This is a genomic window from Halalkalibacillus halophilus DSM 18494 (assembly GCF_000423105.1).
GTDB lineage: Bacteria > Bacillota > Bacilli > Bacillales > Alkalibacillaceae > Halalkalibacillus > Halalkalibacillus halophilus.
Map to the genome: position 1 here is coordinate 1 of NZ_AUHI01000011.1, position 57237 is coordinate 57237.

The 57237-nt window shown below is 37.2% G+C and carries 63 protein-coding genes, 1 other RNA gene and 3 riboswitches (1 of these 67 only partly in view); of the genes, 50 read left to right on the plus strand and 14 right to left on the minus strand.

The window, feature by feature from the left end; all coding sequences use genetic code 11:
- The 3 genes from tnpB to G532_RS0107785 form a co-directional block, all read left to right on the plus strand.
- Positions 1–302: IS66 family insertion sequence element accessory protein TnpB (gene tnpB, locus G532_RS0107775; RefSeq protein WP_027964295.1), on the plus strand; the 302-nt coding region annotated here is incomplete at its 5' end.
- A gap of 38 nt (positions 303–340) precedes the next feature.
- On the plus strand, positions 341–1906 hold the full coding sequence (tnpC, locus tag G532_RS0107780; protein WP_027964296.1) for an IS66 family transposase: 1566 nt from the start codon (positions 341–343) through the stop codon (positions 1904–1906).
- 459 nt (positions 1907–2365) lie between these two features.
- Positions 2366–3613, plus strand: coding sequence for a dicarboxylate/amino acid:cation symporter (locus G532_RS0107785; RefSeq protein WP_027964297.1), 1248 nt, complete (start codon positions 2366–2368; stop codon positions 3611–3613).
- Between the two features lie 69 nt (positions 3614–3682).
- On the opposite strand, the gene G532_RS0107790 is transcribed toward G532_RS0107785, so the two are convergent.
- Both G532_RS0107790 and G532_RS0107795 read right to left on the minus strand, forming a co-directional pair.
- Positions 3683–4357 carry a DUF1129 family protein gene (locus G532_RS0107790; RefSeq protein WP_027964298.1) on the minus strand — a complete coding sequence of 225 codons (675 nt, stop codon included), beginning with the start codon at positions 4355–4357 and terminating at the stop codon, positions 3683–3685.
- The gene (locus G532_RS0107795) at positions 4354–4686 is read right to left on the minus strand and encodes a PadR family transcriptional regulator (protein WP_027964299.1); all 333 of its coding nucleotides are present in this window, start codon (positions 4684–4686) and stop codon (positions 4354–4356) included. Before G532_RS0107795 ends, G532_RS0107790 begins: the two co-directional genes overlap by 4 nt.
- 187 nt (positions 4687–4873) lie before the next feature.
- Between G532_RS0107795 and secG the strand changes: the two genes are divergently transcribed.
- From secG to rnr, 3 genes are all read left to right on the plus strand, one after another.
- Positions 4874–5104 carry a preprotein translocase subunit SecG gene (gene secG / locus G532_RS0107800; RefSeq protein WP_027964300.1) on the plus strand — a complete coding sequence of 77 codons (231 nt, stop codon included), beginning with the start codon at positions 4874–4876 and terminating at the stop codon, positions 5102–5104.
- A 136-nt stretch (positions 5105–5240) separates the two neighbouring features.
- The gene (locus G532_RS0107805; RefSeq protein ID WP_027964301.1) at positions 5241–5987 is read left to right on the plus strand and encodes an alpha/beta hydrolase; all 747 of its coding nucleotides are present in this window, start codon (positions 5241–5243) and stop codon (positions 5985–5987) included.
- 18 nt (positions 5988–6005) lie between these two features.
- Complete coding sequence (gene rnr, locus G532_RS0107810) at positions 6006–8162, plus strand: ribonuclease R (protein WP_027964302.1); 2157 nt, start codon at positions 6006–6008, stop codon at positions 8160–8162.
- Positions 8163–8209: 47 nt separating this feature from the next.
- Here the strand turns inward: rnr and G532_RS0107815 are convergent, their stop codons facing one another.
- A complete protein-coding gene (locus tag G532_RS0107815) occupies positions 8210–8980 on the minus strand; it encodes a DUF1295 domain-containing protein (RefSeq protein WP_027964303.1) in 771 nt (256 codons plus the stop codon).
- Between the two features lie 75 nt (positions 8981–9055).
- On the opposite strand from G532_RS0107815, the gene G532_RS0107820 reads away from it, so the two are divergent.
- Entirely contained in the window at positions 9056–9910 is an 855-nt protein-coding gene (locus G532_RS0107820) for a DegV family protein (RefSeq protein ID WP_027964304.1), read from the plus strand.
- A gap of 254 nt (positions 9911–10164) precedes the next feature.
- Here G532_RS0107820 and G532_RS0107825 read toward each other — a convergent pair whose 3' ends face one another.
- Positions 10165–11031, minus strand: a complete 867-nt coding sequence (locus G532_RS0107825; protein ID WP_027964305.1) for a GNAT family N-acetyltransferase — start codon at positions 11029–11031, stop codon at positions 10165–10167.
- Between the two features lie 159 nt (positions 11032–11190).
- Between G532_RS0107825 and smpB the strand changes: the two genes are divergently transcribed.
- A complete protein-coding gene (smpB, locus tag G532_RS0107830; RefSeq protein WP_027964306.1) occupies positions 11191–11655 on the plus strand; it encodes an SsrA-binding protein SmpB in 465 nt (154 codons plus the stop codon).
- 89 nt (positions 11656–11744) lie between these two features.
- Positions 11745–12080: a transfer-messenger RNA gene (gene ssrA, locus G532_RS15845) on the plus strand.
- A gap of 563 nt (positions 12081–12643) precedes the next feature.
- On the opposite strand, the gene G532_RS0107835 is transcribed toward ssrA, so the two are convergent.
- Positions 12644–13051: an LAGLIDADG family homing endonuclease gene (locus tag G532_RS0107835; protein ID WP_027964307.1), complete on the minus strand. Its 408-nt coding sequence runs from the start codon at positions 13049–13051 to the stop codon at positions 12644–12646.
- Between the two features lie 195 nt (positions 13052–13246).
- Here G532_RS0107835 and G532_RS15000 point away from each other — a divergent pair, with 195 nt between their 5' ends.
- The 5 genes from G532_RS15000 to G532_RS0107860 all read left to right on the plus strand — a co-directional run bounded on the left by G532_RS15000 (position 13247) and on the right by G532_RS0107860 (position 19470).
- Positions 13247–14062: an alpha/beta fold hydrolase gene (locus G532_RS15000; RefSeq protein ID WP_051189109.1), complete on the plus strand. Its 816-nt coding sequence runs from the start codon at positions 13247–13249 to the stop codon at positions 14060–14062.
- 134 nt (positions 14063–14196) lie between these two features.
- Positions 14197–15804 (plus strand): ABC-F family ATP-binding cassette domain-containing protein, encoded by a 1608-nt coding sequence (locus tag G532_RS0107845; RefSeq protein WP_027964308.1) that lies wholly within the window; start codon positions 14197–14199, stop codon positions 15802–15804.
- Positions 15805–15932: 128 nt separating this feature from the next.
- Positions 15933–17057, plus strand: coding sequence for a putative lipid II flippase FtsW (ftsW, locus tag G532_RS0107850; RefSeq protein ID WP_027964309.1), 1125 nt, complete (start codon positions 15933–15935; stop codon positions 17055–17057).
- Between the two features lie 123 nt (positions 17058–17180).
- Positions 17181–17891, plus strand: coding sequence for a PAS domain-containing protein (locus G532_RS0107855; protein ID WP_027964310.1), 711 nt, complete (start codon positions 17181–17183; stop codon positions 17889–17891).
- Positions 17827–19470: a sensor domain-containing protein gene (locus G532_RS0107860; RefSeq protein WP_027964311.1), complete on the plus strand. Its 1644-nt coding sequence runs from the start codon at positions 17827–17829 to the stop codon at positions 19468–19470. The genes G532_RS0107855 and G532_RS0107860 overlap by 65 nt, the downstream gene beginning before the upstream one ends.
- Before the next feature lie 53 nt (positions 19471–19523).
- Here G532_RS0107860 and G532_RS0107865 read toward each other — a convergent pair whose 3' ends face one another.
- The 4 genes from G532_RS0107865 to G532_RS0107880 form a co-directional block, all read right to left on the minus strand.
- Positions 19524–19934, minus strand: a complete 411-nt coding sequence (locus G532_RS0107865) for a Fur family transcriptional regulator (protein ID WP_027964312.1) — start codon at positions 19932–19934, stop codon at positions 19524–19526.
- 6 nt (positions 19935–19940) lie between these two features.
- Complete coding sequence (locus G532_RS0107870) at positions 19941–20786, minus strand: metal ABC transporter permease (RefSeq protein ID WP_027964313.1); 846 nt, start codon at positions 20784–20786, stop codon at positions 19941–19943.
- 20 nt (positions 20787–20806) lie between these two features.
- Positions 20807–21559: a metal ABC transporter ATP-binding protein gene (locus G532_RS0107875; RefSeq protein ID WP_027964314.1), complete on the minus strand. Its 753-nt coding sequence runs from the start codon at positions 21557–21559 to the stop codon at positions 20807–20809.
- A gap of 73 nt (positions 21560–21632) precedes the next feature.
- Positions 21633–22676 carry a metal ABC transporter solute-binding protein, Zn/Mn family gene (locus G532_RS0107880; RefSeq protein WP_027964315.1) on the minus strand — a complete coding sequence of 348 codons (1044 nt, stop codon included), beginning with the start codon at positions 22674–22676 and terminating at the stop codon, positions 21633–21635.
- Between the two features lie 149 nt (positions 22677–22825).
- Here G532_RS0107880 and G532_RS0107885 point away from each other — a divergent pair, with 149 nt between their 5' ends.
- From G532_RS0107885 to G532_RS0107940, 11 genes are all read left to right on the plus strand, one after another.
- Positions 22826–23212 (plus strand): DUF302 domain-containing protein, encoded by a 387-nt coding sequence (locus tag G532_RS0107885; RefSeq protein ID WP_027964316.1) that lies wholly within the window; start codon positions 22826–22828, stop codon positions 23210–23212.
- 105 nt (positions 23213–23317) lie between these two features.
- Positions 23318–23782 (plus strand): PCYCGC motif-containing (lipo)protein, encoded by a 465-nt coding sequence (locus tag G532_RS0107890; RefSeq protein ID WP_281170534.1) that lies wholly within the window; start codon positions 23318–23320, stop codon positions 23780–23782.
- A 65-nt stretch (positions 23783–23847) separates the two neighbouring features.
- Entirely contained in the window at positions 23848–24054 is a 207-nt protein-coding gene (gene copZ, locus G532_RS0107900; RefSeq protein WP_027964318.1) for a copper chaperone CopZ, read from the plus strand.
- Between the two features lie 169 nt (positions 24055–24223).
- On the plus strand, positions 24224–25141 hold the full coding sequence (locus G532_RS0107905) for a proline dehydrogenase family protein (protein WP_027964319.1): 918 nt from the start codon (positions 24224–24226) through the stop codon (positions 25139–25141).
- A gap of 131 nt (positions 25142–25272) precedes the next feature.
- Positions 25273–27657, plus strand: coding sequence for a 3-hydroxyacyl-CoA dehydrogenase/enoyl-CoA hydratase family protein (locus tag G532_RS0107910; RefSeq protein ID WP_027964320.1), 2385 nt, complete (start codon positions 25273–25275; stop codon positions 27655–27657).
- Between the two features lie 36 nt (positions 27658–27693).
- Positions 27694–28869 (plus strand): acetyl-CoA C-acetyltransferase, encoded by a 1176-nt coding sequence (locus tag G532_RS0107915; protein WP_027964321.1) that lies wholly within the window; start codon positions 27694–27696, stop codon positions 28867–28869.
- A 44-nt stretch (positions 28870–28913) separates the two neighbouring features.
- Positions 28914–30692, plus strand: a complete 1779-nt coding sequence (locus G532_RS0107920) for an acyl-CoA dehydrogenase family protein (protein ID WP_027964322.1) — start codon at positions 28914–28916, stop codon at positions 30690–30692.
- Between the two features lie 166 nt (positions 30693–30858).
- A complete protein-coding gene (locus G532_RS0107925) occupies positions 30859–31215 on the plus strand; it encodes an arsenate reductase family protein (RefSeq protein ID WP_027964323.1) in 357 nt (118 codons plus the stop codon).
- Positions 31216–31298: 83 nt separating this feature from the next.
- Complete coding sequence (gene gcvH / locus G532_RS0107930; protein ID WP_027964324.1) at positions 31299–31682, plus strand: glycine cleavage system protein GcvH; 384 nt, start codon at positions 31299–31301, stop codon at positions 31680–31682.
- 133 nt (positions 31683–31815) lie between these two features.
- Positions 31816–32175 carry a toprim domain-containing protein gene (locus G532_RS0107935; protein ID WP_027964325.1) on the plus strand — a complete coding sequence of 120 codons (360 nt, stop codon included), beginning with the start codon at positions 31816–31818 and terminating at the stop codon, positions 32173–32175.
- Between the two features lies 1 nt (position 32176).
- On the plus strand, positions 32177–32506 hold the full coding sequence (locus tag G532_RS0107940; protein ID WP_027964326.1) for a thioredoxin family protein: 330 nt from the start codon (positions 32177–32179) through the stop codon (positions 32504–32506).
- A 59-nt stretch (positions 32507–32565) separates the two neighbouring features.
- Here G532_RS0107940 and G532_RS0107945 read toward each other — a convergent pair whose 3' ends face one another.
- Positions 32566–32991 carry a TlpA disulfide reductase family protein gene (locus G532_RS0107945; RefSeq protein WP_027964327.1) on the minus strand — a complete coding sequence of 142 codons (426 nt, stop codon included), beginning with the start codon at positions 32989–32991 and terminating at the stop codon, positions 32566–32568.
- 88 nt (positions 32992–33079) lie between these two features.
- A riboswitch (SAM riboswitch) is annotated at positions 33080–33188 on the plus strand.
- A gap of 99 nt (positions 33189–33287) precedes the next feature.
- A riboswitch (SAM riboswitch) is annotated at positions 33288–33403 on the plus strand.
- 91 nt (positions 33404–33494) lie between these two features.
- Between G532_RS0107945 and G532_RS0107950 the strand changes: the two genes are divergently transcribed.
- From G532_RS0107950 to G532_RS0107960, 3 genes are all read left to right on the plus strand, one after another.
- Positions 33495–34520: a methionine ABC transporter ATP-binding protein gene (locus G532_RS0107950; RefSeq protein ID WP_027964328.1), complete on the plus strand. Its 1026-nt coding sequence runs from the start codon at positions 33495–33497 to the stop codon at positions 34518–34520.
- Positions 34513–35181, plus strand: coding sequence for a methionine ABC transporter permease (locus tag G532_RS0107955; RefSeq protein WP_027964329.1), 669 nt, complete (start codon positions 34513–34515; stop codon positions 35179–35181). Before G532_RS0107950 ends, G532_RS0107955 begins: the two co-directional genes overlap by 8 nt.
- Before the next feature lie 95 nt (positions 35182–35276).
- Positions 35277–36179 carry a MetQ/NlpA family ABC transporter substrate-binding protein gene (locus tag G532_RS0107960; protein ID WP_027964330.1) on the plus strand — a complete coding sequence of 301 codons (903 nt, stop codon included), beginning with the start codon at positions 35277–35279 and terminating at the stop codon, positions 36177–36179.
- A gap of 77 nt (positions 36180–36256) precedes the next feature.
- Here G532_RS0107960 and G532_RS0107965 read toward each other — a convergent pair whose 3' ends face one another.
- Positions 36257–36598, minus strand: a complete 342-nt coding sequence (locus G532_RS0107965; RefSeq protein ID WP_027964331.1) for a hypothetical protein — start codon at positions 36596–36598, stop codon at positions 36257–36259.
- Between the two features lie 311 nt (positions 36599–36909).
- On the opposite strand from G532_RS0107965, the gene G532_RS15005 reads away from it, so the two are divergent.
- From G532_RS15005 to G532_RS16350, 13 genes are all read left to right on the plus strand, one after another.
- Positions 36910–37089, plus strand: a complete 180-nt coding sequence (locus G532_RS15005; protein ID WP_035512775.1) for a YuzK family famiily protein — start codon at positions 36910–36912, stop codon at positions 37087–37089.
- 366 nt (positions 37090–37455) lie between these two features.
- Positions 37456–38241: a Fe-S cluster assembly ATPase SufC gene (gene sufC, locus G532_RS0107975; RefSeq protein WP_027964332.1), complete on the plus strand. Its 786-nt coding sequence runs from the start codon at positions 37456–37458 to the stop codon at positions 38239–38241.
- Positions 38242–38261: 20 nt separating this feature from the next.
- The gene (sufD, locus tag G532_RS0107980; RefSeq protein ID WP_027964333.1) at positions 38262–39569 is read left to right on the plus strand and encodes a Fe-S cluster assembly protein SufD; all 1308 of its coding nucleotides are present in this window, start codon (positions 38262–38264) and stop codon (positions 39567–39569) included.
- A complete protein-coding gene (locus G532_RS0107985; protein WP_027964334.1) occupies positions 39569–40792 on the plus strand; it encodes a cysteine desulfurase in 1224 nt (407 codons plus the stop codon). Before sufD ends, G532_RS0107985 begins: the two co-directional genes overlap by 1 nt.
- A complete protein-coding gene (sufU, locus tag G532_RS0107990) occupies positions 40782–41228 on the plus strand; it encodes a Fe-S cluster assembly sulfur transfer protein SufU (protein ID WP_027964335.1) in 447 nt (148 codons plus the stop codon). Before G532_RS0107985 ends, sufU begins: the two co-directional genes overlap by 11 nt.
- Before the next feature lie 42 nt (positions 41229–41270).
- Positions 41271–42671: a Fe-S cluster assembly protein SufB gene (gene sufB / locus G532_RS0107995; protein ID WP_027964336.1), complete on the plus strand. Its 1401-nt coding sequence runs from the start codon at positions 41271–41273 to the stop codon at positions 42669–42671.
- Between the two features lie 449 nt (positions 42672–43120).
- Positions 43121–43951: a sulfite exporter TauE/SafE family protein gene (locus G532_RS0108000; protein WP_027964337.1), complete on the plus strand. Its 831-nt coding sequence runs from the start codon at positions 43121–43123 to the stop codon at positions 43949–43951.
- A gap of 15 nt (positions 43952–43966) precedes the next feature.
- On the plus strand, positions 43967–45349 hold the full coding sequence (locus G532_RS0108005; RefSeq protein WP_027964338.1) for a bifunctional metallophosphatase/5'-nucleotidase: 1383 nt from the start codon (positions 43967–43969) through the stop codon (positions 45347–45349).
- 59 nt (positions 45350–45408) lie between these two features.
- On the plus strand, positions 45409–45714 hold the full coding sequence (locus G532_RS0108010; RefSeq protein WP_027964339.1) for a YunC family protein: 306 nt from the start codon (positions 45409–45411) through the stop codon (positions 45712–45714).
- Between the two features lie 115 nt (positions 45715–45829).
- Positions 45830–46621 carry a sporulation protein YunB gene (gene yunB / locus G532_RS0108015; protein WP_027964340.1) on the plus strand — a complete coding sequence of 264 codons (792 nt, stop codon included), beginning with the start codon at positions 45830–45832 and terminating at the stop codon, positions 46619–46621.
- 54 nt (positions 46622–46675) lie between these two features.
- Positions 46676–46846, plus strand: a riboswitch (Lysine riboswitch).
- A 172-nt stretch (positions 46847–47018) separates the two neighbouring features.
- Entirely contained in the window at positions 47019–48563 is a 1545-nt protein-coding gene (locus tag G532_RS0108020) for a Na+/H+ antiporter NhaC family protein (protein WP_027964341.1), read from the plus strand.
- A 280-nt stretch (positions 48564–48843) separates the two neighbouring features.
- Positions 48844–49680, plus strand: coding sequence for a sodium-dependent transporter (locus tag G532_RS16345; RefSeq protein WP_342662654.1), 837 nt, complete (start codon positions 48844–48846; stop codon positions 49678–49680).
- A gap of 52 nt (positions 49681–49732) precedes the next feature.
- On the plus strand, positions 49733–50257 hold the full coding sequence (locus tag G532_RS16350) for an SLC5/6 family protein (RefSeq protein WP_342662655.1): 525 nt from the start codon (positions 49733–49735) through the stop codon (positions 50255–50257).
- 49 nt (positions 50258–50306) lie between these two features.
- Here G532_RS16350 and G532_RS0108030 read toward each other — a convergent pair whose 3' ends face one another.
- Positions 50307–51260: a M23 family metallopeptidase gene (locus G532_RS0108030; protein WP_027964342.1), complete on the minus strand. Its 954-nt coding sequence runs from the start codon at positions 51258–51260 to the stop codon at positions 50307–50309.
- Positions 51261–51366: 106 nt separating this feature from the next.
- Here G532_RS0108030 and G532_RS0108035 point away from each other — a divergent pair, with 106 nt between their 5' ends.
- Positions 51367–51636, plus strand: coding sequence for a YutD family protein (locus tag G532_RS0108035; RefSeq protein WP_027964343.1), 270 nt, complete (start codon positions 51367–51369; stop codon positions 51634–51636).
- Positions 51637–51918: 282 nt separating this feature from the next.
- On the opposite strand, the gene G532_RS0108040 is transcribed toward G532_RS0108035, so the two are convergent.
- Positions 51919–52164, minus strand: coding sequence for a hypothetical protein (locus G532_RS0108040; protein WP_027964344.1), 246 nt, complete (start codon positions 52162–52164; stop codon positions 51919–51921).
- A gap of 98 nt (positions 52165–52262) precedes the next feature.
- Here G532_RS0108040 and G532_RS0108045 point away from each other — a divergent pair, with 98 nt between their 5' ends.
- From G532_RS0108045 to G532_RS0108055, 3 genes are read left to right on the plus strand one after another with little or no spacing between them, the layout of a single operon-like run.
- A complete protein-coding gene (locus G532_RS0108045) occupies positions 52263–52715 on the plus strand; it encodes a DUF86 domain-containing protein (protein ID WP_027964345.1) in 453 nt (150 codons plus the stop codon).
- Between the two features lies 1 nt (position 52716).
- A complete protein-coding gene (locus G532_RS0108050) occupies positions 52717–53484 on the plus strand; it encodes a TIGR01457 family HAD-type hydrolase (RefSeq protein ID WP_027964346.1) in 768 nt (255 codons plus the stop codon).
- A 23-nt stretch (positions 53485–53507) separates the two neighbouring features.
- A complete protein-coding gene (locus G532_RS0108055) occupies positions 53508–54473 on the plus strand; it encodes a 2-hydroxyacid dehydrogenase (RefSeq protein ID WP_027964347.1) in 966 nt (321 codons plus the stop codon).
- Between the two features lie 259 nt (positions 54474–54732).
- Here G532_RS0108055 and G532_RS0108060 read toward each other — a convergent pair whose 3' ends face one another.
- Positions 54733–54957 (minus strand): NifU family protein, encoded by a 225-nt coding sequence (locus G532_RS0108060; protein WP_027964348.1) that lies wholly within the window; start codon positions 54955–54957, stop codon positions 54733–54735.
- A 186-nt stretch (positions 54958–55143) separates the two neighbouring features.
- On the opposite strand from G532_RS0108060, the gene G532_RS0108065 reads away from it, so the two are divergent.
- From G532_RS0108065 to G532_RS0108085, 5 genes are all read left to right on the plus strand, one after another.
- Positions 55144–55473, plus strand: coding sequence for a YuzD family protein (locus G532_RS0108065; RefSeq protein ID WP_027964349.1), 330 nt, complete (start codon positions 55144–55146; stop codon positions 55471–55473).
- A gap of 81 nt (positions 55474–55554) precedes the next feature.
- The gene (locus G532_RS0108070; protein ID WP_027964350.1) at positions 55555–55791 is read left to right on the plus strand and encodes a YuzB family protein; all 237 of its coding nucleotides are present in this window, start codon (positions 55555–55557) and stop codon (positions 55789–55791) included.
- A gap of 21 nt (positions 55792–55812) precedes the next feature.
- Complete coding sequence (gene dapF / locus G532_RS0108075) at positions 55813–56682, plus strand: diaminopimelate epimerase (protein ID WP_027964351.1); 870 nt, start codon at positions 55813–55815, stop codon at positions 56680–56682.
- 53 nt (positions 56683–56735) lie between these two features.
- On the plus strand, positions 56736–57092 hold the full coding sequence (locus G532_RS0108080; RefSeq protein ID WP_027964352.1) for a HesB/IscA family protein: 357 nt from the start codon (positions 56736–56738) through the stop codon (positions 57090–57092).
- Between the two features lie 51 nt (positions 57093–57143).
- Positions 57144–57237, plus strand: the 5' end (the start) of a protein-coding gene (locus G532_RS0108085; protein WP_027964353.1) for a hypothetical protein. 461 nt of this gene lie beyond the right edge of the window; 94 of the gene's 555 nt are visible here — the first part of the coding sequence; its start codon is at positions 57144–57146; its stop codon lies beyond the right edge, outside the window.

The window sequence follows — 57237 nt, forward strand, 5'->3', positions numbered from 1 at the left end:
TGCGATTATCGATTGATGGTTTATCTGCTTTGGTTCAAGAGTATCTGCAGCTCGATCCCCTATCGTCAGATTTATTTTTGTTTTGTAACCATAGGCGAGACAAAGTGAAAATTCTTCACTGGGAACATAACGGTTTCTGGCTTTACTATCGTCGCCTGGAGAATGGGCGCTTTCAATGGCCGGAAGGACAAGATGGGGAAACAATGAAAATTGATATCCGTCAGCTTCGCTGGTTGTTGGAAGGGCTAACGCTTGAAGAAGGAAAAGTCCACCCCAAAATCGAAGCAAAAAAAGTCGTTTAAACGCCCATTTATTAACGGATTTATAGTATAATAAAGGTATGAAAACGAATCCGAAATCACACCAACAAACAGAAGATGTATCCGCACACGTTAAGCGACTTGAAGAAGAAAACGCTCAGCAGAAAGCTACCATCAAATGGTATGAAGAACAGTTTCGCTTGCTGCAAAAACAACGTTTTGCCCCTTCAAGCGAAAAGACGGCGGATAACCAAATGGAGCTACCACTTTTTAATGAGGCGGAAGTGACTGAAGCACCGGAAGTTGAGGAACCAACCGAAGAAGAGATTACGTACACGCGAAAAAAGCGTCAACGTACCAGCTCGGACGCGGTCGATCAACTTCCGGTTGAAGTCGTAACTTATGAGTTACCAGAAACAGACCAGTTCTGTGAATGTTGTGATGGGCCGGTTCATGAAATGACTACGGAAACACGTCGGGAAATTGAAATCGTTCCAGCATCTGCTTACATAAAAGAATACCGGCAAGCTGTCTATGCATGTCGTCAGTGTGAAAGCCATCATACGCACACACCTATTGTCAAAGCTCCTATGCCTGAACCTGTGTTATTCAAAAGTATGGCTTCGCCATCGGCGATTGCGCATATCATGACTCAAAAATACGTAGAAGGGTTACCCCTATACCGTCAGGAAAAGCAGTTAGCTCGTTTAGACCTTACCCTATCTCGCCAGACGATGGCGAACTGGATGGTTAAGGCGTCTGAGCAGTGGCTCGAACCTTTTTATGAAAGCATGAAGGCTTTCTTACTGACCCAGCCCACCATGCACGTGGATGAAACCACCGTCCAGGTTTTACAAGAGAAGGACCGGGCGGCCTCCAATCAATCCTATATGTGGCTATATCGTTCGGGCCGATATGAGGCCCCATGTATTCTGTTTGATTACCGAACCACCCGCGCTTCGAAAAACCCGAAATGGTTCTTGGACGGGTATGAAGGTACCTTACATGTAGACGGGTACAAAGGTTATGATGGACTTCCTCATGTCCAGCTTTCCGGCTGTTGGGCCCATGCTCGCCGGAAGTTCGATGAGGCCACCAAAGCAGGAAGCTATGGGAAAACCGATACACCGACGCTCTCCGAACAAGGGCTGGCCTATATCAATCAATTATATAAGCTTGAACAATCATATAAAGAAGCATCTCCTGAGGAGATGCTTAACCATCGGCAAGAACATAGTGTTCCAGTTGTCGATGCTTTTTACGCATGGGCAAAGAGTAGCGTGAAGACGGCTTCGCCTAAAAGCTTATTAGGGAAGGCACTTAGATACGCGATCTCCCAAGAAGAAAAATTACGTCGTCCATTTCAGGATGGTCGACTAGACATTGATAACAATCGAGCCGAACGCAGCATTAAACCTTTCGTCATCGGCCGAAAAAATTGGTTATTCTCCCAGACATCCAAAGGGGCTCGGGCGAGCGCCGTGATTTATAGTGTAATGGAAACCGCAAAGGAGAACCAGCTTAAACCTTTTGACTATTTAAAGTATTTATTTGAAACATTACCGAACCTTCATGAGGTCACGATAGAATCGCTAGAACCTCACTTACCTTGGTCGGAATCCCTTCCATCACATATAAAATTATAAACTACGTATAGCTTACCTTACATGCCGCACCCGAGTCAGGGTGTGGTTTATTTGACGCTTACGATATATACGCAAGAATTCTGGATATCCTCCTCACAATTCTGGATATACAAAAATTCTCGTGGATAAACGAGGAGATTTCTGAATATAAGGGGACTTTTCTGGATAACGAACTACTTTTCTTGCTTTTTGAGAATGGGTTTATTAGTAGTCGCATGACGAATATAAGTCTTCACAAGAATATGTCATACCGTTTCAAATTTATATCTAGATTTAAAGACTGATTCTTTATCCTCATGTTTAGTTTCCTACATAGTTGTCAATATCATGTACTTTTTAAAATCTATTTTCATCCTAGAGGAGTTCCGTTATAATCATGAAGGTAGCACGATACATAGGTGCTTCTATTAAATCATAAATATTGATATGGAGAATTTGTATATAAGGGGGGAAGCTCCAATGAATTTAACCAAACAAATAATTATTGCTCTAGTTTTAGGTATTGCTATTGGGTTAGGGATGAACATTTTCGTTCCGGGCTTATTTGATCCAGTTGATACTTATTTCTTCTCACCACTTGGGGAATTATTTCTTAGATTAATTCAGATGATGGTCGTCCCAATCGTGTTTGTTTCTATTGTAATAGGGACAGCAGGTTTGGGTGATCCGAAGAAATTAGGACGTATTGGTGGAAAGACAATTGGTTTCTTCTTAATATCTACATCGATTGCAATCACGATAGCAATGTCACTTGCTTTACTCATTCAACCAGGTGAGGCGGGGATGATGGATAGTAGTGTCGAAGGATACGAAGCTGAACAAGCACCGCCTATGATGGAAACGCTAATGAATATTATTCCGACTAATCCGATTGAGGCGATGGTCAACGGTGAGATGCTTCAAATTATCTTCTTCGCTATTTTAGTTGGTTTTGGGTTAGCTTTATTAAGTAAGAAAACAGATAAAATTAAGCAGTTGTTTGATCAAGCATTTGAGTTGGTAATGTTTTTAATTACCATCATCATGTACACTGCTCCATTCGGGGCTTTTGGGTTAATCGCATCTGCCGTTGGGGATGCTGGAGTGGAAGCTATTTCCTCGATGGCTGCCTACTTTTTTGTCGTCCTTGCTGCACTGCTCATACACGCTGTAGTAACGTATGGGTCGGTAGTGAAGTTCTTAGCGAAAAAGAGTCCAATCTGGTTCTTTAAAAACTTTACACCCGCGATGAGTGTTGCATTTGGTACTTCAAGTAGTGGAGCGACATTACCTGTTTCCATGACAACTGCTCAAAAACGCCTTGGGGTAAGAGAATCGATCAGTGGATTTGTTCAGCCAGTTGGTGCAACGATCAACATGGACGGTACAGCAATTATGCAGGGTGTTGCAACAGTTTTCATCGCCCAAGTATATGCCGAGACTTTGACTCTGACTGAATTGCTGACTGTAGTAGCAATAGCGGTATTAGCATCGATTGGGACGGCTGCTGTACCTGGTGTCGGGTTGATCATGCTTGCGATGGTGCTCGATCAAGTCGGATTGCCTGTAGAAGCAATTGGGATGATCCTTGCTGTTGATAGGCTACTCGATATGACTCGAACAGCCGTCAACGTAACAGGAGACGCAGCCTGTGCCTTATGGATTAATGAGACAGAAGCGGATGATGAGGAAGAAAAGGATACACGTCCTTCTTTGAGTGATTCGTAAGATTTAAACAATATCAATTAATGAAGCACAGACCATATATTGGACTGTGCTTCATTCTTTGAATTACTATTATTTCTCTTTCTTAAATAAGAATATCGTCGGAATAAGTATAATTGCTCCAACAATAGCTAACACATAGGTAGGAATGGTAAAGGTATAACCAAAGGATGGAGTGAAAAATAAAATTGCAACGAAGCTCATTAACATTACCATAGCCGCGACCCACAAGGAGAAAAACTCTTTCCATTTACCAAAGTTTTTAAACAATGACCATTTTATATACCAGATCACAAAGAAGAAAAAGCCTGCTGTAACTAACAAAAAAAGCACACTAATAGTAGTTGCATAGCCTATGGATACAGTCATATAAAAAGAATCAAAATTAAAAATCCAATGTAATAGTGGCTGAAGAATACCAGAAACGATTAGTGCATACCCAGCAAAATTTAATACACCTAACATCAATAATTGTAGTCTTTCTTTTGTAACCATCGGTGGTAGTTCTCCGATCAAATTATCTGCGAAACCTTTTGGATCATTTCCAAAAACATCGTCTGCTGTTTTTCCTTCCGCTTGGGCATCAAGTAAGTGATTAAGTAACTCATCTAATATTTCTTCCGTGTCACGTTCGGAGGTACTTTGTAAACGTATATAGACTAATAAATCTTCGTAGTACTTCTTATTATAGTCATTCAATTGTTCACGCTTTTGGTTATTTTGTTCAATTAATGCTTTTGTACTCAATTCGAATCCCCCCTGTTTAATAATTGATCAACAGATCCTTTTAACAAACTCCATTCGTGTTCAAACACTTTCAAAGCCTTTAAACCATCTTCTGTAATAAAGTAATATTTCCGATTAGGTCCAGATGGAGATTTTTGCGTTTCTCCATAAATATATTTCTCTTTTTGAAGCCTTAAGAGAATTGGGTAAATCGAGCCTTCACTAACATTTTCAATTCCTGCTTCTTGAAGTTTTATAGATAACTCGTATCCATATACAGCTTCTTCTTTAATAATAGAGAGGATACACCCTTCTAAAATTCCTTTAAATAATTGGCTTCGAATATTCAGATCAATCACCTACCTTGTTATACATAATAGTAAACCATAATTTCAACTATCTTGCAATACAAAGTAGTGATTTTTTATGAAGCTCAACTATTCCATTGCTTTTACACAATATTAACTTGCAAATAGTAATCCTTTTATGCTACATTATTGTTATGGATTTGTGCGTAGTAATTAGGAGGTCAAAGCCATGTACGGGATATTAGTTACACTATTATTTATTAATACACTTGCATTAATTGCTGTAGTATTACTTCAAGCAGGGAAAAGTGCTGGACTATCAGGAGCGATTTCTGGTGGAGCTGAACATATGTTTGGGAAGCAAAAAGCACGCGGGATGGATGGAATCCTTCACCGCATTACGATTGTTTTAGGTATTTTATTTATGGTAATTACGTTTTTACTTGGTTATATTGTTTAATTAAAAAGCAATCAACGATGAAACAGTAAGTGTAGCGCTTACTGTTTTTTTATATTTAAAAAATCTATCATGATTAAGAAAAACAGCTTTCGGGAAAAGTAAAGCATGCAAATGTTGTTAGGAGAGGAAGTAAAAAATGCAGATGAAACAACCTAAACCATTTACTTTTGAAGCAGGAAATCGCGCAGTGTTATTATTACATGGTTTTACCGGACATTCAGCTGATGTCAGAATGTTAGGCCGTTATTTGGAGAAACAAGGGTATACCTCACATGCCCCGATCTACCGCGGTCATGGAGTACCTCCGGAAGAGTTAATTAAAACGAATGCATCCCAGTGGTGGGAAGATGCACTAGAAGGTTACAACCATTTAAAAGAACTTGGATACGATGAAATTGCAGTCGCAGGACTATCTCTCGGCGGGGTCCTTAGCTTGCGTCTTGCTGTTAACAAACCGGTAAAGGCGGTTATTCCGATTTGTTCACCGATGTTCTTTGATAATGTAGACGAGTTGTCGAAAGGATTTCGTCAATTCGCAAAAGAATATAAACAATTAGAGCGCAAATCCGAAGATGATATCGAAAAAGAGCTTGAAGCATTAATGGATGAATCATCGGATACGTTTGATACATTAAGTGAACTTATTAAAGAGGTCCATGATCAAATCGATCATATATATGCACCAACTTATGTACTTCAAGCAGAAGAAGATCAAATGATCAACACAGAAAGTGCTACCTATATTTATGAAAATGTAGAAGCAGATGAAAAAGATATTACATGGTATGAAGGTGCACCTCATGTCATTACGTTAAGTGATTATAAAAGTCAGGTGCACGAAGATATTTATCAGTTTTTAGAAAAACTAGATTGGAAAGAATAAAATTATAGAGGTGAAATTATGGAAATAGAACAAATTAAAAAGAAATTAATGATGTTCTTTAATGAAAAAGCTACACGACCACAAAGTGTAGAAGATCTGCAGACAGAATTTGAATTAGAATCTGCAGATAAATTACAAATATTAATGCAGTCGTTAAATGCATTAGAACAAGAAGGGAAATTAGTTCGTACTCGAAATGATCGTTACGGCCTTCCTGAAAAAATGAATTTAATCCGTGGAAAGGTACAAATGCATGCTAAAGGTTTTGCATTTTTACTACCAGCGGATGAAGAAATGAAAGATATTTATATTCATCAATCAGACTTAATGTCTGCAATGAATGGAGATACGGTTCTTGTACGAGTGGAGTCTGATTCCATTGCAGGAAACCGTCCAGAGGGTGTTGTCGTACGAATTGTCGAACGAAATGACACACCGATTGTAGGAACGTATCAAGATAACGGTAGGTTCGGGTTTGTAATCGCAGATGATAAACGTATTCCGAACGATATTTTTATTAAAGAAGGAAATCAAAATGGCGCAGTAGACGGACACAAAGTTATTGTGAGAATAATTGAGTTTCCTGAAGGCCGAAAAAGTGCGGAAGGTGAAATAATTGATATTCTAGGACATGTGAATGACCCTGGCATTGATATTTTAGCAATCATCCACAAGCATGGTATTAAAGCTGACTTCGACCAAGAAACACTTGATCACGCAAACACGATCCCAGAAGAGATTTCTGAGGACGATATAAAAGGACGTCGCGATCTAAGAAACGAGCGGATTGTCACCATTGATGGTGCAGATGCAAAAGACTTAGATGACGCCGTGCGTGTGGAGCAATTAGACAACGGTAACTATCTACTAGGAGTTTATATTGCTGATGTAACCCATTATGTGAAAGAGGATTCTCCAATAGATAAGGAAGCTTATGAACGTGGGACAAGCACATACTTGACGGACCGTGTGATTCCAATGATTCCGCATCGTTTATCAAATGGAATATGCTCTTTGAATCCACAAGTTGATCGATTGACTTTAGGTTGTGAGATGGAAATAGATGGACAAGGTAAAGTTGTACATCATGAAATCTTTGAAGCGGTCATTAAGACCACTGAACGAATGACGTATACAGCCGTTAATGAAATTTTAGAGGGCAATAAAGAAACTATTCAACGATATGAAGGTTTAATCTCCATGTTTGAATTAATGGAAACATTGGCCCAAACATTACGTTCCAAACGAATGGGCAGAGGTGCAATTGATTTTGATTTCAAAGAAGCTGGAATTGAAGTTGATGAAGAAGGAAAACCTACGGATGTAGTGTTGCGAGAGCGTGGAGTTTCTGAAAAATTCATAGAAGAATTTATGTTAGTAGCAAACGAAACGATTTCTGAGCATTTCCACTGGATGGAAGTACCGTTTGTGCACCGTATTCACGAAGATCCTGATTCGGATAAATTACAACAATTCTTTGAGTTTGTAACGAATTTAGGTTATGCAGTAAAAGGAACGAAAGATGAAGTTCATCCGAAAGCTTTGCAAAAAGTGTTGAAAGAAGTAGAGGGAAGCAAAGAAGAGCTAGTTGTATCAAAACTAATGCTGCGTTCGATGCAGCAAGCGAAATACTCACCTGAAGGGGTGGGGCACTTCGGACTTGCGACACCTTTTTACACACATTTCACATCACCGATTCGCCGTTATCCAGACTTAATGGTACACCGCTTGATTCGTACGTACTTGATCAAAGGTGATATAAGCGACGAAACCCAGCGCAAATGGAGTGAAAAACTCCCAGACATTACGAGACACGCATCTGAAATGGAGCGTCGTTCCGTAGATGCTGAACGAGAGACAGATGATTTGAAGAAGACAGAATATATGGCCGATAAAATTGGGGAAGAATACGAAGGAATCATAAGTTCTGTGACAAACTTTGGATTGTTTGTTGAATTACCTAATACGGTAGAAGGTCTAGTTCATGTGAGCCATCTGACGGACGATTATTACCACTTTGACGACAGAGCACATGCGATGATTGGGGAAAGAACCGCTAACATCTTCCGTGTAGGAGATGAGATCAATATCCGTGTGATTAGTACGAATATTGAAGAACGTGTTATTGATTTTGAAGTAGTTGGAATGAAGCCACGTAAGAAGAAACGTAACTAAAATAAAAGAAGCTTTTCTCACATATAGTGTGAGGAAAGCTTCTTATTTTATTTCTTTGGAGGACCGGGTATGAACATGTTTGTTTTTTTAGCATATTCCCGGTATTCTTCATGCTCCATGAATTTCTTCTCTAGTGGAGGTACTCCAGAAATGTTGATTAAAATATAAGTGAGCGCGATTGGGCTAATTAATCCAATCCAACCCCATGGAACGGATAAGGCAACTATTGCCACTCCAAACCACATAGCAGATTCCCCGAAATAATTCGGGTGACGAGTATAACGCCACAGCCCGTGCTTGATGAAGCGGCCTTTGTTCTCTTCTTTTTTCTTAAACTGTGATAGTTGGTAATCCCCACCAGCTTCAAAGATAAAGCCAATAATCCAAAGAACCACTCCAATAGTAATTAGAATATAATTGGTTTCCTCTGAACTGTTAGCAATCCCGATAATTATTGGAATAGAGAAAAATAAGGAAAGTGCTCCTTGCAGCATATACACCCGGTAAAATGCTTTTAGATTCACATTTGTTTCCCAACGTTTTCGCATGTTTTGGTAACGATAGTCTTCGGGCTTTCCCACATTTCGTTTGAATAAATACCCTGATAAGCGTAGTCCCCATAAAATAACTAGTACTGCGATGGTAATCGATGTTATATTCATGTTTTGTGTGATGGCAAGAGTTGCAATCGTTGTAATAATAAACGTCATTCCCCATGCAATATCTACGATGGAGAAGTCATTTACTTTAACAGCAATTGCCCAGACGATCGCCATAAAAGCCACCATAATTCCTAATAAACTAAGAAATAATAACAATTTTTTCACTCCCTTTGTTTAACACTGTAACACAAAGGTTATACATAAGTAAGTCAAAAGAATTGAGGTGGGGAAATGAAAGTAGCGTGGTTGACAGATAGTGCAATATATATCCCTGAAGGTGAGCGAGTAGAAGATATTTATACATTACCTCTACAAATTAGCATTGATGGAGAAAATTTCAAAGAAGATATCGATATTGAAAAGGATGAGTTCTACGACAAAATTCGTCATTCAGAAGCGGCTGTTAAAACGTCTCAACCTGCAGTCGGTGATATTTTGAATACGTTTGAAGAAATACGTGTAGCAGGATATACAGATGTTGTTTGTGTACACATCTCTGCAGGGTTGAGTGGAACCTATGAAACAGTGGAACAAACAGCTAAGGATGTTGATGGTCTAACTGTTCATATGGTTGATTCGAAAATGATCTCTTATCCAATGTACAAAACTATTCAGCAAGGAAAAAGAATGATTGAAGAAGGATATAGAGTGCCTGATGTGCAAACAAGTTTAAGTAAGGCACATGAATCTTTTGAAGCAAAAGTATATGTAGCAAATATTAAATACGCGTATCTAGGAGGTAGGATTAATGCCTTTGCCTATAATTTAGGGAAAACATTAAAAATACACCCGATTTTGCAATTGCAGGATGGAAAGTTCGATCTGGATAAGAAGATTCGTACGGAAAAGAAATCGGTTGCCTATTTTATGGACCAAGTTGAGAAGGCAGCTAGTCAACAACATATTAAAGAGTTATCGATCTTACACTGTAATAATCATGAACTTGCGAATTCTATGTTAGAACAGTGTAAACAAATTTCAAACATAGACAAAATTCATGTCGGTGCGTTGGGCCCTATTATTGCAGCACACGGAGGGGAAGGAAGCTTTGCGATTACTTGGACTTCGGATGAGGATTATGCTTAATATTGCTTGAGTGAAAAATAGGTATTGTTTGAATATGTTCAAAAGGAAAGGTATATGCATAAAAGTTGGGAGTTATGCTCGAGAATTTTAAGTTAACGACGAAAATCAAGTAGATAACGTCGATAATTTATTAGATAACGACGAAAGTGATAACTTATGTGTAAATATGCTAAGTTATTCACGATTCTTGTATTCAAATAAATAATATAAAAACAGGTGTGTGAATATTACTTCACGCACCTGTTTTATAGTTATTATTTCCAATATCCATGTAATATCCAAGGATCTTGGAATGAAAACGAGCTTTTATCATCTAACTGATCATATAACTCATCAGTAAGGTCTAACCAGACATAAGTATCATCTCCGTGGATAGACTTATATTCGGTTAAAGCAGAGTCGATGGTGGAGTGTAATCCCTTTGCAGAGAAAAGGTCATCCCATAAGTAAATTATATGGAGGTAACGATATCGTTTCGTATCTATTTTCATGATGACAATACGATCCTTTTCTTGATTCTCAAAAAAACGCCACTCTGTTAAATTATCATTTGTAAATAGTGCTGGACTGACAGGAAACGGGTAATAGCATTGCAAAGGGAAAATCAAATCTTCTTCGTGTAAAATAGAATTAACCCATGCTTGCTTATCCTTAAGCTCCGTCAGTTCTTTCCACTTCGGTTCCTCCGTAGTTAAAAACTTTTCAGGCTCTACCAGAGTTGAAGCATGTAATTTCCTAAGCTTTGGTAGATGTAATTTTTCTAACACGCGTAAAGCAGAAAAATTGTGCAGTTGCGTATTTGCACCGATCCATTTAATCTCAGGCATTGCTTCTAGCTCCTGAACCACATGATTCATTACAGCAGTAGCATAGCCTTCTCCTACATAGCGCTGATCACTTCTTAGCCTTCCTAACATTCCATATTGGTGTTGAAAGATAGAATATCCAGCTACAGATACCATTTGATTATCTTTGAAATAACCATATAAAGCATGTTCTTCATTCGTTACTAAACGTTCGAAAATACGAACCACATAGTCATCTTCTTTTCCTGTTTGCATTGCTTGCATATAAGGTTCATCATCTAATGTTAGTTTTCTTATTTGGTCTGTTCCGATCATTGCTGTTCCTCCTGTTACTTCGTATTCCTAATTAATAAGGATGCCACATACCATCAAACGTTGTCTATAAAAATGCTGTCTAGCATGTGAGGATGTGTTGATAGTTTAACTATGGCGAAAAGTTTGGTAAAATAACCTTTGCAGTGAGGAGGAACAAACATGGCTAAAAAGGATAGTAATGCCATCGCAACAAATAGAAAAGCTAGTCATGACTTTTTTATAGAAGAGACTTTTGAAGCTGGATTAGTTTTAAAAGGAACGGAAATAAAATCGATTCGTGCAGGACGTGTAAACTTAAAGGATTCATTTGCCCGTATTAGCAAAGGGGAAGTGTATGTGCATAACTTGCATATTGCTGAATACGTGCAAGGAAATCAATTTAATCACGAACCGACAAGAGCACGTAAACTCTTACTTCATAAGAAAGAAATCAACCAATTGATTGGTGCGACTCAACAGAAAGGTTATTCTTTAATTCCGCTTAAAATGTACATCAAAAATGGGGTTGCCAAATTGTTGATTGGCTTAGGAAAAGGTAAGAAAAAGTATGATAAGCGAGAAGATCTAAAGCAAAAAGCGATAAAAAGAGAAGTAGAAAGAGCGATTAAAGACAGGGATTATTAAGGAAAGTTTCTCCATTGATTGCAGCCTGTCATCCATGGTATAATGGAGTTTGCAACAAAGAAAGTTTATATTTCGTAACGCGGGGACGTTACGGATTCGACAGGGATAGTTTGAGCTTAAGCTGCGAGTCGAGGTTACGACTCGATAAACGTTACTCAGTTATAATAACTGGCGAAGAAAACAATTACGCTGTAGCTGCGTAAAGCAGGCTACAGGATCCTTCCTGCCATCGCCCGTGTGAGTAGATGAAGGGTCTCAAAATGAAGCGGGCTACGCTAAAGGCCTCCACCTGAGGTCTTTAGAATAGACTAATCAGGTTAGCCATTCGGAAGCCAGTTGATAGGCCGAAGAATTGGCGAATCATAATATATCAACTACGCTCGTAGATGCTTAAGTGGCGATATCCTTGGACGCGGGTTCGATTAGTAAATAGTCGCCTTGCATGGCAACATGTAAGTGATAACTCGGCTTGATCGGTGAAACCTAAGTCACGAATGTGATAAGGCAATACCGAGCAGTATGTGAAGCAATTCAACAGCTGTGTATCGACTTATAGGCTACCTAATTAAAAGGTAGTACTAGGATGCAAAATACTACTTCATTTTAGAAGTAAATTTAAATTTTGCATAAGACGCCGAGAGACCTTTAAATAAGGTTTAAGATATAGTCAGTGCCGTGTGAAAGCACAGGAAGACCATGTCCCGCCGTCTCCATACAAAATCATTCCAAATTACTTTTGGAGTGAATTAAAGCATAAGTTTGCAGTTACTGCAGGCTTATGCTTTAACAATAATATCTTAATGAATTATTCTAATGAAAACAGAAAACTGTAAACACTTTTAAGTGTTTACAGTTTTTGTTATATCAAATTGATTTACATTTAATTAGTGACTAGTTGTTTGTATTTTAGATGAGACTTTGCTTCTAAAACTATGAAAACAATAAATGAAGTGTAATAAGGGGACGAGAAATATAACAGGCCTTAGTTTTATAAATTTAAAAATTCTTCTTCAAATAGCAACTTTCTCTTTAGATTTACATCACTATATTTTCCATTTCTTAGGGTGACCAAATTATACTTGTTTAAAATTAATTTTGCTCTAGCTTTCTTACTAGGGACCCGAAGATATTGAACAGTCGACTTTAGAACATAAAATACATCGTTTTTATTTTTAATTGTGATGAAAAAAGATGTTTTATGAATTGAGGGGTTATAGTTTTTCTTCTGATATATTTTTCCATTTGTCAATTCTTTAAGATATTCTAGAAGTTCTATATCAGTCGAGGCAATTGAAATAATAGGTTTTCTATGTTCATTTTTATGCCACTTTGTAAGTGTGATTGTACCTTCTCCATCAATGATTCCTGCAAGGTAGGCAGCTTCTAATTCTTTCATACGTTTCTCTCCCTAAGTTTCGAAAAGTTTATTACTAGTTAGATTTTATAACAAATAAAATTTCAGAACAAGCGTTCGTTATTTATTTGGTGTGAAGATTTAGTTTCTGAAATTGCAAATGTGCACAATCTTAGACATATCAAGGTTTCTGTGTTATATTACAACATGTATATTGGTTGTATGGGGAGGGCCTGCATGTTACTTGACTACAGGATGTATCAACATGATACAAGCAACGAATGGGTTGTATTTCTGCATGGAGCAGGGGGAAACCATACTGTATTTTATAAGCAAGCTAAAAAGTTCAAAAAGCATTTTAACTGTTTATTTATAAATTTCCCGGGTCACGGGAAGAGTGAATCACTGACTGGTAAGTATACGTTCAGTGCGGTAGCTGATAAGGTGACTGAGTTATTGGATCATTTAAAAATTCACAAGTTCCACATGATTGGAGTTTCTTTAGGTACGATTGTGATGAATGAATTGTGCCGCAAAGTACCTGGTCGAATCGCATCGATGACGATGGCTGGTGCGGTGATCAAGTGGAAGTTATGGACAGACCTTTTATTTAAGTTCGCATTTCTAATTCGTTATTCCGTGCCTTACATGGTGCTATATACGTTGTTTGCGAATATCTTAATGCCGAAAAGAAACCATAAACAATCACGTGATGTATTTGTGAAAGAAGCAAAAAAGATTGGTCAAAAGGAATTTCTACGTTGGGCTGAACTTTTAATTGGTTCTAAATCGATCCACGAAGATTTGATGAAAGAAGATAATGAAGTTCCTAAGCTTTATATGATGGGCGAAGAAGATCATGTATTTATGAAAGGTGCTCGTCACGCTGTTCATCATGACCCACATGCGAATCTATATATTGTCGAAGACTCAGGACACGTATGTAACATTGACCAAGCACATGAATTTAATGATAAAGTTATTTCGTTTGTGGATGATCACGCTTCAGAGTCACAAGGGATTTCAGAGAAAAAAGCTGTATCTAGTGCATAATTTATCTGGGGAGCTCTTCTTTTTTAAAAAGAAGAAGTTCCTTTTTATATGTTTGCATAAAAATGATATACTATGTAAGGACTTAATTTAGTAGATTTTAAGGACGCGTTCAATGCGTTGTAGGAGGATTTTAAATGTTACAGGTAACAAATGTAGGTTTGCGTTTTTCGGATCGTAAACTATTCGAAGATGTTTCGATTAAATTCAACAAAGGAAACTGTTATGGTTTAATCGGTGCAAATGGCGCTGGTAAATCAACATTTCTAAAAATATTATCAGGTGAAGTGGAGCCTCAAGAAGGGCAAGTTTCCCTTGGTAAAGGGGAGCGTATGGCGATCTTGAAACAGGACCATTATGCTTATGATAACGAAGTAGTACTTCATGTGGTTATGATGGGTCATGAACGCCTGTTTGAAGTCATGCAAGAAAAAGATGCGATTTATGCAAAAGGTGAATTCACAGAAGAAGACGGTATGAGAGCTGCTGAACTTGAAGGTGAATTTGCTGAAATGAATGGTTGGGAAGCAGAAGGCGATGCAGCTTCTTTATTGAGTGGTTTAGGTGTTGATTCTTCTCTTCATGAGAAGCAGTTAAAAGACCTTCCAGAAGCAATGAAGGTAAAAGTGTTATTGGCACAAGCATTATTTGGAACTCCGGATGTATTGCTTTTAGATGAGCCGACAAACGGGTTAGATATTCAAGCGATTCATTGGCTAGAAGAGTTCTTAATTAATTTTGAAAATACAGTAATTGTAGTATCTCACGACCGTAATTTCTTAAATAATGTATGTACCCATATTGCTGATTTAGATTTTGAGAAAATCACGTTATATGTAGGTAACTATGATTTCTGGTATGAATCAAGCCAGTTGGCACTAAAGATGTCTCAAGACCAGAACAAAAAGAAAGAAGAGAAGATTGAAGAATTGAAAGAGTTTATCGCTCGTTTCAGTGCAAACGCATCGAAATCAAAGCAGGCAACTTCTCGTAAAAAACTGTTAGACAAAATTACACTTGATGATATCAAACCTTCTTCAAGAAAATATCCTTATATTGCGTTCACCCCTGAACGTGAAGTAGGAAATGATCTTTTAGAAGTGAATAATCTTTCCAAAACAATTGATGGTAAGAAAGTGTTGAATAATGTTTCATTCCGAATGAACAAAGATGACAAAATTGCTTTATTTGGTGATGATGCTGCTAAAACTGCTCTACTTGAAATTGTTATGGGTGAAATGGAACCTGATGAAGGTAGCTTTAAATGGGGGATAACTACTTCTCAATCTTACTTCCCGAAAGATAACTCCGAATTCTTTGAAGGAAATGACCACACGTTAATCGAGTGGTTACGTCAATATTCTCCAGAAGATGAAAGTGAAACATTCCTTCGTGGATTCTTAGGAAGAATGTTATTTTCAGGTGACGAAGTATTCAAAAAAGCAAGCGTATTATCTGGGGGAGAGAAAGTCCGTTGTATGCTTTCCCGAATGATGTTAAGTGAAGCAAATGTCCTATTACTGGATAACCCTACAAACCACTTAGATCTCGAGTCGATACAAGCGTTGAATGAAGGGTTAGCACGATTTAAAGGATCGCTTATGTTTACTTCTCATGACCATCAATTCATTCAAACAATTGCTAATAGAATAATTGAAATTAAAGAAGAAGGTATTCTTGATAAAGAAATGACTTATGAAGAATATTTAGAAGAAGTCAAAAAAATCCGCTCACAGACGGTTTAATAGCTTATTTAAGAAGGTAAACTACCTGCATACACACGTGCGGGTAGTTTTTTTCTATTTCAGGACGAATTTCACTACCCCAAAAACCACCATTTCCGTTAGAATGTAGATATAGGAGCGTGTTCTAGTTGAAAAGAAATTTAAAACATATTGATTATCCCTTATTTATTATTATTGTATTATTAGCTGGATTCGGTCTGGTAATGGTATATAGTGCGAGCTTTGTTTATGCTGGAATGGATCCAAACATAAACAATCCACATTATTTCTTTAGAAGACAGTCCATGTGGTTGGGGTTGGGTTTTGTCGTTTTCTTCCTTTTCAGTATGTTTACATATAAAAGAATTGGAAATTTGATTCCGATTATCATTTTGGTTACAGTCGTAATGCTTGCTTTAGTCCTTCTTCCAGGAGTCGGTGTGACAAGAAATGAAGCGACTCGTTGGTTGAGCTTTGGACCTATTTTATTTCAGCCATCAGAGCTTGCTAAAGTGGCGATGATCCTGTACTTTGCTAAGGCTTATACAAATAAACAAGATAAAATCCAAAGCTTTAATAAAGGCGTTTTTCCTCCTTTGTTATTGCTAGGAGTTGTCTTCTTTCTAATTGTTTTACAACCTGACCTTGGTACTGCTACTTCTATTATTCTTGCTTGTGGAATTATTCTCTTATTTGCAGGGATAAAAGTGACTCATTTGGCAGGTCTTGCGGCAGTTGCATTTGGAGGAGTATACTTCTTAATTACATTTGCGGATTATCGTATGAACCGATTGACTTCCTTTTTAGATCCATTTGGTGATCCAACTGGTCAAGGGTATCAATTAGTACACTCTTTAATTGCATTAGCAAGTGGTGACATTACAGGCGTAGGTTTAGCGAATAGTGTCCAAAAATCTGGCTTCTTACCTGAAGCACATACAGACTTTATCATGGCAGTGATTGCAGAGGAGCTAGGTCTATTAGGAGCGGTTGGTGTCATTGTTATATATGCCGTATTTATGTTTAAAGGGATCCTAATTGCTAAAAGGGCCCCAGATTTCTTTGGCAGGTTACTTGCTTACGGGATTACTTTTCAGATTGTCACACAGGCAATTATCAACTTCGGAGCTGTGTCTGGTTTAATGCCAATCACAGGAATTACATTACCATTAATTAGCTATGGGGGTTCTTCCTTGTTAATTACATTTATGTTACTGGGGATCTTAATGAATATTGCTGTGAAAGGCAATATCGAAAGGCGAAATGAAGCTTAAGAAATAATACCTATGAATTGGTAAATTGACAGAAAATTTTGTCGACATTTCCAGTAAAACTGTTATAATATAACTAAATTATTTTTTAGTAGAAAAGTTTTAGTGGAAAGGAGTAATATATTGATGCCAGGAAATCAAGATATAGACGAACTAACGCGAATCAAACAATATCCACTTAAACTTGTAGTATTTTATCTGCTAATTGGTTTTGTGTGGATTGCTACATCAGATTATATACTCGAATTATTTATTTCAGACGCGCAGATGATCGCAAACCTCCAGTTAGTAAAAGGGTTGGTCTACGTTGTTTTAACAGGTGTTTTATTATATTTGTTTTTAAAGAAAGGAAACCGTTCTATCGTAGGGCTGTATGAACATGTATACGGACGCGAAAAAGATCTACAATTATCAGACGAAGTTTTTGAGAATATTACTCAAGGTTTAATGATTACTGATGAAAGAGGAAAGATCTTAAAAGCAAATGAGCATTTGATTGAATTGAGCGGACTACCTCATGACGAAATCATCGGTAAAAGGTATGAAAAGTTACCATATTTTCAAGCAGGTTTTGAATCGTATTTAAAGAACAGAAGAAAGTTAAGAAAAGAGGGGTATTGGGAAGGCGAAGTCAGTGCTATTCGTCCTGATGGAAGTGAAATCCCTATGACTTTATCTATTCATGAAGTTCGCGATCGACGCGGGAAACTAACGAATTATTTTGGGATTTTTGTAGATTTGGTCGAATCCAAACAAAAAGAACGCGTTTTATATGAAACAAAAAAATCAACTTCAGTCAATTATGGAAGCATCCCCTCTTGGAGTAGTCGTATGTGATGAAACAGGGACAATTCGTGTGTGGAATAAGCAAGCTGAGGAAATTTTAGGCGTTAAAAGTGATAACGCTGTTTCTTCTCAATTAGGGGAAATGGGGTCCAAGCTTTTTCAAGGCTCTAGTACATCCATTAATAAAGAGGACGGGAAAAGAGATTCTGCCTTTAGACAAAACTTAGAATTAGAAAATAATTTCGGAGAACAAAAGTATCTGCAACTGGCTTATTCTAATGTGTTAGATCAAGATGGTAATGTTTTTGCCAATCAGGTTGTATTTAATGATGTAACTAGTGAAAGAACGATTCGAAAGAAAGTAGATTATTTAGAGCACTTCGATGCCACAACTGGACTTTATAATTTTAATACTTTTTATCGTGAAGGCATTGAACAAATCGAACATTTTTCTCAAAAAGACCATGCCTTAATTTTGATAAATCTCGACCGACTTCATATGATTAATCATAACTATGGAACAGAGTTTGGTGATAGATTAATACGTATTGTAGGAATGAAATTAGAAGAGTTGGTTGGGAAGAGTGCAATAGTAGCTCGTTTACGTGGAGATGAATTTGGGGTTATGTTGCCTTGGATTGAAGGGCAACATGAAGTGAACGATGTTGTGAGAGAAATTATGAATGAATTATCAAAGACAAATACGATACTAGATGTATCTATTCATATAACTGCGTCTGCTGGAGCTTCGTTATACCCAAACGATGGGGATTCCTTTGAAGAATTGTATCAAAAAGCGAGCTTAGCGCTTAAAACAGCGAAAAAAGAAAGAAATAGCTTCTGCTTCTTTGATGAATCATTAAGAGAAAGCTTAGACTCTTATTATTACGAAAATGAACTACAGAAAGCTATTATGAACGAGGAAATTTGTTTAGTATACCAGCCGCAATATAATTTACATACTGGGGAGATTGTTGGTGTGGAAGCACTTGCGAGATGGCATCATGAAGAGTACGGAGCGATTTCACCGGGTACTTTCATTCCGATCGCTGAAGAGACTGGCCTAATTATTCCTTTGACGGACTATGTTATTAAAAAAGTATGTGAAGACTACAATAAACTCAAAAATTCAGGTGTTGTTCTTCCGAGAATGTCTGTAAACATATCTGCGAAACAATTTTCTAAATTCGATTTCGTTGATGAGTTGCTGCAAACTTTAGATGATTATGAACTTCCGTATAATGCATTCGAAATTGAAATAACAGAACGTGTCACGATGGATATTGAACAGAATCTGAAGAAATTAATAAGATTACGCACAGCAGGTGTATATGTGAGTATTGATGACTTTGGAACCGGATACAGTTCACTGAAGTATATTCGTGAACTTCCTGTTGATTTCGTGAAAATTGATCAAACATTCATTACTGCTGCTACAAATGACGATGGAAAGAAGATGGTCGAGTTTATTGTCGATTTAGCGGAATTATGTGAAGTAGAAGTGATTGCAGAGGGTGTTGAAACGAAAGAGCAAGAAGAGTTCTTAAAAACTATTAACTGCCCGTATGTGCAAGGATTTTATTTCGCGAGGCCAATGTCTTATGAACGCTTGATCACAATTGCAAGTTAAAAAAGCACTCTAGCCAAATGCTAGAGTGCTTTTTACATACCTTCATTCAAATTTTAATGACATTTAGGACAATACCCATACACTTCAAATTTATGGTTATCAATCGTATAACCGGGGAAATCGTGACTAATTACATTCATAGGACATGTATGAATTGCCTTTGTTTTCCCACAAGATTTACATATAAAATGATGATGGTGTTCTTCATGACCACATGCAAGACGAAAGTGTTTTTCACCTTCTAATTCAGTAGATTCTAAAAGTTCTAATTCACTAAAAAGGTGCAAGTTACGATAGATGGTATCATAACTCATACCTTCATACCGTTTACTCATATGAGAGAGAAGATCACTTGCCGTACGGTAACCATCTTCTTTCGTAAAGAAAGTTAAAATATCTTCTCGTTTTTTAGTATATTTGTATCCTTCTTCTTTTAAAATATCTAGTGCCTCATGAAGATCCATTTTTTATCATCCTTTATATTTATAACTGAAGTAAAACTTCTTCGCTAATAAAGTCGCTCCTAACAGGAATGCAGCGATTATGACGATCGTACCTCCAGGTGGGATTTCTAAGTAATACCCTGAGATTAGACCTGTAATAACAGCTACTTCTCCGTAAATAATACTATATAATATAGTTTGTTTAAAGCTTTTGGCAACTCTAATTGCTGTTGCAACTGGCAATGTCATTAAAGCTGAAACAAGTAGCACCCCTACAATGCGAATAGATGCCGCAATGACTAAAGCAGTCATAACAATGAATAAGTAGTGAATCAATTTAGCTCTTATACCCGAAACGGTTGCAAATTCTTCATCAAAGGACAAGGCAAATAATTCTTTATATAAAAATATAATAACGAATATAACAAAAACAGAAGTGAATAAGATTACATATAAATCTGAACGACTAACTGCAGCAACAGATCCAAATAGATAGGCAAAGATATCTGTGTTAATTCCATCTGCAAGGGCAATAAATACAACACTCATCCCCACCCCTAAAGACAAGGTAATAGGAATTGCTATTTCTTGAAATGCTTTATATATACTGCGCAAGTTTTCAATGACGATAGCTCCACCAATCGCGAAAAATATACCGGTGTGAAAAGGTGTAAAAAATAATAGCGTATATTTTTTTTGCATAAATAAACCGAAAGCGATCCCAGCTAAAGTCACGTGAGATAAACCATCTGCAATCAATGATAGTCGCCTAACTACAATAAAAGTACCTAATAAAGGGGCGATTAAACCTACCAATAAGCCAGTGTAAAATGTATTACGTAATAATTCGAAACTTAACATTGCATCTAACATACTAAAAGAATCCTTCCTACCTAATGATCATGCGTAATCGTGTGCATGTCATGTCCATATAATTGTGACCTTTGCTCATCTGTCATGCTCTCAAAATCACTCGGGTTCCCATGATAGTGAATGGTTTTATTTAAACATAGTAGATCTGTTACGTGCGTGGTGATCGAACCGATATCGTGTGAAACTAAAATTAAACTAATACCTAGTTGTTTGTTTAAATCTGAAAGTAGTTTATAAAAGTTTTCTACATTCTCTGTATCTACGCCAACAGTTGGTTCGTCCAGGATTAATAGACTCGGCTTATTTACAATCGCTCTTGCAATAAACACACGTTGTTGCTGTCCACCTGATAAATCACCTATATTCGTATTTGCATACTCCATCATATTTACTAAGTCGAGTGCTTCAAATATTAAATACTCTAGTTTTTTTTGAGAGGGTTTAAAATAACCAATTTTACTAGTGAGCCCCATGCCTACAACTTCTTTAGCAGTAGCAGGGAAGCCACGATTAAAAGAGTTTGCTTTTTGGGATACAAAGCTGATATGCCCTTTATTTGCGAATTTTTGAATTGGTTTATCGAATGCTTCGATCGACCCTTTTTGAAGCTTTTCTAGTCCTAACAGTAATTTAATGATAGTGGTTTTACCGGAACCGTTAGGCCCAACTAATCCAACAAATGCCCCTTCATCAATGGAAAATGACACATCTTCTAGAACCAAATGTCTGTCATATCTATGTGACACATTCGATACTTCTATTAATTGACCCATCGAATTCCTCCTTTTATATAATAAATGAAAAGAAGGCGAAACGATCTACGCGTAGATTGTTTGCCGCCTTTCCTTACCTATTCATTGTGTCGATTAATGTCTCTAGGTTTTCTTCCATGATATCTATATAATCTTTATCATCTTCCACATCATCCGTTGTACGTGTCTCAAGTGTGTGCAAGTGATAGGCTTCCAATTCTAAATCATCTGCAATTGTTTCAGCCAAGCGATCATCGCGATTAACTTCGTATATAATGTGGTCAATTTTAAGTTCCTCTAATGTTTCAAATAACTCTTGTAGCTCTCGCTGAGAAGGCTCCTGTGAAGAAGATAATCCTCTGACCGCATATTGTTCAATTGGATAGCGTTCTTCCCAATATCCGAATGCTTTGTGTGCTACTAAAATATTATGTTGGTCCACACCATCAAATGCTTCTTGGTAGCTATTATCTAATTCTATCATCTTTTCTTCAAATTGTTCATAATTTGCTTGAAAATCTTCTTCTAATTCTGGATATAAAGTAACTAATTCATCTAACAAAATTCCACCTGCATCAATCATTCGCTGTGGATCAAGCCAGAAGTGAGGGTCATTGTCGCCATGGTCATGATCGTGGTCATGTTCATCGCTATGTGAATGTTCCTCTTCTTCATCATGAGAGTGTTCTTCATCGCCATGTTCTTCTTCGTCATGAGAATGCTCTTCATCACTATGTTCATCCTCGTTCTGGGCATGCTCTTCCTCATATTCCATAAATAAAGATTCGTTTTCCGCTAGGCTTTTTGTATGAACACCTTCACCTGAAAGGGTTTCTGACATTGTTTCAGCAAAGGCTTCCATGTCTGCCCCGATATAAAAGAATGCATCTTTATCCGCATATTCCACCATATCCCTTGTAGAAGGCTCATATACATGGGCATCCGCTCCTGCTGGAATAACAGTTTCGACATCAACTTGGTCTCCAGCGATTTCTGATACGAGGTATTCTATAGGATAAATGGATGTAATAATTTCTCGGTTTTCTTGTTCTTCACCTGACTGTTCCTCATCTCCACAAGCAGCCAAATATAAAATGAATAATAAGCTACTAAATAAAAGCAATTTCTTATAATGCATGGTCTCGCTCCCTTATCTATTTTAAGTCTATAAGGATTATATCGTAACGGTTTCGATTTGTAAATAGTAATTATTACGATTTAATAAAGTTTAATATATAATACAATTTGGGTACACTTATTAATAGGTTTATAATAGGAGGGAATATCATGTTTGATTATACAGTGACAACTAATAAATCAATTGATCAAGCTGTTGAATCGGTTTCAGAGCATCTACAGGAAGTTAAATTTGGCGTGTTATGGGATTTTGATGTAAAGGAAACACTGCATAATAAAGGTTTTGATGATTTTAATCAATCATTCCGTATTTTGGAAGTCTGTAATCCCAAAGCTGCCAAAGAAGTATTGGCGATGGAAGAAAAAGTTAGCTACTTCTTACCTTGTAAGATTGTGGTTTACGAGAGTGAAGGAACAACTAAAATTGGTATGCCCCGTCCGACGGTATTAATGAAAGACATATCTGATTCTGAAGTTCAAAGTTTTGCTAAAGGAATTGAAGAAACAATGATTGCTGCAATTGATGGAGCAAAATAGTCATATTTTTTTAAAATTAAGCTAAGCTGAAATACAATTTCCGTGTTATAGTATAAGAAACTTTTACATGGAAAGGACTGGACAATGAATAAAAGTATCTTATGGATGTTAACTTTGTCTATAATATTAGTGGCATGCTCTAGTTCTATAGAGGAAAACGATGCAGGTATTCGCGTGGATTCTTCACTAGGAAACTTGGATTATAATATAGAGGAAGAAGCATGGTCACCACAACTTGCTTCTGTGTTTGAAGATGAATCCATGCAACCAATGATGGAAGCATATGAAATTGCGATTCATAATGAGGAATTAATTCAACAGATGCCTTGTTATTGTGGATGTGAGTCACAGGGACATGAACATAATCAAGATTGTTTTGTTTATGAAGTGGAAGGGAATATTGCCACATTAGATCAAATGGGCTTTGGTTGAGCAATTTGTGTAGATATAGCCCGTGAGGCTAAACAATTGCAAGAAGAAGGTTATGAAATCGCTGAAATTAGAGAGATTATTGACGCAAATTACGAAGAGTCGGGTTTAAAACCAACACCTACACCGGAACCAGAATAAATTACTTGAAATATTCTTAACATTTCGTAATAATAGGTCCAAATGGATGAAAGGTAGTGAAGGAAATGGAACATACAATAAGTGTTCAGGGAATGACATGTGGAAATTGCAAACAAGCTGTACATGGAGCGCTAAAAGACTTACCAGGTGTAGCTTCGGTGGAAGTTCACTTAGACAGTGGAAAAGTTGATGTTGCTTATGATGAAGACACATTAACAAAAGATGATTTGAAAGAAGCAATTGAAGAGCAAGGGTACGATGTAGTTAATTAAATAATCAAATACTCTAAACACCTCTGTTTAGAGTATTTTTTTGAGGTTTAACCTAAAATAGATGCTTAAAAATTAATCTAGTAATCTTTTTTAAAAATCATTAAGTTTTATAGAAAAAAGTGATAGAATAGAAAGCGGTTTCATTACGTTATTAAATGGAGGAACATATATGGAAAAAGTGTTAAGGCAATTCTTCTTATTTTTATCAGATAATAAAATATTTACTAAATTAGCGAAAAGGTATGGGCTTAAATTTGGTGCCAAGCGCTTTGTAGCTGGGGATAATATTGGACATGCAGCGGAAAAAATCCGTGATCTTAATAATCAAGGTATGGGTGTTACGTTAGACCATTTAGGTGAATACGTAATGGATGAAAAAGAAGCTAAGGAAAGAACAATCGAAACAGTTAAATCAATCAAAGTAATCGACAAGCTAAATTTAGATTCACAAGTGTCCGTTAAAATGACCTCGATGGGGTTAGATATTTCTGAAGACCTAGTTATGTTTAATATGAGGAAAATTCTGGATGCAGGTAAACAACATAATGTATTTGTCACCATTGATATGGAAGATTACCAACGTTTAGATACTACATTAAGAATTTTCGAAGCATTAAAACAAGAGTACGATGGGGTAGGGACCGTTGTGCAATCCTATTTATATCGTACACAAGACGATCTAGCTCATTTAAATCAATACAATCCAAATATTCGATTAGTTAAAGGCGCGTATAAAGAATCGGAACAAGTTGCATACCCTAATAAGAGAGATGTAGATCGTAACTTTAAACAAATGATCAAACAACATTTAAGCAATGGGAATTTTACTGCTGTAGCAACCCACGATGAGAATCTTGTTGAGTTCACTAAGAAATATGTTGAAAAAAACAATATATCTCGTGATCAATTTGAATTTCAGATGCTTTATGGAATGCGTATTGAAATGCAGCGTGAACTAGTTAAGGAAGGGTACAAGGTACGAGTTTATGTCCCTTACGGAAAAGACTGGTATGGTTATTTTATGCGTCGTTTAGCAGAACGCCCTGCGAATGTTGCATTTGTTGTAAAAGGTATTTTGAAAAAATAATCCAGATAAGGATTGCGAAATATCAGAAAATATTTTATAGTAAGAAGTAGATTGTTTTGGGTAGCTTGCTATCCAAAATTTTTTACAAGAAAATGAATGAGTATTCATTCAAATGGATAGGGGGAGCATTCATGAACGGTAAAATCAAACGTGCTGCAGTCTTAGGGTCCGGGGTGATGGGATCTGGCATTGCTGCTCATTTAGCTAATTTAGGAATTCCAACCATTATGTTAGATATTGTTCCTAGAGATTTATCGGAGGATGAAAAGCAAGACCCGCGAGCGCGAAATAAAATCGCAGCGGAAAGTAAAAAGAAACTTACGAAGCAAAATCCATCTCCAATTACTACGAAAAAAAGTCTGGACTTAATTTCAGTAGGTAACTTTGAAGATGATATGGAAAAATTATCGGATGTGGATTGGGTGATTGAGGTTGTTGTTGAGAACCTTGACGTAAAGAAGAAAGTTTATGAACAAGTGGAAGCAAATCGTAAAGAGGGCTCCATTATAAGTTCTAATACTTCTGGTATTTCAATCGATGCGATGGCGGAAGGACGCTCGGAGGATTTCAAGAAGCACTTCTTAGGTACGCACTTTTTCAACCCACCTCGCTATTTGAAATTGTTAGAAGTCATTCCAAATAAAGAAACGGATCCAGACGTTTTATCATTTATGAAAAAGTTTGGAGAAGATGTGTTAGGTAAGGGAGTAGTTGAAGCGAAAGATACTCCTAACTTTATTGCGAATCGAATTGGTACGTATGGACTGTTAGTTACTGTCCAGGAAATGCTCAAAGGCGGCTATAGTGTAGGGGAAGTGGATTCTGTAACAGGCCCTATGATCGGCCGACCAAAGAGTGCTACCTTCCGTACATTAGATGTAGTTGGTTTAGACACATTCGTTCATGTTGCTAAAAATGTCTACGATCAAGTCGAAGGCGATGAAAAGCAAGTATTTGACGTGCCTGACTTTATGAAGCAAATGAATGAAAAGGGAATGTTAGGTGCTAAATCGGGCCAAGGATTTTATTATAAGAAAAAAGGTGAAAAGGGTAGCACAATTTATGAAATTAACCCAGAAACCTTAGAATACGAACAAGAACAACAAAAGTTGAAAACACAAGCGTCCGGAGCTGCTAAGCAGGAAAAAGGGCCGAAGCGTAAACTGAAAGCGCTTGTATCTGCAAAAGGAGACCGTGCTGGTGACTTGGTTTGGAACATTTCTAAACCTACGCTAATTTATTCTGCAGAACTTTCAGGTGAAATTGCGGATGATATTACGCAAATTGATGACGCAATGAAATGGGGCTTCGGTTGGGAAATCGGTCCATTTGAAATGTGGGATGCAATTGGTGTAGCAAAATCTGTAGAACGTATGAAAGAAGAGGGAAATACAGTTCCTCAGTGGGTTCAAGATATGCTTGAGAAAGGCTTTGAAACTTTCTACAAAACGGAAAATGGGAAATTATATTTCTATCACAATGGCGAGTACGTGGAGAAGGATGTTAATAAGAAAGAAATTAACCTTAATCTTCACAAACAAGCAAATGGAGTGATTAAGAAAAATAGTGGCGCGAGTTTAATTGACATTGGCGACGATGTTGCGCTACTAGAATTCACTTCTCCGAATAATTCAATCGGACTCGATGTAATTAAAATGGTGAATGATTCCCTAGAAGAAGTGAATAAGAATTATCGTGGTCTTGTGATTGGAAACCAAGGTAAGAACTTTTGTGTAGGTGCAAACCTAGCAATGATTTTAATGGAAGCACAGGAATTTAATTTCTTTGAGATTGAAATTGTTGTGAAACAATTCCAACAAGCAATGATGAATGTGAAATACAATGAAAAACCTGTTGTTGCTGCACCATTTGGCATGACTCTTGGTGGAGGAACAGAAATTACCTTACCAGCAGCTTCCGTGCAAGCGTCTCCTGAAACATACATGGGACTTGTTGAAGCTGGTGTCGGTTTAATCCCAGGTGGTGGTGGAAATAAAGAGCTTTACATGAAAGAACTTTCTGGCCTACCTGAAGGTTTAGATATTGATTTACAAAAAGTATCTAATGATGTTTTTGAGAAAATTGCTACTGGTAAAGTTTCAACCTCAGCAGCAGAAGCTAAAGAGCATGGTTTCTTAAATAATCACGATAAGATTAGTGCAAATGGCGATCATCTTATTTATGATGCGAAGCAAAACGTGATCGGATTATCTGAAGGTGGGTATCAAGCACCAAAACGTAACAAGATACCTGTAGTAGGTGAACCGGGCTATGCAACGATGGTTCTTGGTGCAAAGCAAATGCAATTAAGTGGGTATGCATCGGAGCATGATATTAAGATTGCGAAGAAGCTTGCAAATGTATTAGCTGGGGGTCAAATCAAATATGGTTCACTTGTTGATGAACAATATTTACTTGATCTTGAACGCGAAGCATTCCTTTCCCTTGTAGGGGAACAAAAGACGCAAGAGCGTATGATTCATATGCTTCAAAAAGGAAAGCCATTAAGAAACTAAAGATAAACCAATCCAATCCGAAGAGGAGGATCTAACGTGAGAGAAGCAGTTATTGTATCAGGTGCACGAACACCTGTTGGAAGAGCGAAAAAAGGAAGTTTCGCACATACACGTCCGGATGATTTAGCTGCATTAACGGTAAAAGAAACGTTAAAGCGTGCAAATAATTATGACGGAAAAATTGATGATGTAATTATAGGCTGTGCGATGCCTGAAGCAGAACAAGGCATGAACATGGCACGTCAAATCGCTGGGTTAGCTGGTTTAAGCAATGATGTACCAGGAATTACAATCAATCGTTACTGTTCATCAGGCTTACAAAGTATTGCCTATGCAGCAGAACGCATTATGCTTGGCTACTCCGAGGCGATTATCGCAGGAGGAGCGGAATCCATGTCACTTATTCCAATGGGTGGACATGTGATTAAGCCAAATCCAGGTCTAGTTGAAAATGCACCGGAATATTATATGTCGATGGGTCATACAGCTGAAGAAGTGGCTAACCGCTACGGGGTCAGTCGTGAAGACCAAGATGCATTTGCCGTTCGAAGTCACGAACGCGCAGCAAAAGCATTAAAAGAAGGTAAGTTTGACGATGAAATTGTGCCAGTCGATGTTGTTAATCGTCATGTTGGTGCTGACAATAAAGTAAAAGAGGAAACAGTTACAGTTTCAAAAGATGAAGGAGTTCGTGAAGGAACGACTCCTGAAACATTAGCTAAATTAAAGCCGGCATTTTCTGTAACTGGTTCCGTAACAGCAGGTAATGCTTCACAAATGAGTGATGGTGCTGCATCTGTATTAGTTATGGACCGCGAAAAAGCAGAAAAAGAAGGGCTTCAACCATTAGCAAAATTCCACTCCTTTACTGTTGAAGGTGTTGAACCTGAAGTAATGGGAATTGGACCTGTTAAAGCTATTCCACGTGCGGTTGAAATGGCTGGCTTAACAATGGATGATATTGGCTTATTTGAGCTAAATGAAGCCTTTGCTTCTCAGTCCTTACAAGTAATTCGCGAGCTTGGACTGGATGAAGAGATCGTTAACGTAAATGGTGGCGCAATTGCTTTAGGTCACCCACTTGGTTGTACAGGAACGAAGCTAACACTTTCTTTAATACATGAAATGAAGCGTCGTGACACGAAGTACGGTGTCGTAACAATGTGTATCGGTGGCGGCATGGGTGCAGCAGGAGTATTTGAATTACTTTAAGTATAAAAGTATTTGAAAATTTATAATCCATAAGGGGGATTATCATGGTAGAAGAAAAGTTATTAAAAGGTGGATCGTTTTTAGTTGAAGATGTGGACGCACAAGATGTGCTTACACCGGAAGATTTCAACGAAGAACACAAAATGATCGCTAAAACTACAGAAGAGTATATTAAAAATGATGTGTGGCCAGTATTAGATGATTTAGAAAATCACGAATTTGATAAATCAGTTAAGTTGTTACAAAAAGCTGGTGAACTAGGTTTATTAGGAATAGATGTTCCAGAAGAATATGGTGGTTTGGAGTTAGATAAAATCACTTCTTCTTTAGTAACGGAAAAGATGGCATTAGCAGGTGGTTTCCCCATCACTCATGGAGCACACGTTGGAATAGGTTCTTTACCTATCGTGTTCTTCGGTAACGAAAGTCAAAAACAACAGTACCTCCCAACGCTTGCAACAGGTGAGAAGATTGCTGCATATGCGTTAACGGAGCCTGGTTCTGGTTCGGATGCATTAGGAGCTAAAACTACTGCAGTATTAAACGAAGCTGGCACACACTATATTTTGAATGGTGAAAAACAGTGGATTACAAACTCTGCATTCGCTGATGTGTTCGTGGTTTACGCGAAAATTGATGGTGATAAATTCTCAGCATTTATTGTAGAACGTGAATTCCCTGGTGTTTCTACAGGACCTGAAGAGAAGAAAATGGGGATTAAATCTTCTTCTACTCGTACACTTGTGTTAGAAGATGCAGAAGTACCTAAAGAGAACGTACTTGGTGAAATCGGACGCGGACACGTCATTGCTTTCAACATTTTAAATGTTGGTCGTTACAAGCTTGCTATCGGCGGTGTTGGTGGTGCGAAGCGTGCACTTGAATTAGCTGCTCACTATGCAAATGAGCGTAAGCAGTTTAAAACACCAATCTCTGGCTTCCCGTTAATCCAAGAGAAATTAGCAAACATGGCGATTCGTACGTATGCTAATGAGAGTGCGGTTTATCGTACGGTAGGTCTATTCGAATCTCGTTTGGGTCAATTAACTAAGGAAGAATTGAACGATGGATCTGCAGTTGCAAAGGGAATTGCAGAATACGCGATAGAATGTTCGATGAATAAATATACTGCAACAGAACTACTGGATTATGTTGCAGACGAAGCAGTTCAGATTCATGGTGGGTACGGATTCATGGCTGAATATGAAGTGGAACGCATTTACCGCGACTCTCGTATTAACCGTATTTTTGAAGGTACGAATGAAATTAACCGCCTCATTGTTCCGGGAACCTTCCTGAAAAAAGCAATGAAAGGTGAGCTTCCTTTACTTGAGAAAGCAATGGGACTTCAAAATGAACTAATGTCTATGATGCCTGAAACTCCAGGAGATGAGGCGTTAGCACAAGAAAAGTACCTAGTTGGGAATGCGAAGAAAATTGGCCTAATCGCTGCTGGAATCGCTGCACAAAAGTATCAAGACAAAATCGAGCAAGAACAAGAAATCCTATCTAACATTGCTGATATTGCAGCAGAGATCTATAACATGGAGTCTGCAGTATTACGTACAGAAAAAGCGATCGCAAAAGATGGAGAAGAAAAGAGCAAGCAAAAGCTTCTTTACACACAAGTATACGTGCAAGAAGCGCTTGAATCGATCGAATCTCATGCCAAAGAAACATTAATTGCTGTAGAAGAAGGAGACAATCTACGTATGATGCTTTCCGCACTTCGTAAATTGACTCGCAGTGAACCATATAATGTAATTGCGAAAAAACGTGAGATCGCTAGTAAAATTATCAATGAAGAAAAATATGTTGTATAATCTTTTTCAATAAATATAACTCCGCCTAAGAGGACTAAATGATAGTCTATTGGCGGAGTTTTAGTTTGATTATGATCTGTTGACGCAAACTTTAAAGTTATTCAATTAAATTTTCTATCATTCATGTTATTATATGTATGTGTTTTAATATTCAGGAGGTGCGAACATGGCTTTAACGGTTTATCACTATCCCAATTGTGGGACATGCAAAAAAGCATTAAAATGGCTTGATTCTAACAATATCGAATATCATACAGTGCATATTGTAGAAAGACCACCAAGTAAATTAGAATTAGAAAACCTTGTAAATAATAGTGAATTACCAGTGAAAAAGTTTTTTAATACATCAGGTAAAAAGTATCGTGAATTAGAATTAAAGGATCAACTTCCGAATATGAGCGACGAGGAACAACTTGAACTGCTATCTACGAATGGCATGTTAATTAAACGACCAGTTGTTACAGATGGGAAAAAAGTTACTGTTGGTTTTAAAGAAGATGAATTTGTAGATACATGGAAATAATAGCTAGAAGTTAATGCAAATACAGTCTATTTTGTTGTATGATGAAGAAGAACATGTGAATTTGAAAATATGGAGGGTCCAAGATGAGTTTACCAAAAGAATTTCGTTATTCAGAAGAACATGAATGGGTAAAAGACGAAGGTGACAATCTACGTATTGGTATTACAGACTTCGCACAATCTGAATTAGGAGACATCGTATTCGTTGAACTTCCAGAAGTCGGCGATGATCTTGAGTTAGACGCACCTTTTGGTAGTGTTGAATCAGTTAAAACGGTATCAGAGTTATATGCTCCTGTTGCTGGTAAAGTTGTGGAAGTAAATGAAGACCTTGAAGATAGTCCAGAGCTAGTAAATGAGTCTCCTCATGAAAAGGCTTGGATGGTTGTTGTAGAACCAAGCGATAAGTCTCAATTAGATGACTTAATGGATGCAGATGCATACAAAGAAATGACGGAAGATGAGTAATTGCGAGGAGGCTGGTCCAAACAAAGGATCAGCTTTTTCTGTAAGCTAGGCTCTGTTTTTGATTCCTGTTGAATTTAACAATGGGCTTGAACCGAGCCATAACTTAAGACCCTTATAGAAAAATGGTGAAGTGATGGAAGATTTACCACGAGTAATAATAGTTGAAGGTAAACAGGACAAACGTAGAATCGAAAGAGTGATTCTAGAGCCGGTGGAGATTTTATGTACATACGGCACTATTAGCGCATATGCTTTAGATGAATTAATAGATAATTATCATTTATGGGACCGAGATGTTACGATTTTCACAGACACAGATGAACCAGGGATAAAACTCCGGAAGATTTTAAATCGCGAAATATCCCATGCAGATAACTTATTTATTGATAAGAAATACCGGCAAGTTGAAGATACACCGGAGCATGTGTTAGCATCGATTTTGCAAGCTGGGAACTTCCGTGTGAAGGTGGAATATTTGAAGGGATCTGAATAACATGCAAGAAATTGACCGCAAGCAAGTAAAATTTTTAACACATAAAAAACACCCCCAAATCGTTTTTGTAAATAGTCCATTTTGTGGGACATGTAAAGTGGCAAAACGTATGCTGAAATACATTGAAGAAACGTTGGAACAGGATAAATTCTATGAACTAAACGCAACATTAGCACCAGAATTTATGCAAGAACATAATATAACTAGTGTACCATGTTTAATTGTATTCCAATCGGGTGAGCCACTTGAGCGTATGTACACGTTTCATTCCGTACCATATATTTTAAAAGAGATGAGTCCGTATCTAACGCAGGCTGCGCAGAAAAAATAATCCCTTAACCAATTTATATGGTTAAGGGATTATTTTATTTAATTTTTATATTGTTGAAGTTAGCTGTTTGAAGGGAAATAATCCCCAACAATTTTTATTACTTCAAAGAACCCATCTTTATCACCGAACTTGCCAACAATTTCACCTTCTGGATCAATGATAATGGTAGTTGGGACCGAGTCACATTCGTAGAGATCATATATCTCACGGTCACGATCTTGAAGTGTTGGCTGGGTTAAGAATTTTTCTTTAAAGTCAATTGCTTCTTGTTCTTCTCGTTCACGTCCTGGGACGTTAATTGTAATCATTTCAATGCCATCATGCCGAATCGTCTTATAAAACTGTTCTTTTTTGGGTAAGTCGCGTGAACAATCTGGGCACCAAGAAACCCAAAAGGTAAGGACAACTACTTTACCTAGGTAGTCTTCTAAACGAAAAGTTTTTTCTTCTGTTAAATATGGTAGTTCAAATAAAGGTGCTTTCATAATTTCTCATCCTTTTTCATGAATTCTTGTTGACTTATCTTCTCACCCTATGCTAACATACATTTTATCGAAAGTTTAATAGCAACTATTCTTATCCAGAGAGGTGGAGGGACTGGCCCTGTGAAGCCCGGCAACCGTTGTGACATTGTTCATGATAGGTGCTAATTCCTGCGATGATTTTCATTGCAAGATAAGAAAGAGTACTCGATTGGACCTCTTTCTTATATTGGTGAGAAAGAGTTTTTTAATACGATAAAGCATTAATGCGGAGTCGCATAAATTGAATACAGAATACGATCTTATCCAGAGAGGTGGAGGGACTGGCCCTATGAAACCCGGCAACCATTAGGCAGACGTGTCTAGCAGGTGCTAATTCCATCAAAGTGAATGATTTCACTTTGGAAGATAAGAGAGCATTAGGTGAATTACTATCCTTTCTGTTCTCTTATGGAGCAGGAAGGTTTTTTATTTGGATAAGATAAAGAAAGTTGGGAGGAAGGCAAATGCTTTCAATCAAGGGGTTATCTAAGCAGTTTAAATTAAAACACCAAAATGTGATGGCAGTTGATGATGTATCAATCGACATTAATAAAGGGGAAATCTATGGTGTGATTGGCTATAGTGGTGCTGGAAAAAGCACATTCGTCCGACTGATCAATCGATTAGAAGATCCATCCAGTGGAGAGGTTCTTTTAAATGGTCAAGATCTAACTAAATTAAAACAAGGAAAACTACGCCAAGAAAGACAAAAAATCGGCATGATCTTTCAACATTTTAATTTATTATGGTCGCGAACTGTATATGAAAACATTGCTTTTCCGTTAGAAATAGCCGGAACACCAAAACAAGAGCGAGAAGATAAGGTAAATGAGCTAATTGATTTAGTTGGCCTAAAAGGTAGAGAGAAATCATATCCATCTCAACTAAGTGGAGGACAAAAACAACGTGTTGGTATAGCCAGAGCACTTGCTAATGATCCCGGAGTCCTCCTATGTGATGAGGCAACTTCAGCATTAGATCCTGAAACGACAGACGATATTTTAGACCTGCTAGTGGATATAAATGAAAAGTTGCAGCTAACGATTATTTTAATTACTCATGAAATGCATGTAATCCAAAAAATATGCCACCGTGTAGCAGTTATGGAACAAGGAAAAGTAGTAGAACAAGGTGATGTATTAGATGTATTTGTAAAACCACAAGCAAAAACAACGAAGAGATTCGTGCAGCAGTTAAGTCCTTTAGAACATCAGAGGGAACACTTAGAACAATTTCTAAATGGTAGAGATGATAGCCAAGTGTTGAAGTTACATTTCATTGGGGGGCATGCGAAGAAAGCTTTAATTAGCGAGCTATCCAAGAAACTCGATATAGAAGTGAATATTTTACAAGGTTCCATTTCACCAACCCAAGAAGGCGCATATGGAACATTGTATGTGGAAGTGAACGGTGCCCCGGATCTTATTGAACAAGCTGTTGAATATGCAAAAGGTTCAGGGGTGGAAGTTGAGGTGTTGAAACATGATTGATGCAATTTTTCCAAACGTTGATATGGATTCCATGTGGACTGCCACTTATGAAACACTCTATATGACAGTTATATCAGTAATAGGAACCTTTATATTAGGTATTTTATTAGGATTGGTACTGTTCTTAACTACAAGAGGGAATCTTTGGCAAAATATTTACTTGAATTCAGTTACAGCGATATTAGTAAACGTATTTCGTGCAATACCGTTTATCATACTGATCCTACTGTTATTCCCATTTACTGATTTTCTGGTAGGTACTATACGTGGTCCAAATGCAGCACTACCAGCTTTAATCATAGGAGCTGCTCCATTCTACGCGAGGTTAGTAGAAATAGCGTTAAAAGAAGTAGATAAGGGAGTAGTGGAAGCTGCAAAAGCAATGGGAGCAAAATCCCGCACAATTATTTTTAAAGTTTTATTACCTGAATCAATGCCAGCACTTATTTCAGGTATTACCGTAACAGCAATTGCATTAGTAAGCTATACCGCAATGGCTGGTGTTATTGGAGCAGGTGGACTAGGTGACCTAGCTTATATGCAAGGATTCCAACGACGCGACTTCGATGTTGTATTATTATCCACCATCTTTATAGTAGTAATCGTGTTCATCTTCCAATTCCTTGGTGATTGGATTTCTAAAACAATAGATAAAAGGTAATACGCATTATATGAATTTGGGAAACAATGGTTGGTGATTATGAAATGACTAACCGTGTTTTATAAATGAAAACAAATAAAAGGGGAGTTTTTAAGATGAAAAAATTATTATTTGCTTTACTCATTGCTTTATTAACAATTGCTTTAGTAGCTTGTGGAACAGACGATGAAAATGGTGAAGAAGATCAAACAAGTGGTGATGAAGAGTCAACTGAAGAAACAGATTCAGAAGAAACAGAAGGTGAAGAAGCTTCCTCAGACGAACTACGTGAAATAGTAATTGGTGCAGCGAACGTGCCCCATTCGGAAATACTTGAAGAAGCAGAATCATTATTAGAAGAAGAAGGAATTACCCTTCAAATCGAAGTTTATCAAGATTACGTTTTACCAAATGAAGATTTAGAAAATGAAACTCTCGATGCTAATTTCTTTCAGCACACTCCATATCTAGAGGATCAAAAGGAAGAGATTGGTTATGACTTTGTAAGTTTAGGTGGAGTTCACATTGAACCTATGGGAATTTATTCACAAGACATTACCGACCCTGAAGAAATTCCTGAAGGCACAGAGGTATTGATGAGCCGTTCTGTAGCTGACCACGGTCGTATTCTTTCTATATTACAAGAAAATGGTGTGATTGAATTAGACGAAGATGTGGATCCAGTTACAGCTGAAATTGATGATATCGTAGACAATCCTCGTAACTTAGAATTTGATGCAAGTATCGATGCAGGATTATTACCAGAGTATTATGAGAGAGAAGCGGATACTTTAGTTGCTATTAACACGAACTATGCAATTGAAGCAGGACTAGTGCCAACAGAAGATGCATTATTTTTAGAAGGCCCTGAATCTCCTTATGCTAATGTCATAGCTGTTCGTGCAGAAGATGAAGATGATGAAGATTATCAAAAAATAGTTGAAGTGTTACGTTCAGAAGAAATTCAAACATTTATGGAAGAAGAATATGACGGAGCGATTGTACCAGTAAGTGAATAATTACTCAAAGAAACTTGAAACGAAAAAAGTTTATTAATCATTCGCCCTCTCATCATCTTGATGTGGAGGGTGTTTTTTTATGTTAGAGAGAAAACCAAAAACAGACCTATCATAAGTGTCACAAGGCTAAGGAATGCTAATCTTTTGTTGTTTTTGTTGAGATATTTTAATTCTAAATACATTTGAAAAGGAAAATATATTAGCATGACCCCAACCCAATACCATTTAAAATGAACTCCCCAAAAGTAAAAGACAACAAGAAAAGGGGAACTTCCGATAATAATTGCTAACCTTCCCAAATAAGAAATGTCATCACCATCTCCTTCTGGGATTCTTGTTTTAAATTGATCAACAAAATAACGAGCTACATAATAGAAAATAACAGTGAACAACAACGCTGGATAAACTTCTTCTATCATTTCACTTCATCCTTTTTTCAAAATAATTAAATAATTATATCATACGTTTACTCCTTTCTTAATTGTTCATAACAATAAACTGCTACCACCTAAAAATAACAGGTAGGTGGCAAATTTAAAGCATTTGGTTCTATTTACGAGCATATAACGCTATTAATAATAAGAAAGGATATAACATCTATTCAGGTGTTTATATCCTTTCTTATGTGGGTAATCACTAACATAAGCGATTTTTGTATCGTTACATATAGTGTTATGATTCTATATGTAAACAAATTGAAAGGGATGATTTAGTCATTTTACACGAAAACATGATTGACTTGAATTACACAAGTGATATGGAGAAAGCGATGCAGGCATCACACGGCATGGGTTATGCTGAATATGGCCAGAAATTAGACCAGCGTTTAGCGGTCGAAAAGAAACGCGAGCTAGAATATCAACAATCAAGAACAATCATTACTGAATTTGATCGTATGGTACACCGTTAATATATAAATACAACATCCACTGTTAAGAAATTAGCAGTGGATTTTTTACTTTTATATGGTACTTGCTATCGAATTATGAAAAAAATATTTTTCAGCTAGTATATATAGAGGGATGAAGTAACAATCCAATGAGAACAGTTCTCAAGAGCATTATTCTTTTATTAATGTTACACTAGAATAGGTGCTTTTCATAAAAAAGCCCTTAATCGTTTAAATTAAACGAGTTTTTTACTATAATAGAAACAGTGTAGAATTGTTGGTTATTCGCACGAATCGATTTGCTTATAGTTTAGAAGTATTATAAACTAAGAATTATAATCAAGTGCAATAATCAAACATTTATTAATAGAAACTGGAGGTATTCAAATGGCAGCATCAACTTTAGAAATTAAGAATCTTCATGTACAAATTGAAGGTGAAGAAATATTAAAAGGGGTTAACCTAACAATTCGTGGTGGCGAATTCCACGCAGTAATGGGACCAAATGGTACAGGTAAATCGACTTTAGCTAGTGCAATTATGGGTCACCCTAAGTTTGAAATTACAGAAGGTGAAGTATTTTTAGACGGTGAAAACGTTCTTGAAATGGAAGTAGATGAGCGTGCACAAGCAGGTTTATTCCTAGCTATGCAGTATCCTAGTGAAATCAGTGGTGTTACAAACTCAGACTTCTTACGTTCTTCTATCAACGCACACCGTGAAGAAGGCGATGAAATTCCATTAATGAAATTCATTAAAGAAATGGACGGAGCTATGGATGATTTAGAGATTGATAAGAATATGGCACAGCGTTACCTAAACGAAGGTTTCTCTGGTGGAGAGAAGAAACGTAACGAAATTCTTCAACTTATGATGTTAAAACCAGCAATCGCGATTTTAGACGAGATTGACTCAGGTTTAGATATTGATGCTCTTAAAGTAGTAGCAAATGGTATTAACAAGATGCGCAATGAGGAGTTTGGTTGCTTAATTATCACTCACTATCAGCGCTTATTAGACTATATTACTCCAGATCATGTTCACGTAATGATGCAAGGTCGGGTAGTTAAATCTGGTGGACCAGAATTAGCTCACCGTTTAGAAGCAGAAGGTTATGACTGGATTAAAGAAGAACTAGGAATCGACGACGAAACTGTTGGCCAAAAGGCGTAAGCTAGATAGGAGGGTAACGAATGGCAGTGGAAACACAACTACCTTATGACAAACAATATATAACAGAATATTCAGATAAAAGAAATGAACCAAATTGGTTTAAAGATATACGATTAAAAGGATTAGAATTATCCGAAGAATTACCAATGCCAGTTGTCAAAAAGACTCGTATTCGTAATTGGAATTTCACAAACTTTAAGCACGATGTAGCTGGTGAAAAAATTAGCAGCTTTGATGAATTACCAGAAAGAATTCGTGCCCTGTTAGATGAAGATTCCGATAACAATAATCTCATCATTGTTCGTAATAATGATGTAGCCTATGCATCTTTAGAAGATAGTTTAAAAGATCAAGGTGTTATCTTTACGGATATTTTCACAGCAATGAATGAACACAGTGATTTAGTTCAAAAACACTTCATGCAAGAAGGCGTGAAAGTAGATGAGAATAAAATGACTGCTAGGCATGCAGCGTTGTTAAATAGCGGTATCTTCTTATACGTTCCGAAAAAGGTTGTAGTTGAACAGCCGATCCAAGTTATTTTTTGGCAGGAAGATCAGGAAGCGGCTTTCTTTAATCATGTATTGTTAGTAGCAGAAGAGCAAAGTGAAGTAACGTATGTTGAGAACTATGTTTCAGAGAATGATGAAGAAGAGACAGTAGCTAATATTGTAAGTGAAGTGTTTGCACATGATGCTTCTAAAGTATCTTATGGTGCAGTTGATCATTTTGCTAAAGGCACTACTTCTTATGTGAATCGTCGTGGAACTGTTGGTCGCGATGCAACATTAGAATGGGCACTTGGTCAAATGAATGATGGAAACACTATTTCTGAAAATATCACTAATTTGATGGGTGAAAATGCACTTTCTCATGCGAAAGCTGTTTCAGTTGGTCGTGGGAATCAAGCGCAAGATTTCACTGCAAATATCCGTCACTTTGGTAAGGCATCAGAGGGTTATATTTTACAACATGGTGTTATGAAAGATCAGTCTAGTGCGATATTTAACGGAATCGGAAAAATTGAACATGGTGCTTCTAAATCGAACGCAGAACAGGAATCTCGTGTATTAATGCTTTCTGAAGGAGCTCGTGGAGACGCGAACCCAATCTTATTAATTGATGAAGATGACGTTACTGCAGGACACGCGGCATCAGTTGGTCGTGTGGATCCATTACAATTGTTCTATCTTATGAGTCGTGGAATTTCACAACATGAGGCAGAACGTTTAGTAATCCACGGTTTCTTAGATCCAGTTGTGCGGGAGATCCCTATCAAAACTGTTCAAAAACAGTTAAGAGAAGTGATCGAAGGGAAAGTTAATTAATGACGAATATGGAAAGTGTCCGCAAGCAATTTCCGATTCTCAATCAAGAGGTAAATGGACATCCACTTGTTTATTTGGATAGTTCCGCTACTTCTCAAAAACCTTCATCTGTAATTGATGCCGTAAGTGATTATTACAAACAATATAATTCCAATGTTCACCGTGGTGTACACACATTAGGTACGTACGCGACGGAAGGATATGAAGGTGCTCGTGAAAAAGTAAAAGATTTTATTAATGCTTCTAGTATTAAAGAAGTTATTTTTACACGAGGGACTACTACAGCTATTAACACGGTAGCGTCAAGCTACGGACGTGACCACTTGCAGTCTGGCGATGAGATTGTTTTAACTAAAATGGAGCATCATAGTAACATTATTCCTTGGCAACAAATTGCGAAAGCCACTGGAGCAGAATTGAAATATATTCCGCTTCAAGAGGATGGAACAATTCTTATAGAGGATGTTGAAAAGCTCGTTACGGAGCGTACCAAGATTGTTGCCATGACACATGTTTCGAACGTTTTAGGAACAATAAATCCGATAAAAGAAGTGGCGAAAATTGCACACAAGCAGAACGCAGTCATTGTAGTTGATGGCGCACAAAGTGTTCCGCATATGCGTGTCGATGTGCAAGATTTAGACGCCGACTTTTATGCTTTTTCTGCTCATAAAATGTGTGGACCTACTGGAATTGGTGTTCTATACGGCAAGAAAAGTTTACTTGAAAAAATGGAACCCGTTGAATTCGGGGGAGAAATGATTGATTTCGTTAACCTACACGATTCTACTTGGAAAGAACTTCCGTGGAAATTCGAAGGTGGCACCCCGATCATTGCAGGTGCAATTGGATTAGGTAAAGCAATCGACTTTTTAAATGAAGTTGGTATGGACAATGTAGAAGCGCATGAATCAGAGCTTGTAAGCTATGCAATGGAACAGATGAACACAATTGATGGAATGACCATTTATGGACCTAAAAAACGTGCAGGACTAGTCACATTTAATCTAGATGATGTTCATCCTCACGATGGCGCTACCGCATTAGATTCACTCGGTATTGCTGTAAGAGCAGGCCATCATTGTGCTCAACCATTAATGCGTGAACTACAAGTCGCTGCAACTGCAAGAGCTAGCTTTTACCTGTATAATAATAAACAAGATGTCGATCTATTAGTAGATGGCCTCAAGAAGACAAAGGAGTATTTCGGTGATGTCTTTTAATAACCTAGATACACTTTATAGACAAGTGATTATGGATCATTACAAAACTCCTCGTAATCGCGGAAAGCTTGAGGGGGACCATATAACAGTTGAGATGAACAATCCAACTTGTGGGGATCGTATTGATCTACAGTTAAAATTAGATGATGGTATTGTACAGGATGCTAAATTCGAAGGTGAAGGATGCTCGATTAGTATGGCATCAGCATCCATGATGACACAAGTTGTTGTTGGAAAGCCTATCGAAGAAGCGTTGAAGATATCAAAAATGTTTTCAGATATGATGCTAGGAAATGAACTGGAAGATCACGATTATGACTTGGAAGATTTAGGTGATATTCAAGCATTACAAGGTGTTTCAAAGTTTCCAGCAAGAATAAAATGCGCGACATTAGCTTGGAAAGCAATGGAGCAAGGCGTAGAAAAGAACGACTAGTGAGCTAATACTCACTTTAATCATTTGAAGGAGGGTGAACGTATGGCTAAAAAAGCACCTGAAGTAGAAGAAGATTACAAATACGGATTTCACGATAAGGACGTATCGATCTTCCGTACAGAACGTGGACTTACAGAAAACGTTGTACGTGAAATTTCACGTCAAAAGGAAGAACCGGAATGGATGCTAGAGTTTCGCTTAAAAGCATTCAACCAGTTTCACAAAATGCCAATGCCTCAATGGGGCGGCGATCTGAACGAGTTAGATTTCGATGAAATTACGTATTACGTAAAACCATCTGAACAGTCTGAGCGTTCTTGGGATGAAGTACCTGAAGAAATCAAGCAAACGTTTGATCGTTTAGGTATCCCAGAAGCAGAACAAAAATATTTAGCTGGTGTTTCAGCTCAATATGAATCTGAAGTTGTCTATCACAACTTAGAGCAGGATCTAGAAGATCTAGGTGTAATCTTTAAAGATACCGATACTGCACTACACGAAAATGAGGATTTATTCCGTGAATATTTCGGAAAAATCATTCCACCATCTGATAACAAATTCTCAGCATTAAACTCTGCAGTATGGTCTGGTGGCTCATTCATTTACGTTCCGAAAAATACAAAAGTACCAACGCCATTACAAGCGTATTTCCGTATTAACTCGGAAAACATGGGTCAGTTTGAGCGTACACTAATTATTGTTGATGAAGGCGCTTCTGTACACTATGTAGAAGGTTGTACAGCACCAGTTTATACAACAAACTCTCTACACAGTGCAGTGGTTGAGATTTATGTTAAAAAAGATGCTTATTGTCGTTACACGACTATTCAAAACTGGGCAAACAATGTTTATAACCTGGTTACAAAACGTGCTTCAGCAGATGCAAATGCAACGATGGAGTGGGTAGATGGTAACTTAGGCTCTAAATTAACAATGAAGTACCCAGCGATCCTATTAAAAGGTGAAGGTGCACGTGGTATGACATTATCTATTGCTTTAGCAGGTAAAGGTCAGCACCAAGATGCTGGTGCGAAGATGCACCACCTAGCACCAAATACGTCATCTACGATTGTTTCGAAATCCATTTCGAAACAAGGTGGTAAAGTAACGTACCGTGGTATTGTGCACTTTGGTAAGAAAGCGGCAGGAGCTCGCTCGAATATCGAATGTGACACATTAATCATGGATAATGAATCAACTTCTGATACGATTCCTTTCAACGAAGTGTTAAATGAAAATATTTCATTAGAACACGAAGCGAAAGTTTCAAAAGTATCTGAAGAACAATTATTCTATCTGATGAGCCGTGGTTTATCAGAAGAAGAAGCAACAGAAATGATCGTAATGGGCTTCATCGAGCCATTCACGAAAGAACTTCCAATGGAATATGCAGTTGAAATGAATCGACTTATCAAATTCGAAATGGAAGGTTCCATCGGTTAATACCCAAAACCCTTGATATAATAAAATTATATCAAGGGTTTTTTATATTACACCGTTTGCTGGCATTGAAAGTTTTACACCCGAAAAGAGGTTTTTATGCCGGCAAATCACCTCTTATACCGGCAAACAACTTTATTCGCCCGAATAACCACTCCATATGCCGGCATAAGATTTTAGCCGCCCGATTCAATTTAAATAGCTACTTATATTTAGTCAGTAAAGTCCAAGGTGACACTATTCCCTAACTTGAAATGAAACTGATTTTATTGATTGTATGTAATCAGTGAATTATACATCGAGTAAAATTAGTAACAGCAAGGACGGTTAAAATCTACCTGAACTATGATAAAATATAGGCATGGGGCATAGTAAGCACAGAAGCTTTCTAGATCTCATGCTTTTTCTGTGTTTAAAATGAATATAAAAAACTTAGATTGAAGGAAATAAATATGGTTTTTCTTATCTTATTTTTAGTTGGTGTATTGAGTGCGATGATCGGCAGTGTTGCCGGATTAGGTGGAGGAGTAATTTTTGTTCCGGTATTATTATTCCTCGCCCAGTTTAGTGATGGCTTTTCGTGGGTAACCCCTCAAAATATAGTAGCCATTTCAGTTTTGTTGATGGTTTTTACAGGATTATCTGCTACCCTTACTTTTTTAAAGCGTAAAAGAGTAGATGTTCATAGTGCTTCTTTATTTTTAATAGGAAGTATACCAGGGGCATTAGTAGGGGTGTATATTAATGGCTATGTAGATATGGATTTCTTCCAGTTGTATTTTGGGTTGTTAATGTTATTAGTTGCTAGTATGTTTTTCATTAAAAAGAAGCTTTTATATAAATTAGAACATAAGCCGAAAGAAGTTAGACGTTTTCATATAGAAAGAACTTTTGATTTATCAGGTCATGAAACTACCTATTCTTATTCCTTAATTACTGGAATATCTATTGCCTTTTTTGTAGGGATGATGTCTGGTTTGTTTGGTGTTGGCGGAGGTTCCTTGATGGTGCCTGCTATGATTTTATTATTTGGTTTTCCCGCTCACATAGCTGCGCCGACTTCCATGTTTATGATCTTCTTCTCAAGCCTTGTTTCTTCTACGGCTCATATCGCAGCAGGGCATGTTTTATGGGCGTATGCTCTTGTTAGTATTCCAGGGGCTTGGCTAGGAGGTTATATTGGCGCGCATATCAACCAGCGACTCAATAGTACAGTGATTGAGTGGATCCTACGTATTATTATGATTGTCATTGGCATAAGATTAATTTCACAGACGTTTTAATAAAGGAGCTCCTATATGAAGGAATCTATCCATATATATTTCACAAGTGATTTACATAGTTATTTCCAGAGCTGGCCTTATACGATGCAGTCCATATCTCAGAAAATTAACCAACACGAAGAAGATGGAGAGTTCTACTTGCTGTTGGACAATGGCGATCATATGGACCGGGTTCATCCAATTACTGAAGCATCCTTAGGTCAAGCGAATGTGTCTTTATTAAATGCAGCAAACTATCATGCAGTGACACTTGGAAACAACGAAGGAATCACCTTACCTGAAGATGAATTGTATCATTTGTACGATGAGGCTACGTTTGATGTGGTCTGTGCTAATCTCCAAGCAGCTTCAAGAAAGAATCCTAATTGGTTAGCACCTTACAAAATATATGAAACGAAGCATCAAACGCGTATTGCTGTCATCGGGCTCACGGCACCTTTTCAATTGTTTTATGAAAAATTAAATTGGACTGCTCTAAATCCTTTTGATGTACTCGACGATCTAATACCAGACCTAGAATCAAAAGCGGATGTAATTATTGTCTTGTCTCATTTAGGAATAAATGATGATGAAGCAATTGCTCGAAACTATAATGTTGATGCTATCATTGGGGGCCATACGCATCATCTTTTAGAAAAAAGTAAAACGGTTAATGGCTCTACTATTCATGCAGCTGGAAAAAATGGATTGTATTATGGAGAAGTCTTTATAGAATACGATCATAAGACGAAAGAGTTAGTCACAAACCATGGAAGTGCATTATTAAATGCATCCACTCCTCATAAACAGACAAGTGAGCTACTGAATCAGTTAGAGATCGAAGCAAATGATAAATTAAATCAAGCTGTAGCAAATTTACAAGGGGATCTTCCAATCAATTGGTATGAAGAAACGACATTAATGAAATCATTTGTTCAGACATTAAAAGAGTGGACAGGTGCAGAGGCTGCGATGTTGAATTCAGGTGTTCTATTAGAAGGGTTCAAGAAAGGTATGGTTACAAAAAAAGCTGTACACCAGAGCTGCCCACATCCAATGAACCCTTGTACGATGATTCTTACTGGAAAAGAATTATTAGAAGCGATTCGCATGCTAGAATCTGATCATTATATTAATTTCGAATTAAAGGGGTTAGGTTTCCGAGGAAAGAAAATTGGAAAAATGATTTATGATGACATTGAACTTCACTACCATGAGGATTCTAATTACGTAGAACAGATATACCTTAAAGGCGAAGCAGTCGAAGCACAACGTTATTATAAAATAGCAACTGCAGATACTTTTTCATTTTCTTGGTTACTACCACCAATTTCAACTGTGAAAGAAAAACACTATTATATGCCTGAATTTCTTCGTGATGTTTTAGAAGTATGCTTAGCAAATATCGGTCGAAATTAAAGAGACAAACACTTCCTAACCTCCCTTTCATATGAATACAGAAAGGGAGGTTTTGACTTGTGATTAAAGTAGAACCGCTATGGTTGGACGATCGGCCATTTACTTACATTGAAGTGGAGCTTCCACAAACCACATTACTAATTATTTCTAATGACCTTGGTTATATCATGTGCGGAGCATTAGATGTTGATTTATTAAATAATAAATTAGCGCATCGTAAAATTATCGCTGGGAGGGCAGTAGGTGTTCGATCAAGGGATGAATTGATTTATGCTCCTCTGCAAATGGTTACGGAATATGCTGCTAAAGAATATGGTTGGTATGAAGGAATGATTGGAAAGCACGCATTGTTGTCTTTGCCTTAAAGTTATATTAAAAAAATTATATAAGTAGTTCAGTTACTCTAAATAAAATATTTTAAGAATAATACATGCCTCCAGATGCAATTTCATAAGATGATTGTAGAAGGGGGTTATTTACTTGCGTCGGATTAGACAACCACGATTTAAAAGCCGTAAACCCAAGACGTTAGGTCAGATCCTCATGTTAACTTTTGTAGCATTTATTATTTCCATTGTTTTATCAGTATGGATCATTAATCGTGGGATTGAACCGACGTTAATAGAAATAGCTGAAACAAAAACGAATCAATTTGCAAGAGAGGCCATAAATGAAGCTGTTAGTCGAAGAATTGCAGAAGATCTACAAGCGGAAGAATTGATTTTTATGGAAAAGGATGATCAAGGTAATATTGTTTCAATCGGTTGGAATGCTGTGGTAGTGAATCGTGTATTACGTAATACAACGTTTCGCGTACAAAATTTCCTTAAAAGAATTGAAAGAGGGGAAGTATCACCTGAGGATTCCTTGGATTTTGACCTAGATGAAGATTATATTATTGAAGAAGATACGGTAGAGGAACACCGAGCAATTGTACGGATTCCTATTGGTCAAGCAACTAATAATGCATTATTAGCAAACTTAGGACCTCGTGTGCCAGTCCATTTCACAGTTATTGGTGATGTACAATCGGATGTCGTTCGTAATGTCACGGAATATGGTATTAATAATGCGCTGATTGAATTGGACATTCATATTCAAGCAAACGTACAAATTGTTATCCCATTTTCTACTACGACAACTGTCATAGAAACAAATATTCCAGTATACGTAGGGGTTGTTCAAGGAAGGGTACCTGATTTTTATAATCAAGGTGCGAGTGATTCTCCGAATATTGCTGTACCATTTAGGGATTTGCATGAAGAAGAATGATGTGCTAGTATAATCTGCGTGTAAAAATTAAATAAGAGTTATAACCTTATCCATCGATGAGGTAGAGGAGCATATAAAATAAGTAGAATATGGGAGGGTGACGCCTGTGATCATATTCGAAAGGTTTATATGCCGAAGCACAAATTGGGTCTGCAATTCTGTGTTGGTATGTATCTGAAAAAGATATTTACTCTCGCGTAAGACGAGCGGGGAGCTACTGATCGAGAAAATAACCGACTTAATAAAAGTAATGGTAGATTTCTCTATCATTACTTTTTTATTTTGTTTAAAGAAGGGTATATAAATAAGAGCTTTAAACAAAAATTGCTGGATTTCTCGTAAGTTTCGTAAGTTCGTATTAAGATTAGTGTAAGAAAAAATTAGAGGAGGAAGAACAATGGAAGGTACAATTTGGTCACTCGTACCGCCTTTAGTAATGATTATTCTTGTGTTAGCAACACGCAAAGTATTAATCTCTCTAGGGGCTGGTATTATTGTTGGTGCGTTAATGATTGATCAATTTAACGTGTTAGCATCCATCGAGAGAATTTGGTTATCTTTTCAAGAGCTGTTTTATGCGGATGGCGCTTGGGATGTTTGGAGTATTCAATTGGTACTATTCTTAATTTTGTTAGGTATTTTAATAGCTTTCTTAACTGCTTCTGGTGGTGCAAGAGCATTTGGAAATTGGGCGATTCAGCGTATTGAAACGAGGAAGGGTTCCCAATATACAACTGGACTTCTAGGAATCGGTATCTTTATCGACGACTATTTCAATGCTTTAACAATTGGACAAGTTGCTCGGCCAATGACAGACAGACAAAATGTTTCCCGTGCAAAATTAGCTTATTTAATTGATTCTACATCTGCTCCTATTACCGTATTATCACCAATTTCAAGTTGGGGAGCTTATATCATTGGAACGATTGCAACAATTATTACGGCAAATGAAATTAGTAACATACAAGCTTTAGAATCGTTTGTGCAAATGATTCCTTATAATTTTTACGCATTAGCAGCAATTGCTTTAGTATTTTTAGTTATTTTCTTTAATTTAAATATTGGTCCAATGGTTCGACATGAGAACAGAGCCATTAAGTCAGGACAGTTAATCGATCCTTTAAATAAAGATGATATTCCTGGAGATCTTCAAGAAGAAGTTCACGAGAATAAAAACGGAAAGGTTTATCACCTATTACTACCTATTATCGTGTTGTTAGGTGCTACTATTGGATCTATGATCGTAACTGGTGCAAGAGCAAGTGAAGGGGAAGTTACTGCAATCTCGATTTTTGCAAATACTAATGTAAACTTTTCCTTAGTATTTGGTGGTGCGGCAGCAGTACTCGTATCCGTAATCTTTTACTTTGTTCAATCCGGAGAGAAATCAAATTTCTTTAGAGTTGTATTAGAAGGTATCAAAGCAATGCTTCCAGCTATATATATTTTAGTTTTAGCATGGATGATTGTATCAATTATTGGAGATATTGGAACCGATGCTTATTTATCAGGTGTAGTTGAAAATTCCAATATAAATGTTTCCTACCTACCACTGCTTGTGTTCGTTATTGCAGGGTTAATGGCATTTGCTACAGGGACTTCCTGGGGAACGTTTGGAATCATGTTACCAATAGCAGGGTCTATGGCTGCCACTTTGGATGTTAGTTTATTTGTTCCAGCACTAGCTGCAGTATTAGCTGGTTCTGTATTTGGTGATCACTGTTCACCAATTTCAGATACGACAGTACTATCATCTACTGGTGCAGGTTCAAATCATATTGACCACGTTCTGACCCAAATTCCATATGCTCTCATTGCGGGTGTTTCATCTATTTTAGGCTATGTGATGTATGGTGCGTTTGGTTCTTTAATTCTTGGATTGTTGGTGACTTTTGTTATTATGATTGGAATTGTCCTTCTCTTGAAGAAGGTAATGGAATAAAAATAAACAAAATCCTCTTAGGGAATTAACTAAGGGGATTTTTTTGTGTTAGGATAAGGTTCTAGAAAACAAGCAATAGGATGAAATATACTAACATTCGTACGGTTACTTTAGTCCTACTTCTAAGTCTTTTTCTCTAAAAAGACTTGAAAAAAAGTTTTCTAAAAATTATAATTAAACAAAATATTGAATAAGATATTTTTAAGGGAGTTGATGCACCTAAGAAACTACAACAAAAAATTTTTGATTAAAAAAAGTAGTATGGAGAGGGGAATGAGTTATGGAAGCACGTGAACAGTGGGCCTCCAAGCTTGGATTTATCCTGGCAGCGGTAGGTTCAGCAGTAGGTTTAGGTAACATTTGGCGCTTTTCCTATGTATTAGGAGAAAGTGGAGGTTTCGCATTCTTATTAGCTTATATTATTTGTATCTTTTTAATTGGTTTACCAGTCCTATTGGCGGAGATTACAGTAGGTCGTCGTGGACAGTCTGACGCAGTTAATTCATTTGAAGAGATTGCTCCCAAAAAACCATGGAAGATTGCAGGTATTTTAGGAGTATTATCCGGTTCATTAATTTTATCTTTCTACGGTGTAATTGCTGGTTGGGTAATGTTCTACTTGTGGAGCTTTATCACTGGACCTGCAAGGAACGTTGAAGAAGGCGGATATGAAGGATTCTTTGTTGACGCTATTGGAGGTTCCTTTACTCCAGTATTTTGGCAATTATTATTTATGGCATTAGTAATCGGAGTCGTTTTCTTTGGTATCAAAAAAGGAATCGAGCTTGCGAACCGTTTGTTCATGCCGATGCTTGCAATCATTGTTGTTGTGCTAGCAGTATTTGGTTTAACAATGGATGGTGCTGGCGAGGCACTTAGTTACATGTTCTCTCCTGATTTCGGTCAGTTAGCGAATATGGATGTATGGGGTGCTGCAATCGGGCAGGCATTCTTTACCTTGTCACTTGGTATGGGTGCTATGATCACTTATGCAAGTTACTTACCGAAAGAAACAAAACTTCCAAGCGCAGCTGGTACAGTTGTAACATTGGATACATTATTCGCGATTTTTGCTGGTTTAATGATCTTCCCGGTAGTATTTACATTCGGGGGTTGACCCATCATCCGGTCCAGCATTAATTTTCATCTCATTACCTGAAGTATTCGGTATGTGGGGTACTGGTGGTACAGTATTTGCAATCTTCTTCTTCTTCTTAGTTGCAATTGCAGCATTATCTTCTGCAATTTCATTATTAGAAGTAGGTGTCGCATGGATGATGCGTTCTTTCACATGGTCGCGTCAAAAGGCAACTATTATTGCAGGTTTACTTATTACCGCATTTGGTATACCTTCTGCATTATCTCAAGGTGCAGTTGACTCATTAAGTGATATTTCACTACCAGGTGGTACTTTCCTAGACTTTATCGACGTAATTACGGACCAATACACGCTAGCATTAGGTGGTATGGTTACGGCATTATTCGTCGGTTGGGGTTGGAATAAAGTAGAGGTGCTTCGTGAAACAGGATTACAAGATACGACAATTGGTCTTGTATGGATCTGGTTCTTAAGAATTGTTGCACCAGTTGGTATTGCTTATATTGTAATTAATAACTTTATCAATATGTTCTTTGTTACAGAAGAGGAGTCAATGAGCTATTTAATCATCCAAATGGTTAATTATTTCTTATAAAAATTCAGTTTAAATGCGTATGGCCTTTCTAAAAGGTCATACGCTTTTTTTATTCCCAATGTCTTAAATAAGGGTACGGGTCAAATGCCCACTCGTTTGTACCGTTATCTCTGTACATTCCGTAATGAAGATGAGGAGGAAACTTTCCTGCAGTTCCAACTGGTCCATAACCGGAGGAACCAACATATCCAATGACTTCTCCAGGTTCGACAAAGCTACCTTCTTCAATTCCTTCCTCGAACCCATGTAAATGAGCATAATAATGGTAAATGTTTTGTGCATCTCTTATGCCAACACGCCATCCTCCGAATTTATTCCATCCTTTAATTTCTACAATGCCATAGGAAGAGCTCCTCACAGGGGTACCATAGGAAGCAAATAGGTCTGTGCCCTCATGTATTCTTCTGCCCCCATATCCTCGACCATGACCCCAAGTGGATCTATAGGAATAGTTATAGTTCGTCGGTAAGGGAAATGCTCGTTCGCTTAAGTCCACTTGCTTAAAATGGTGGAACATTTTTGCGTACTGAGAAATCAGCAATCCGGCCTTCTCACGATCGTAAAATTCTTCTATTAGTTTCTCAAAAGTTTTTCCTTTAGCTAGTTCTTCCTGAATGTGAAGAGCTACTGTATAAAGCACATCTTCTGGGTCAGAATAGCTCGCTACACCATCTCCGCTACCATCTTTCCCTTTGCCTTGAAACAATGATAAGGTTTCTTCACGAAAGTCTGGCTTGCTTTCTAATCCAGCCAATAAACCATACCATTTTTCTTCTGGGTATTGGATACCGACTAATTGGTCTTCCTCAAGCGTATGGATGTTTCTTTCATACTGATTTATTGCAGCTAAGTAATACCAAGGAACCTGGGTAAGTGCTTCGGTTTTTTCATATAGTGCACGACGGTCATCAAATAAAGATTCAGCTAGCAATGAATTTTGACTGCAGAAGACCATCCATATTATTATTGATATAAATAAATACTTACGAATATTTTTTCTCATGATTTACGGAACTCCTTCCTATTGTTATCATGTTCAGTTTTTAAAAAATCATGAGAAGCAATTATATAAAATGTGGTACACTATATAGTAATAGAGGTGAACGAGCATGGAACTACATGGTAAAAATTACGAATTAGTACATAATTATCGGGATGGTTTTGAAGAGGAAGTATTAGGTGAACGATTTAGTGATATATTAGTTAAATATGATTACATTGTTGGCGACTGGGGATTCGGTCAGCTTCGTTTAAAAGGATTTTTTGATGATCAAAATCAAAAAGCTACTTATGATACAAAAATATCTACTTTGGAAGACTATATATATGAATACTGTAATTTTGGCTGTGCCTATTTTGTATTAAAACGATTAGATTAAAGATATTATATGTTGGCTGAACTACATGGAAGAAGAGGCTGAGACAAAAGTGTCTGAAATCATGAATATTCCGAACAAAGCAGATAAAAAGCGGATGAAATAGACGGAGACTCCTGTGGGAAATAGAGCTCAGGTGAGACCCCGGAATGCGTAGCATGAGGAGGCTCACCAGCTCCCCACGGAAAGCGCAGTCTATTTCAGGAGCGAGTTAGTCGCACCACTTTTTATTGTTCGGATTTTCATGCTACCACTTTAATTTGTCCCAGCCTCTTCTTCTATCATTCAGTCTTCGTCCGGATAGTCACCAGGTTGGTGTGCATTATGAGCTTCTCTAGGGTCATCTGCATGTAATTCTTTAAATTCATAATTAAAAGGAGTGTAATACCTTTGATTAGGGTTATATTTCCTTGCTTTTAAAGGCTTTTGATTTACCGGTTCGCCATATGTTCCCTCTGGAAACTCTTCAGAAGCTAAATAATTCTGTTGCTTTTCAACAGGCGTGAAATCATCACGATTTTTCCTTCCCATATAATCACCTCACCTTTTATCGTGGCACGATTGTTGATTAATTATGCGAGGAAGATTTAAGCTATGCTAAAATGGAAAAGAATAAGGAGGATTGAAATATGTATTTTGTTGAAATAGAGAAAATCGATGATAAACTCGCTTATTATAATCAGTTATTAAAAATCTATAAGGAAGCAGAAGTTGACTCCCCGATTGAAAAATTAGGGTTAGAAAGGGTAGCCCATTTATTAATTGAATCAGTCATTGATGTGAGCAATATGATGATTGATGGTTTTATTATGCGTGACCCCGGGAGTTATGAGGATATTATAGATATATTAATTGACGAAAAAGTATTACCAATAGAAGAAGAAAAACCTTTTAAACAGTTGATTCAATTAAGGAAACCAATCGTACAGGATTTCACTAGTATATCTTTTGAAGGGGTAGTTGCAACATTGCATACTCAAATTAATTCTTACGAAAACTTCAGTACGTATATCACTAATTATTTAGAGCAGGAAATGGGTCCAATCACTGCATTTACGAAACGAAAGGATGAAGAAAGCTAGCATGAAAGAATATGGTGCGTATTTCATTGATTTAGATGGAACCATGTATAAGGGAAAAGAAGCAATACCAGAAGCAAAGCCCTTTATAGATCAACTTGTAAGTAAAGGTATTCCCCATCTATTTGTAACGAATAATTCTTCAAGAACCCAAGCTCAAACGGTAGATAAATTAAAAGGGTATGGAGTGGAAGCGACGAAAGACCAAATTCTTACCCCATCAATAACTGCTGCAAAACAAATAAAACAAGATAATCCAAGTGGAGCAAAAGTTTACGCAATTGGTGAAATTGGTTTATTTGACGCTTTAGAGCAGGAAGGTTTAACGATCACAGAAGAGTCGCCGGATTATGTGGTGATAGGAATTGACAGAGATAATAGCTATAGAAAGATTCGTGAGGCATGTCTGCATATTCAAGCAGGTGCACAGTTTGTTGCGACAAACCCAGATATTAAAGTTCCAACAGAAAAAGGGTTAGTACCTGGTAATGGGGCTTTTATGCATTTAATGGAGCTTGTTACAGGGGTGAAACCAAAAGTTTTCGGGAAACCTGAACACTATATGATTACCCAGGCATTGAATCAATTGAATGTTGCACCAGAACATGCAATCATGATCGGAGATAATTATCATACCGATATTTTGGCAGGCATTCGTGCAGGTGTAGATACCCTACATGTTCAAACTGGAGTAACGTCTGTTGAAGAATTAAGATTAATGGAGGACCAACCTACTTATAGTTTGAAATCACTTCAAGAATGGTTTACATAAACTTTTAAGAAGAGGTGTTGTATATGAGTAAACCGTATGTTTATATCACACGCAAGCTTTCAGAACATGTTATGGATACACTCGAGAAGCATTTCAGCGTTGAAGTGTGGCCATATGAAGACAAGCCGGTTGACCGCGAGACACTATTAGAAAAAAGTAAGAAGGCGGATGCTTTGCTAACCATGTTAACGGATCAAGTGGATCAAGAGCTTTTTGATCAAGCTGAAAATTTAAAGGTTGTAGCGAATTTAGCTGTAGGCTATGACAATATTGATTTACAATATGCAAAATCTCGAAATGTGACTATTACAAATACCCCAGATGTGCTTACAGATACGACTGCTGATTTGACGTTTGGCTTATTGTTGGCAACCGCTCGGCGTATGAAAGAGGCATTACAAGTCATTCCAAATAATGAATGGACAACTTGGTCTCCTTATATGTTAGCAGGGGCCGATGTGCATCATAAAACGATTGGAATAGTCGGTATGGGTCAAATTGGTGAAGCCGTTGCAAAAAGAGCATCTGGATTTGACATGAAAATCCTATATCATAATCGTTCCCGTAAAAAAGAAGCAGAAGAAAAAATGGGTGCAACCTATGTTTCGTTTGAGGAGTTATTGCAAGAAGCGGACTATGTCGTGTGTATGACCCCACTAACAGAGGAAACCAAGGATCTATTTAATAAGGAAGCGTTTCAAAAAATGAAATCATCAGCAATTTTTATTAATACGTCTAGGGGCGGGGTAGTCGATGAACAAGCTCTAGAACAAGCGTTAGTGAATGGAGAAATCGAAGCATGCGGACTAGATGTGTTTAAAAATGAACCAATCGATCAGTCCCATCCGTTGATAAAATTGGATCAAGTTACAGCGTTCCCACATATTGGATCTTCCAGTGTTGAAACGAGGGAAAAGATGATGGAGTTGGCTGCTGATAATATTACCCACGTTTTAAATGGCAAAGATCCTCTCACCCCGGTAAATTAACTCTCCTCCTAATTGAGTGAGGATTGAGAATTGTGGATATAACTATACTTTTCTGGATAAGTGGAAAGAATTCTGGATATTCATAGGAGTTTCGTGGATATCCTTTAAACTTTTCTGGATATAAAAAAATTCTCGTGGATATTGCATAAGATTTCTGGATATATCTTAACTTTTCTGCATAAATGCCCGACAGTTTGCACATTTATTGTATTAAAAAAGCCTTTCACTTAAAGTGAAAGGCTTTCTAAATATAAAATTACTAGAAGATTTGTTCTACTTCTCTCACGCCAGGAACCTCAGCAACTAAAGCGCGTTCAATACCTGCTTTTAATGTAATTGCCGAGCTTGGACAATTACCGCAAGCACCTTTTAAGCGAAGTAATACAATACCATCTTCATCTACATCCACTAATTCAACATCGCCACCATCTCTAAGTAGAAATGGACGTAATTTCCCGATTACCTCATGTACTTGATCAAACATAGAAGATCTTCCCCCTTCATATCTCTTATTATAATCAATTTTGCGAAAAAAATCTATTTCGTTGACTTCTTTTATCTTTAAGTAAGATATTTATTGAGAACCATTATCATTGTATCTAAAAAAGGTTTTTATGTAAAATGATATTAATGGAGAATTTTTAATTTGAAACCTTTTGGAGGTAATAATATGAATAAACAAGTTACACTAATCGTATATGGTGCAGAAGTGTTATGCCCAAGTTGTGTTAATTTACCGAGCTCTAAGGAACAGTATGAATGGCTGCAAGCAGCGATCAATCGAAAATTTGGGGAGAATGTGGTGGACTATGAATATGTAGACATTCATCAACCGCCTGAAAATAAACAGCAACAAGAATTCGCAGAAAAAATTATTGAAGAAGATATGTTTTATCCTGTGGTCTTAGTGGAGGATGAGATTGTCGGAGAAGGAAACCCGAGATTAAAAACGGTATATAAAGCATTGGAAAAAAGAGGTTTAGAACCGGCCTCATCGTAATGATTGCAAGGCTATAAGCGCTGTGCTAGCATGGATAAAGGGTTCTATTAACCAAGAAATGCAAGTCAAGGAGTGTCAGAGATGAACCCAATAGTAGAATTTTGTGTAAATAATTTAATAAGCGGATCCCAAGAAGCTTTCGAGAAGCTTGAAAAGGATCCAGACCTAGATGTCATTGAATATGGTTGTACAAGTCACTGCGGTATTTGTGCAGCAAGTCTATTTGCGATTGTAAATGGAGAATGTATTACAGCGGATTCAAGTGGCGAACTGGTGGATAAGATTTATCAACATCTAGAAGACAATCCATTATTTTAATAAATAAGTAAAGTGGGTATGATGATGCAATTACCTTTTACGAAAATGCACGGGTTAGGTAATAATTATATATATGTGGATGGCTTTCAAGTTGAATTAGAAGAGGAGCAATTACCTGAACTCGCAAAACAGGTATCCAATCCACATACAGGTATTGGATCTGATGGTTTAATTCTTCTCTTACCATCTGAGGTTGCACAAGTGAAAATGCGTATTTTCAATAAAGATGGTTCAGAGGCAATGAATTGTGGGAATGGTTTACGGTGTATTGCGAAACTTGCTACCGATTTAAAATATGTTCATTCATCTGAATTCAAAATAGAAACGAAATCAGGAGTGGTCCAAGCAACCGTCCACCTCCAAAATGGAATTGTCAACAGTGTAGCTATAGATATGGGTGAACCTATTCTAACCAGACGTGAGATACCAATGCAGGCGACCGAGGAATACCAACATGACCATGTAATCATGGAGCCTTTTGAAGTGAATGGAACTCAGTTACGTGCAACCGCAGTATCGATGGGCAATCCACATGTTATTTTCTACGAACAAAAGATACAGCAAGCACCACTTTATGAATTGGGTCCAATTATTGAAAAAGATATTCGATTTTTAGAAGGTGTTAATGTAGAGTTTGTAGAAATAATAAATGAGCAAGAAATAAATTTCCGAGTATGGGAACGTGGTTCTGGTGTAACACAAGCTTGTGGTACTGGTGCATGCGCTGCGGTAGTTGCTTCCGTTTTAAATGAATTTGTTTCTCAAGGCAAACCAATCACTGTCCATCTGGATGGTGGGGATCTGGAAATCACTTGGGAAGAAAGCGGAAACGTTACGATGCAAGGACCAGCAGTCACGATAGCTACTGGCATATTTTATTTGAGTATGTGAAGATTGATAGTGTAGATTTAAGTTTGTATACTGTAATAAAGGGGTGAAGGTAAATGGCTATTCATATTTCTGATCAAGCGAAATATCAGATTACTGAAATGTTAAAAAAAGAAACAGAAGAGGAAGTTTATTTACGCTTTGGAGTAAAAGGTGGAGGCTGTAGTGGTCTTTCATATAAATTAGGATTTGATTATGAAGTAAAAGAAACAGATGAACAATTTGAGGAAAATGGGATCCCTGTAGTAATAGCGACAATGGACCGAAAAATTGTAGAAGGTACTAAAATTGATTTTAAAGAAAACATGATGGGCGGAGGATTCACAATTGATAATCCAAACGCAATTGTCTCTTGTGGTTGTGGCTCTTCATTTAAAGCTGATGGACGTGTAGGTGTGCCTGAAGATTGTTAATTAGTTATCTGAAATTTTCATTTTAGGATGTAAAGAATTGAGGAGAAATGCATGCGCAAAATAATCATGGGTGGAACGGTTATCATCCTATCACTTAATTTATTAATCGCTTGTTCCAATGATGATGCAAACGAGGACTCTGCTG

Bases quoted from the DNA above. Each gene is read 5' to 3' on its own strand.
- G532_RS0107855 (WP_027964310.1), top strand. From the start codon at position 17,181: ATGCCAGGAAATCAAGATATAGACGAACTAACGCGAATCAAACAATAT.
- G532_RS0108040 (WP_027964344.1), bottom strand. From the start codon at position 52,164: ATGGGAAGGAAAAATCGTGATGATTTCACGCCTGTTGAAAAGCAACAG.
- G532_RS0107920 (WP_027964322.1), top strand. From the start codon at position 28,914: ATGGTAGAAGAAAAGTTATTAAAAGGTGGATCGTTTTTAGTTGAAGAT.
- sufC (WP_027964332.1), top strand. From the start codon at position 37,456: ATGGCAGCATCAACTTTAGAAATTAAGAATCTTCATGTACAAATTGAA.
- sufD (WP_027964333.1), top strand. From the start codon at position 38,262: ATGGCAGTGGAAACACAACTACCTTATGACAAACAATATATAACAGAA.
- rnr (WP_027964302.1), top strand. From the start codon at position 6,006: ATGGAAATAGAACAAATTAAAAAGAAATTAATGATGTTCTTTAATGAA.
- G532_RS0108035 (WP_027964343.1), top strand. From the start codon at position 51,367: ATGGAACTACATGGTAAAAATTACGAATTAGTACATAATTATCGGGAT.
- sufU (WP_027964335.1), top strand. From the start codon at position 40,782: ATGTCTTTTAATAACCTAGATACACTTTATAGACAAGTGATTATGGAT.
- G532_RS0108065 (WP_027964349.1), top strand. From the start codon at position 55,144: ATGAATAAACAAGTTACACTAATCGTATATGGTGCAGAAGTGTTATGC.
- dapF (WP_027964351.1), top strand. From the start codon at position 55,813: ATGATGCAATTACCTTTTACGAAAATGCACGGGTTAGGTAATAATTAT.
- G532_RS0108000 (WP_027964337.1), top strand. From the start codon at position 43,121: ATGGTTTTTCTTATCTTATTTTTAGTTGGTGTATTGAGTGCGATGATC.
- G532_RS0108005 (WP_027964338.1), top strand. From the start codon at position 43,967: ATGAAGGAATCTATCCATATATATTTCACAAGTGATTTACATAGTTAT.
- G532_RS16345 (WP_342662654.1), top strand. From the start codon at position 48,844: ATGGAAGCACGTGAACAGTGGGCCTCCAAGCTTGGATTTATCCTGGCA.
- G532_RS0107880 (WP_027964315.1), bottom strand. From the start codon at position 22,676: ATGCATTATAAGAAATTGCTTTTATTTAGTAGCTTATTATTCATTTTA.
- G532_RS0107870 (WP_027964313.1), bottom strand. From the start codon at position 20,786: ATGTTAGATGCAATGTTAAGTTTCGAATTATTACGTAATACATTTTAC.
- G532_RS0107950 (WP_027964328.1), top strand. From the start codon at position 33,495: ATGCTTTCAATCAAGGGGTTATCTAAGCAGTTTAAATTAAAACACCAA.
- G532_RS0108045 (WP_027964345.1), top strand. From the start codon at position 52,263: ATGTATTTTGTTGAAATAGAGAAAATCGATGATAAACTCGCTTATTAT.
- gcvH (WP_027964324.1), top strand. From the start codon at position 31,299: ATGAGTTTACCAAAAGAATTTCGTTATTCAGAAGAACATGAATGGGTA.
- G532_RS15000 (WP_051189109.1), top strand. From the start codon at position 13,247: ATGTTACTTGACTACAGGATGTATCAACATGATACAAGCAACGAATGG.
- G532_RS0107835 (WP_027964307.1), bottom strand. From the start codon at position 13,051: ATGAAAGAATTAGAAGCTGCCTACCTTGCAGGAATCATTGATGGAGAA.
- G532_RS0107820 (WP_027964304.1), top strand. From the start codon at position 9,056: ATGAAAGTAGCGTGGTTGACAGATAGTGCAATATATATCCCTGAAGGT.
- G532_RS0108020 (WP_027964341.1), top strand. From the start codon at position 47,019: ATGGAAGGTACAATTTGGTCACTCGTACCGCCTTTAGTAATGATTATT.
- G532_RS0107925 (WP_027964323.1), top strand. From the start codon at position 30,859: ATGGCTTTAACGGTTTATCACTATCCCAATTGTGGGACATGCAAAAAA.
- G532_RS0108060 (WP_027964348.1), bottom strand. From the start codon at position 54,957: ATGTTTGATCAAGTACATGAGGTAATCGGGAAATTACGTCCATTTCTA.
- smpB (WP_027964306.1), top strand. From the start codon at position 11,191: ATGGCTAAAAAGGATAGTAATGCCATCGCAACAAATAGAAAAGCTAGT.
- G532_RS0107985 (WP_027964334.1), top strand. From the start codon at position 39,569: ATGACGAATATGGAAAGTGTCCGCAAGCAATTTCCGATTCTCAATCAA.
- G532_RS0107885 (WP_027964316.1), top strand. From the start codon at position 22,826: ATGTTTGATTATACAGTGACAACTAATAAATCAATTGATCAAGCTGTT.
- secG (WP_027964300.1), top strand. From the start codon at position 4,874: ATGTACGGGATATTAGTTACACTATTATTTATTAATACACTTGCATTA.
- G532_RS0107860 (WP_027964311.1), top strand. From the start codon at position 17,827: ATGAAACAAAAAAATCAACTTCAGTCAATTATGGAAGCATCCCCTCTT.
- G532_RS0108055 (WP_027964347.1), top strand. From the start codon at position 53,508: ATGAGTAAACCGTATGTTTATATCACACGCAAGCTTTCAGAACATGTT.
- copZ (WP_027964318.1), top strand. From the start codon at position 23,848: ATGGAACATACAATAAGTGTTCAGGGAATGACATGTGGAAATTGCAAA.
- G532_RS0107945 (WP_027964327.1), bottom strand. From the start codon at position 32,991: ATGAAAGCACCTTTATTTGAACTACCATATTTAACAGAAGAAAAAACT.
- sufB (WP_027964336.1), top strand. From the start codon at position 41,271: ATGGCTAAAAAAGCACCTGAAGTAGAAGAAGATTACAAATACGGATTT.
- G532_RS0107825 (WP_027964305.1), bottom strand. From the start codon at position 11,031: ATGATCGGAACAGACCAAATAAGAAAACTAACATTAGATGATGAACCT.
- G532_RS0107910 (WP_027964320.1), top strand. From the start codon at position 25,273: ATGAACGGTAAAATCAAACGTGCTGCAGTCTTAGGGTCCGGGGTGATG.
- G532_RS0107805 (WP_027964301.1), top strand. From the start codon at position 5,241: ATGCAGATGAAACAACCTAAACCATTTACTTTTGAAGCAGGAAATCGC.
- G532_RS0108030 (WP_027964342.1), bottom strand. From the start codon at position 51,260: ATGAGAAAAAATATTCGTAAGTATTTATTTATATCAATAATAATATGG.
- G532_RS0107940 (WP_027964326.1), top strand. From the start codon at position 32,177: ATGCAAGAAATTGACCGCAAGCAAGTAAAATTTTTAACACATAAAAAA.
- G532_RS0107905 (WP_027964319.1), top strand. From the start codon at position 24,224: ATGGAAAAAGTGTTAAGGCAATTCTTCTTATTTTTATCAGATAATAAA.
- G532_RS0108050 (WP_027964346.1), top strand. From the start codon at position 52,717: ATGAAAGAATATGGTGCGTATTTCATTGATTTAGATGGAACCATGTAT.
- G532_RS15005 (WP_035512775.1), top strand. From the start codon at position 36,910: ATGATTGACTTGAATTACACAAGTGATATGGAGAAAGCGATGCAGGCA.
- G532_RS0107785 (WP_027964297.1), top strand. From the start codon at position 2,366: ATGAATTTAACCAAACAAATAATTATTGCTCTAGTTTTAGGTATTGCT.
- G532_RS0107875 (WP_027964314.1), bottom strand. From the start codon at position 21,559: ATGGGTCAATTAATAGAAGTATCGAATGTGTCACATAGATATGACAGA.
- G532_RS16350 (WP_342662655.1), top strand. From the start codon at position 49,733: ATGTGGGGTACTGGTGGTACAGTATTTGCAATCTTCTTCTTCTTCTTA.
- G532_RS0108070 (WP_027964350.1), top strand. From the start codon at position 55,555: ATGAACCCAATAGTAGAATTTTGTGTAAATAATTTAATAAGCGGATCC.
- tnpC (WP_027964296.1), top strand. From the start codon at position 341: ATGAAAACGAATCCGAAATCACACCAACAAACAGAAGATGTATCCGCA.
- G532_RS0107865 (WP_027964312.1), bottom strand. From the start codon at position 19,934: ATGGATCTTCATGAGGCACTAGATATTTTAAAAGAAGAAGGATACAAA.
- G532_RS0107960 (WP_027964330.1), top strand. From the start codon at position 35,277: ATGAAAAAATTATTATTTGCTTTACTCATTGCTTTATTAACAATTGCT.
- G532_RS0108080 (WP_027964352.1), top strand. From the start codon at position 56,736: ATGGCTATTCATATTTCTGATCAAGCGAAATATCAGATTACTGAAATG.
- G532_RS0107955 (WP_027964329.1), top strand. From the start codon at position 34,513: ATGATTGATGCAATTTTTCCAAACGTTGATATGGATTCCATGTGGACT.
- G532_RS0107845 (WP_027964308.1), top strand. From the start codon at position 14,197: ATGTTACAGGTAACAAATGTAGGTTTGCGTTTTTCGGATCGTAAACTA.
- G532_RS0107935 (WP_027964325.1), top strand. From the start codon at position 31,816: ATGGAAGATTTACCACGAGTAATAATAGTTGAAGGTAAACAGGACAAA.
- G532_RS0107965 (WP_027964331.1), bottom strand. From the start codon at position 36,598: ATGATAGAAGAAGTTTATCCAGCGTTGTTGTTCACTGTTATTTTCTAT.